The sequence below is a fragment of the Hymenobacter fastidiosus genome, assembly GCF_039539565.1.
Taxonomy (GTDB): Bacteria; Bacteroidota; Bacteroidia; order Cytophagales; family Hymenobacteraceae; genus Hymenobacter; species Hymenobacter fastidiosus.
Window position 1 is genome coordinate 201,528 of record NZ_BAABDJ010000002.1, and the last position, 57,671, is coordinate 259,198.

Annotated in this window: 44 protein-coding genes and 1 other RNA gene (1 of these 45 only partly in view); 25 read left to right on the forward strand and 20 right to left on the reverse strand. The window is 61.5% G+C overall.

The window, feature by feature from the left end; all coding sequences use genetic code 11:
* Nucleotides 1-106 precede the first annotated feature (106 nt).
* From ABD833_RS01635 to ABD833_RS01670, 8 genes are all read left to right on the forward strand, one after another.
* Nucleotides 107-964 (forward strand): AraC family transcriptional regulator, encoded by an 858-nt coding sequence (locus ABD833_RS01635; protein WP_345070536.1) that lies wholly within the window; start codon nt 107-109, stop codon nt 962-964.
* 276 nt (nt 965-1,240) lie between these two features.
* Nucleotides 1,241-1,687 carry a hypothetical protein gene (locus ABD833_RS01640; protein ID WP_345070537.1) on the forward strand — a complete coding sequence of 149 codons (447 nt, stop codon included), beginning with the start codon at nt 1,241-1,243 and terminating at the stop codon, nt 1,685-1,687.
* 371 nt (nt 1,688-2,058) lie between these two features.
* Entirely contained in the window at nt 2,059-2,694 is a 636-nt protein-coding gene (locus ABD833_RS01645) for a (2Fe-2S)-binding protein (RefSeq protein ID WP_345070538.1), read from the forward strand.
* A gap of 100 nt (nt 2,695-2,794) precedes the next feature.
* Complete coding sequence (locus tag ABD833_RS01650; protein ID WP_345070539.1) at nt 2,795-3,778, forward strand: FAD binding domain-containing protein; 984 nt, start codon at nt 2,795-2,797, stop codon at nt 3,776-3,778.
* Between the two features lie 178 nt (nt 3,779-3,956).
* Complete coding sequence (locus ABD833_RS01655) at nt 3,957-6,284, forward strand: xanthine dehydrogenase family protein molybdopterin-binding subunit (protein WP_345070540.1); 2,328 nt, start codon at nt 3,957-3,959, stop codon at nt 6,282-6,284.
* Between the two features lie 132 nt (nt 6,285-6,416).
* Complete coding sequence (locus tag ABD833_RS01660) at nt 6,417-7,610, forward strand: XdhC family protein (protein ID WP_345070541.1); 1,194 nt, start codon at nt 6,417-6,419, stop codon at nt 7,608-7,610.
* A 127-nt stretch (nt 7,611-7,737) separates the two neighbouring features.
* On the forward strand, nt 7,738-8,361 hold the full coding sequence (locus ABD833_RS01665; RefSeq protein ID WP_345070542.1) for a nucleotidyltransferase family protein: 624 nt from the start codon (nt 7,738-7,740) through the stop codon (nt 8,359-8,361).
* An 85-nt stretch (nt 8,362-8,446) separates the two neighbouring features.
* Nucleotides 8,447-9,859, forward strand: a complete 1,413-nt coding sequence (locus ABD833_RS01670) for an MFS transporter (protein ID WP_345070544.1) — start codon at nt 8,447-8,449, stop codon at nt 9,857-9,859.
* A gap of 230 nt (nt 9,860-10,089) precedes the next feature.
* Here ABD833_RS01670 and ABD833_RS01675 read toward each other — a convergent pair whose 3' ends face one another.
* From ABD833_RS01675 to ABD833_RS01685, 3 genes are all read right to left on the reverse strand, one after another.
* Nucleotides 10,090-11,745: an amidohydrolase gene (locus ABD833_RS01675; RefSeq protein ID WP_345070545.1), complete on the reverse strand. Its 1,656-nt coding sequence runs from the start codon at nt 11,743-11,745 to the stop codon at nt 10,090-10,092.
* 38 nt (nt 11,746-11,783) lie between these two features.
* Nucleotides 11,784-12,215 (reverse strand): hypothetical protein, encoded by a 432-nt coding sequence (locus ABD833_RS01680; protein ID WP_345070546.1) that lies wholly within the window; start codon nt 12,213-12,215, stop codon nt 11,784-11,786.
* A gap of 139 nt (nt 12,216-12,354) precedes the next feature.
* The gene (locus tag ABD833_RS01685) at nt 12,355-13,128 is read right to left on the reverse strand and encodes an AMP nucleosidase (protein WP_345070547.1); all 774 of its coding nucleotides are present in this window, start codon (nt 13,126-13,128) and stop codon (nt 12,355-12,357) included.
* A gap of 463 nt (nt 13,129-13,591) precedes the next feature.
* Between ABD833_RS01685 and ABD833_RS01690 the strand changes: the two genes are divergently transcribed.
* The 4 genes from ABD833_RS01690 to ABD833_RS01705 all read left to right on the forward strand — a co-directional run bounded on the left by ABD833_RS01690 (nt 13,592) and on the right by ABD833_RS01705 (nt 15,400).
* Nucleotides 13,592-14,050, forward strand: coding sequence for a type I restriction enzyme HsdR N-terminal domain-containing protein (locus ABD833_RS01690; protein WP_345070548.1), 459 nt, complete (start codon nt 13,592-13,594; stop codon nt 14,048-14,050).
* A gap of 362 nt (nt 14,051-14,412) precedes the next feature.
* Nucleotides 14,413-14,754 (forward strand): sensor histidine kinase, encoded by a 342-nt coding sequence (locus ABD833_RS01695; protein ID WP_345070549.1) that lies wholly within the window; start codon nt 14,413-14,415, stop codon nt 14,752-14,754.
* Nucleotides 14,755-14,778: 24 nt separating this feature from the next.
* Nucleotides 14,779-15,018 (forward strand): ATP-binding protein, encoded by a 240-nt coding sequence (locus tag ABD833_RS01700; RefSeq protein WP_345070551.1) that lies wholly within the window; start codon nt 14,779-14,781, stop codon nt 15,016-15,018.
* Complete coding sequence (locus tag ABD833_RS01705; RefSeq protein ID WP_345070552.1) at nt 14,999-15,400, forward strand: response regulator; 402 nt, start codon at nt 14,999-15,001, stop codon at nt 15,398-15,400. The genes ABD833_RS01700 and ABD833_RS01705 overlap by 20 nt, the downstream gene beginning before the upstream one ends.
* Nucleotides 15,401-15,409: 9 nt before the next feature.
* Here the strand turns inward: ABD833_RS01705 and ABD833_RS01710 are convergent, their stop codons facing one another.
* The 4 genes from ABD833_RS01710 to ABD833_RS01725 all read right to left on the reverse strand — a co-directional run bounded on the left by ABD833_RS01710 (nt 15,410) and on the right by ABD833_RS01725 (nt 20,449).
* Nucleotides 15,410-17,311, reverse strand: coding sequence for an LTA synthase family protein (locus ABD833_RS01710; protein ID WP_345070553.1), 1,902 nt, complete (start codon nt 17,309-17,311; stop codon nt 15,410-15,412).
* A 6-nt stretch (nt 17,312-17,317) separates the two neighbouring features.
* Nucleotides 17,318-17,917, reverse strand: a complete 600-nt coding sequence (locus ABD833_RS01715; RefSeq protein ID WP_345070554.1) for an SMI1/KNR4 family protein — start codon at nt 17,915-17,917, stop codon at nt 17,318-17,320.
* A 183-nt stretch (nt 17,918-18,100) separates the two neighbouring features.
* Nucleotides 18,101-19,231 (reverse strand): alanine dehydrogenase, encoded by a 1,131-nt coding sequence (gene ald / locus ABD833_RS01720; protein ID WP_345070555.1) that lies wholly within the window; start codon nt 19,229-19,231, stop codon nt 18,101-18,103.
* 435 nt (nt 19,232-19,666) lie between these two features.
* Nucleotides 19,667-20,449, reverse strand: coding sequence for a DUF1573 domain-containing protein (locus ABD833_RS01725; RefSeq protein WP_345070557.1), 783 nt, complete (start codon nt 20,447-20,449; stop codon nt 19,667-19,669).
* Between the two features lie 209 nt (nt 20,450-20,658).
* Between ABD833_RS01725 and ABD833_RS01730 the strand changes: the two genes are divergently transcribed.
* Complete coding sequence (locus ABD833_RS01730) at nt 20,659-23,073, forward strand: alpha-ketoacid dehydrogenase subunit alpha/beta (protein ID WP_345070559.1); 2,415 nt, start codon at nt 20,659-20,661, stop codon at nt 23,071-23,073.
* Nucleotides 23,074-23,217: 144 nt separating this feature from the next.
* Here the strand turns inward: ABD833_RS01730 and ABD833_RS01735 are convergent, their stop codons facing one another.
* Nucleotides 23,218-23,790, reverse strand: a complete 573-nt coding sequence (locus tag ABD833_RS01735) for a hypothetical protein (RefSeq protein ID WP_345070560.1) — start codon at nt 23,788-23,790, stop codon at nt 23,218-23,220.
* A gap of 121 nt (nt 23,791-23,911) precedes the next feature.
* Here ABD833_RS01735 and ABD833_RS01740 point away from each other — a divergent pair, with 121 nt between their 5' ends.
* The gene (locus tag ABD833_RS01740) at nt 23,912-24,913 is read left to right on the forward strand and encodes an acyl-CoA synthetase family protein (protein WP_345070561.1); all 1,002 of its coding nucleotides are present in this window, start codon (nt 23,912-23,914) and stop codon (nt 24,911-24,913) included.
* A gap of 391 nt (nt 24,914-25,304) precedes the next feature.
* Here the strand turns inward: ABD833_RS01740 and ABD833_RS01745 are convergent, their stop codons facing one another.
* From ABD833_RS01745 to ABD833_RS01780, 8 genes are all read right to left on the reverse strand, one after another.
* A complete protein-coding gene (locus ABD833_RS01745; RefSeq protein ID WP_345070562.1) occupies nt 25,305-26,462 on the reverse strand; it encodes a sigma-54-dependent transcriptional regulator in 1,158 nt (385 codons plus the stop codon).
* Nucleotides 26,463-26,702: 240 nt separating this feature from the next.
* An RNA gene (rnpB, locus tag ABD833_RS01750) (RNase P RNA component class A) lies at nt 26,703-27,175 on the reverse strand.
* Between the two features lie 44 nt (nt 27,176-27,219).
* On the reverse strand, nt 27,220-27,504 hold the full coding sequence (locus tag ABD833_RS01755) for a DUF4242 domain-containing protein (protein ID WP_345070563.1): 285 nt from the start codon (nt 27,502-27,504) through the stop codon (nt 27,220-27,222).
* Nucleotides 27,505-27,618: 114 nt separating this feature from the next.
* Nucleotides 27,619-29,472, reverse strand: coding sequence for a M1 family metallopeptidase (locus ABD833_RS01760; protein WP_345070565.1), 1,854 nt, complete (start codon nt 29,470-29,472; stop codon nt 27,619-27,621).
* A 135-nt stretch (nt 29,473-29,607) separates the two neighbouring features.
* Nucleotides 29,608-31,614, reverse strand: a complete 2,007-nt coding sequence (locus ABD833_RS01765; RefSeq protein WP_345070567.1) for an SWIM zinc finger family protein — start codon at nt 31,612-31,614, stop codon at nt 29,608-29,610.
* A 148-nt stretch (nt 31,615-31,762) separates the two neighbouring features.
* Nucleotides 31,763-32,653: an alpha/beta hydrolase gene (locus ABD833_RS01770; RefSeq protein WP_345070569.1), complete on the reverse strand. Its 891-nt coding sequence runs from the start codon at nt 32,651-32,653 to the stop codon at nt 31,763-31,765.
* Between the two features lie 158 nt (nt 32,654-32,811).
* Nucleotides 32,812-33,918 (reverse strand): Smr/MutS family protein, encoded by a 1,107-nt coding sequence (locus tag ABD833_RS01775; protein WP_345070570.1) that lies wholly within the window; start codon nt 33,916-33,918, stop codon nt 32,812-32,814.
* A 324-nt stretch (nt 33,919-34,242) separates the two neighbouring features.
* Nucleotides 34,243-35,313, reverse strand: coding sequence for a YfiM family lipoprotein (locus ABD833_RS01780; RefSeq protein WP_345070571.1), 1,071 nt, complete (start codon nt 35,311-35,313; stop codon nt 34,243-34,245).
* Between the two features lie 177 nt (nt 35,314-35,490).
* On the opposite strand from ABD833_RS01780, the gene ABD833_RS01785 reads away from it, so the two are divergent.
* Nucleotides 35,491-38,361, forward strand: coding sequence for a DUF4961 domain-containing protein (locus ABD833_RS01785; protein WP_345070572.1), 2,871 nt, complete (start codon nt 35,491-35,493; stop codon nt 38,359-38,361).
* Nucleotides 38,362-38,428: 67 nt separating this feature from the next.
* On the opposite strand, the gene ABD833_RS01790 is transcribed toward ABD833_RS01785, so the two are convergent.
* Entirely contained in the window at nt 38,429-39,277 is an 849-nt protein-coding gene (locus ABD833_RS01790; RefSeq protein WP_345070573.1) for an N-acetylglucosamine kinase, read from the reverse strand.
* Nucleotides 39,278-39,643: 366 nt separating this feature from the next.
* Here ABD833_RS01790 and ABD833_RS01795 point away from each other — a divergent pair, with 366 nt between their 5' ends.
* A complete protein-coding gene (locus tag ABD833_RS01795) occupies nt 39,644-40,882 on the forward strand; it encodes a T9SS type A sorting domain-containing protein (protein WP_345070574.1) in 1,239 nt (412 codons plus the stop codon).
* Between the two features lie 989 nt (nt 40,883-41,871).
* Here ABD833_RS01795 and ABD833_RS01800 read toward each other — a convergent pair.
* The 3 genes from ABD833_RS01800 to ABD833_RS01810 form a co-directional block, all read right to left on the reverse strand.
* Nucleotides 41,872-42,645 (reverse strand): SusE domain-containing protein, encoded by a 774-nt coding sequence (locus ABD833_RS01800; RefSeq protein ID WP_345070575.1) that lies wholly within the window; start codon nt 42,643-42,645, stop codon nt 41,872-41,874.
* Nucleotides 42,646-42,724: 79 nt separating this feature from the next.
* On the reverse strand, nt 42,725-44,380 hold the full coding sequence (locus ABD833_RS01805; RefSeq protein WP_345070576.1) for a RagB/SusD family nutrient uptake outer membrane protein: 1,656 nt from the start codon (nt 44,378-44,380) through the stop codon (nt 42,725-42,727).
* 12 nt (nt 44,381-44,392) lie between these two features.
* On the reverse strand, nt 44,393-47,404 hold the full coding sequence (locus ABD833_RS01810; protein ID WP_345070577.1) for a SusC/RagA family TonB-linked outer membrane protein: 3,012 nt from the start codon (nt 47,402-47,404) through the stop codon (nt 44,393-44,395).
* Nucleotides 47,405-48,018: 614 nt separating this feature from the next.
* Here ABD833_RS01810 and ABD833_RS01815 point away from each other — a divergent pair.
* The 9 genes from ABD833_RS01815 to aroF form a co-directional block, all read left to right on the forward strand.
* Entirely contained in the window at nt 48,019-49,437 is a 1,419-nt protein-coding gene (locus ABD833_RS01815) for an alpha/beta hydrolase-fold protein (RefSeq protein WP_345070578.1), read from the forward strand.
* Nucleotides 49,438-49,837: 400 nt separating this feature from the next.
* Nucleotides 49,838-51,286 (forward strand): anthranilate synthase component I family protein, encoded by a 1,449-nt coding sequence (locus tag ABD833_RS01820; RefSeq protein WP_345070579.1) that lies wholly within the window; start codon nt 49,838-49,840, stop codon nt 51,284-51,286.
* Nucleotides 51,287-51,345: 59 nt separating this feature from the next.
* A complete protein-coding gene (locus tag ABD833_RS01825; protein WP_345070580.1) occupies nt 51,346-51,918 on the forward strand; it encodes an anthranilate synthase component II in 573 nt (190 codons plus the stop codon).
* Between the two features lie 111 nt (nt 51,919-52,029).
* Complete coding sequence (gene trpD, locus ABD833_RS01830; protein ID WP_345070581.1) at nt 52,030-53,019, forward strand: anthranilate phosphoribosyltransferase; 990 nt, start codon at nt 52,030-52,032, stop codon at nt 53,017-53,019.
* 82 nt (nt 53,020-53,101) lie between these two features.
* Entirely contained in the window at nt 53,102-53,926 is an 825-nt protein-coding gene (gene trpC, locus ABD833_RS01835; protein ID WP_345070583.1) for an indole-3-glycerol phosphate synthase TrpC, read from the forward strand.
* Between the two features lie 242 nt (nt 53,927-54,168).
* A complete protein-coding gene (locus ABD833_RS01840; protein ID WP_345070584.1) occupies nt 54,169-54,882 on the forward strand; it encodes a phosphoribosylanthranilate isomerase in 714 nt (237 codons plus the stop codon).
* A 30-nt stretch (nt 54,883-54,912) separates the two neighbouring features.
* On the forward strand, nt 54,913-56,124 hold the full coding sequence (trpB, locus tag ABD833_RS01845) for a tryptophan synthase subunit beta (protein WP_345070585.1): 1,212 nt from the start codon (nt 54,913-54,915) through the stop codon (nt 56,122-56,124).
* Between the two features lie 123 nt (nt 56,125-56,247).
* Nucleotides 56,248-57,030 (forward strand): tryptophan synthase subunit alpha, encoded by a 783-nt coding sequence (gene trpA / locus ABD833_RS01850; protein ID WP_345070586.1) that lies wholly within the window; start codon nt 56,248-56,250, stop codon nt 57,028-57,030.
* A 115-nt stretch (nt 57,031-57,145) separates the two neighbouring features.
* Nucleotides 57,146-57,671: the 5' portion of a 3-deoxy-7-phosphoheptulonate synthase gene (gene aroF / locus ABD833_RS01855; protein ID WP_345070587.1), read on the forward strand. It continues 488 nt past the right edge of the window; only the first 526 of its 1,014 coding nucleotides appear in the window; the start codon lies at nt 57,146-57,148; the stop codon falls past the right edge of the window.

Sequence of the window (57,671 nt, forward strand, 5' to 3'; positions counted from 1 at the left end):
CCAGAGTGCCCCAGGGTTTACTACGCCTGCATTCATTTATTCAGGTGCTGTATTTAGCAAGTCAGGCTATTGAACCACTTTTTTCCCTCATTTCAGCATTACTACCATGAAACTGCAATTCGAAAATATTCAGACTTCCACGGGCAGCTCATTCACCCTGTTGCATCATACCAGCGTGAAAAACAGCGGCATGGTGTGGCACCACCACCCGGAATACGAGCTGGTGTACATTCCTTCGGGCGGCGGGCGGCGGCATATCGGCAAGCATATTGCCCGCTTTGAAGAAGGAGAGCTGGTATTCATCGGCCCCAACCTGCCCCACCTGAGCTTCAGCTACGGGCGGCAGGACCCTTACGAGCAGATTGTCCTGCAGCTGCGGGCCGATATGATGGGGGAGGCGTTCTGGCAGCTGCCGGAGCTGGCCGCGGTTCAGCAGCTCTTTACCCGCTCGCACCAGGGGTTGTCCTTCGGCCCCGAAACCCGGGCTTCGGTGGGCGCGGCCCTGCGGGAGATGATTACGCAGCCTTCTTTCCAGCGTCTGCTCACCCTGTTGCAGGTGTTGCAGCAATTAGCGGAGGCCCCGGACGTGCTTGTGCTGCACGCCGGCAGCGGCAGCCTGGGGAAATACGGCAAGGAGAAGGAGCGCCTGAACCAGATCTACCACCACATTCAGCAGCACTACGGTCGCACCATTGAGGTAGCCGAGCTGGCCGATCTGGCTAATCTGTCGGTGCCGGCTTTTTGCAGCTACTTCAAGAAGATGACGGGCCAGACCCTGACCGATTTCGTGCAGGAATACCGGGTCAACCAGGCCTGCCTGCTGCTGCTGACGGAAGCCCCGATTACGGACGTCAGCTACGCCAGCGGCTTCAACAACCTGTCGCACTTCAACAAGACGTTTCGCAAAATCTCCGGCCAGAGCCCTTCGGCCTACCGCAAGCAGAAAATGAGCGAGCTGGTGTAACAGGCCGGGCGGGCCGTGAACATGTTTCGCAACCCGGCCATACGGGTCGCCCTGGCGGCAATCCGAAACCCGAAGAACCGGGGGAAAAGCGCGCTTAGAGGGCGCGCCGGGCGGGAGGTTTAACGCCGAAAAGTATAGTTCATCTTTATTTCCGCGGCGGCCTGAATGGTCGGGATTGGCACGTCAGTTGTCTGTTGAGCTATCGGAGGCAGCAACCAAGGGGGTTGCTCTTCCCCGATAAATCAAAAACAACCAACCCACTTCAGTTCTGCCGCCATGAAAAAGATCCTCCTGCTGCTCGCCGCTTTCTCCTTTTCCGCCGGGGTGGTTTCCGCCCAGACCGTAACGACCAAAGCCAGGCATAAAGGCAAGCACGAGCAGGCCGGTAAAGCCGCCAAAACGCCCGAGCAGCGCGCCGACCACGCCGCCAGGCGCATGACCAAATCCCTGAACCTATCGGATGCTCAAGCTGCGCAGGTGCGGCAGCTCTACCTGGCTCAGGCTCAGGAAAAGCAGGCCGACCGCACCAGGTACGCCGCCGATGCCAACAAGGCGGGTCGCCGGGCCGGTATGCAGGCCGACCGCCAGCGCTACGATGCCCGGCTCAGGGAAATCCTGACTGCCGATCAGTACACCAGATTCGCCCAGCAGCGTGTCGAGCAAAAGGCCAGACACAAGGAAGATGCCGGCCAGCGCACCTACAAAATGAAGGCAAAAAGCTAAGCTCACTCCATATATGAAAAATGCCCCGGCGGTTTCGTCGGGGTTTTTTTGTGCCCGGTCACCAGCCACCCAGGCCGGCAGGGGCGGACTGGGGGCGGGGTTAATGGCACCGGAATGACTGATCAGCGCTCAGCTTAGCCCGATATCAGGCGCTTTGGCTACCCCGGCCGGCTGAGCCGGGACTGGATTTTTAGCCCGGCATCTGCTCTACTATAGAGTGTAGCCCGTATGACAGCGGTTACCGACGCCCAACTTTCTGGCGAACAATGAGTATTTCAGACTGTTGATTTCACGCTATCCGGCGGTTTGCCAAACCCGTGCTCTGCCGCGCTGATCCGCCTCGGCCCTCTCACCACTAACCTCTGCCCGCCATGTCCAACGACTTTCCGCCCGAGTCGGCCTCCCCTCAGCCCGGTGGCGCCCCGAACGACGGCTCCCGCCGAAATTTTATGAAGCAGGCCGGCGGCATTCTGGGCCTGGCGCTGGCCCCGCCCCTCATCAGTCAGGCTGAGCGGCTGACGGCGTATTCCAAAACGGTAGAGGGCGTAACGGAGATGACGCTGCGCGTGAACGGCACCGTTCGCACCCTGCGGGCCGAGCCCCGGGTGAGTCTGCTCGATGCCCTGCGCGAGAATCTGGACCTGACCGGCACCAAGAAAGGCTGTGACTACGGCCAGTGCGGGGCCTGCACGGTGCACGTCGACGGCCGCCGCATCAACAGCTGCCTGACCCTGGCCGTGATGAACCAGGGCAAGGAAATCATGACCATTGAAGGATTGGCGAAAGGGGAGGTGCTGCACCCCATGCAGGAAGCCTTCATCAAGCACGACGGCTTCCAGTGCGGCTACTGCACTCCGGGCCAGATTATGTCGGGCGTGGCCTGCGTGCGGGAAGGTAAAGCCGGTACCGATGCGGAAATCCGGGAGTACATGAGCGGCAACCTGTGTCGCTGCGGAGCCTACCCCAACATTGTGGCTGCCGTGCGGGAGGTAGCGCGTGGTGCGTAGGTAGCGGTGCCCGGTGCGGAGGTCGTTTATTCAGCACGAAATCCTCCCGGCCGACCATCCCACCCTAAGCCCTGCCAACCAAGCCCCAACCTCTAGAAAGATGAACAACTTCAGCTATACCCAGGCCAGCTCGGCCAAGGAAGCCACGGGCCTGCGCAAAGACCAGCCCCAGGCCGCCTACATTGCCGGCGGCACTACGCTGCTCGATTTGATGAAGGCCAACCTGGCCGTGCATTCCCAGCTGGTCGATATCAACATGCTGCCCTTCAAGGGGATTGAGCCCACTGCCGATGGGCTGCGCATCGGGGCCATGGAGCGCATGAGCGACGTGGGCGACCACCCGCTCGTGCTGCAGCAGTACCCAGCCGTGTCGGAAGCGCTGCTGCTGGCGGCCTCGCCCCAGCTGCGCAACATGGCCAGCATCGGCGGCTGCCTGTTGCAGCGCACCCGGTGCGGCTATTTCCGCGACGCCGCCTTTCCGTGCAATAAGCGCCTCCCCGGCTCCGGCTGCCCCGCCCTGGAAGGCGACAACCACAACCTGGCCATTCTGGGTACCAGCGACTCCTGCATTGCCACTGCCTACCCCGGCGACCTGGCCGTGGCCCTGGCCGCGCTGGACGCGGTGGTGACTTTGGAAAACGCCAAAGGCAAGCAGCGCCGCGTGGCCATCACGGAGTTCTACCTGCTGCCGGGCAAAACGCCCCAGCAGGAAACCCTGCTGGAACCCGGGGAGCTGATCGTGGCCGTGACTATTCCGGCCGCTGCTCACGCCCGGCGCTCTACCTACCTCAAGGTGCGGGAGCGGGCCAGCTACGCCTACGCCCTGGCCTCGGCCGCCGTAGGCCTCGACGTGCAGGGCGGTACTATCCGCTCGGCCCGCGTGGCTTTGGGCGGCGTGGGCACCAAGCCCTGGCGCTCGCCCGAAGCCGAAAAGGTGCTGACCGGCGCTCCGGCCACCGAAGCTACTTTCCGGGCCGCCGCCGCCGCCGCCCTGCGCGGAGCCCAGCCGCGCAAGGGAAACGCCTTTAAAGTAGAGCTGGCCCAGAACACGCTGGTGCAGGCCCTGCTGAAAGTGGCCGGCTAAAAAGCCGGAACGAAGCGGTCAGAACGTCCTGCTGCGGCGAAACCGCAGCCGCCCGGCCGCCCCACCGGGTTACCAGCCCGCATCAGCCCGCCGCCGCGTTCGACTACGTTTCGGCCGCCGGTGCTGCGGCAGTAGAACAACCAGGCACCGGGTACCACGCACTAAGCACCATCAACTTATGGATACCGCAGAACCAACCTTTTTTGAAACAAACCCCAAAGCGGGCGTCGTGGGGCAGCCGCTGGACCGGATAGATGGCCGGGCCAAGGTGATGGGCCAGGCCAGGTACTCGGCCGAGTTTGTGCTGCCGGGGCTGGTGCACGCGGTCCTCAAAACCAGCGACGTCGCCAAGGGCCGCATTCAGAGCATCGACACCAGCGCCGCCCTGAAGGAGCCGGGGGTACTGGCCATCCTCACCCACCAGAACCTGCCCGCGCTGGCCAGGACGCCCAACGACGCGGAAGGTAAGAAAGCCATTGGCGCCCCCATGGGCTTTCTGCCCCTGACCACTGACCGGATTCACTACGCCGGCCAGCCGGTCGTTGTCGTAGTGGCCGATACGCTGGAGCGCGCCCAGCACGCGGCGGCCCTGGTGCGGGTGAACGTGGCCGTTGAAAAGCCCCTGGCTTCGTACGAAGACCCCAAAGCGGAGATTTTCGACCCGCTGAAAGTGCAGGACGGCAAAACCCCGGGCCACACCGTGCGCGGTAACGCCAAAGAGGCTTTTGCCGCGGCGCCGATCCAGCTTACTCACACCTACGTTCACGCCATCAACCACCACAACCCGATGGAGCCGGGGGCTACCACGGCCCACTGGGAAGCCCCCGACCGCCTCACGGTGTACGAGTCGACCCAGGGCGTGACGCGGACGCAGAAATCCCTGAGCACCATGCTCGGGATGCCCCAGGAACAGGTGCGCGTCGTCACCAAATACCTGGGCGGCGGCTTTGGCTGCAAAGGCTCTTGCTGGCCCCATACCATCCTGACGGTGCAGGCCGCCAAAGCCGTGGGCCGGCCGGTGAAGCTTTCGCTGACGCGGCCGCAGATGTTCACCAGCATGGGCCACCGCGAAGACCAGACCCAGACGCTGAAGCTGGGCGCTACCAAAGAAGGCAAGCTCACGGCCCTGATCCACGAGAAAACCTCTACCACGTCGCCCTGGGACAATTACTCGGAGCCCAACAGCCGGATTATCGACCTGCTCTACGCCTGCCCCAACTTTGAGGCGACGTACCAGCTGGCCCGCGCCAACGTGATGACCTCCACCTTCACGCGGGCCCCCGGGGAAGCGCCCGGCTCGTTTGCCATCGAGTGCTCCATGGACGACCTGGCTTACCAACTGGGGATGGACCCACTGGCAATCCGGCTGCTGAACTACGCCGACAAAGACTACAGCACCAATAAGCCCTGGAGCAGCAAGAGCCTGAAGCAGTGCTACGCCCGCGGGGCCGAGCTGTTTGGCTGGAGCAAGCGCAACCCTAAAGCCGGCGCTACCCGCGACGGCCGCCTGCTGGTGGGCTGGGGCATGGCTACGGCCTCCTACCCGGTGCATAACTCCCAGGGCACGGCCCGCGTCCGCCTCTACGCCGACGGCCACGCCGTGGTGCAGAGCGGCGCTACTGACCTGGGCACGGGCACCTATACCGTGATGACGCAGGTAGCCGCCGACGCGCTGGGGGTTACTCCGGATAAAATCCGCTTCGAGCTGGGCGACACCCGCCTGCCCACGGCGCCTAACTCCGGGGGCTCGGTGGCCGCCGGCACCGTCTCGTCGGCGGTGTACATGGCCGCGCAGGACGTGTGGCAGAAGCTCATCAGGCTGGCCACCCAGGATAAGAAGTCGCCGCTGTTCCGCGCCAGGCCCGCCGATGTAGCGGTAGAGCAGGGCCGCATGGTGCTGAAGGCCAACAAGAACAAAGGCGAGGACTTCATGGCCCTGATGAAGCGGGCCGAAATGACCGATATCGAGGGCAACGGCAACGGCAAGTACGGCGCGGGCTACGAAACCGGGCTGGCCACCAGTACCGCCGAGGACAGGAAGGTTGAACACGCCATGCACTCCTTCGGGGCTCACTTCTGCGAAGTGCAAGTCGACCCCGACCTGGGCACGGTGCACGTTAAGCGCTGGGTGAGCGTGCACGGGGCCGGCCGCATTCTCAACGCCAAAACGGCCCGCAGCCAGATTATCGGCGGCAGCATTTTCGGTATCGGCAGCGCCCTGATGGAAAGCACCCACCGCGACCAGAGCTACTCGCGCTACACCAACTCCTCCCTGGCCGACTACCATATTCCCGTCAACGCCGACATCCCGGATATGACGGTGGAATTCATCGACGAGCATGACCCCTACATTAACGCTATGGGGGTGAAGGGCATCGGGGAAATTTCGATGGTGGGCGTAGCCGCGGCCGTAGCCAACGCCGTGTTTCACGCCACCGGTAAGCGCATCCGCAGTTTGCCAATCACGCCCGATAAGGTGCTGGCAGCAAAGGTGACGCAGGTGTAAGCGGAGCTGAGGCTAAAAGCGAGCTGCCCGCCTCCGCTGAGGCCGGCAACTCGCTTTTGCTGTAGGCCCCGCCGTTTCTCCGTATCCTCAGCCCTGGTCTGCCGTATTGGCTGGCAGCTACACCTTTTCGTTATGACCGAACTACAGCGTCTCTTAATGGCCTATGATGAGTACCGGGCCGCCGGCCGGGCCTGCGCTTTGGCGTCGGTGGTGGATGTGGCCGGCTCGGCTTACCGTCGGCCCGGGGCCCGGATGCTGGTCACGGATGAGGGGCAGCTGACCGGGGCTATTAGCGGGGGCTGCCTCGAAGGCGACGCCCGCCAGCGGGCCCGGCGCACCATTCAGCAGGGCCGCCCCACCGTCGTCACCTACGACTCTACCGACCCCGACGATGACCTGCAATTCGGGGCCGCGCTGGGTTGCCAGGGCATCGTACAGATCCTGCTCGAACCCCTCGACTTCCGCAACCCCGCTAACCCCGTGGAGCTGCTGCGCCGCTGGGTTGAAGGAGTGGAAGCATCCGCCGTGGTTGCTACCGTATTCAGCACGGCGGGTGCCGGCGGTGGCGTAGCGGTGGGGGAGCGGCTCCTGCTCCTGGCCGACGGCGTGGCGGAGGGCAGCCTGCCGGCCAGCGCGGAACTCTACGAGGCCATTGTTTCTGATGCCCGGGCCGCCTTACGGGCTGGGCAGCCCGCCACCCGGCACTATCCCGCCGGCGCGGGAACCGTGCGGGTGAGCCTGGAAATTCTGCGGCCGCCGGTGCGCCTTACCGTGTATGGCGCCGGCAACGATGTGCCGCCGCTGGTTCGCCTGGCCGCGGGGCTGGGCTGGCGCGTGCAGGTGGTCGATGGTCGGCCTGCCCAGGCTCAGGCCCAGCGCTTTCCCGAAGCCGAAGCCGTGCGGGTAGTGCCCTTGGCGCAGGTGCCGACGGAACCGCAGGACGGCAGCTTCACCCTGCTGATGACCCACAACTACTACTACGACCTGGCCGTGCTAAAGCATCTGCTGGCCGCCCCCGGCCGCTACATCGGGCTGCTGGGGCCGCGCAAGAAGTACGACCGGCTGCTGCAGGATCTGGAAAAGGAAGTGCCCGAAGCGGCTCAGCTCTTGGCTGGGCGGCTGCACAGCCCCATCGGCCTGAACCTGGGGGCCGAGACGCCGGAGGAAATAGCGCTGTCTGTTGTTGCCGAAATCCAGGCCGTCCTCACGGGCCGCCCCGCCGGCTTCCTGCGCGACTCGCCCCACCCGATTCACCCGCCCCAGTGGGCCGATGGCCCGCTGGCCGCGGAAGGCCGGGTCAGCGCCGGCTGCGCCATCGGCGAATAAGTCGGGCGATATTGCTGGCGCGGCGCTTCACCCCGGGCGTATTTCGCGCTGGCCTTCGGTCGGAAGCTTTACCCGGTGGTCCTGAACGCCGGCCGGGCCGACTCCCCAAATTCTGCCTGCTCCGGTTATGCTCCGTACTTCCCTTCTGCTGCTGGCCGCCGGCTCCTCGTCCCGTCTCGGCCAGCCCAAGCAGCTGCTTCGCTACGAAGGGCAAACGCTGCTGCGCCGTGCCGCCGAAACGGCCGTTGCCGCGGCCGCAGGCGGTTTGGTGGTTGTCGTTACCGGGGCCCTGCACGATGAGCTGCTGCCGGAGCTGACCGGGCTACCGCTAACCGTAGTGCGCTGCGCTGAATGGGCGCGGGGTATGGGCGCTTCGCTGAAAGCCGGGCTGGCCGCCCTGGAACAATCGGGGGAGGAACCGGCGGCTGTTACGGTGCTGCTTTGCGACCAGCCCCACGTAACGCCCGCGCTCCTGCGGCAGCTGGGCGCAACCCACACCGCCACCGGCCAGCCCATTGTGGCCTCCGAATACGATGGGGTCCGGGGCGTGCCGGTACTCTTCGCGGCCGAAGCCCTGCCACTGCTGCGGGCGCTGCCCGATGGGGCGGGGGCCGGCCAGCTGCTCAGGCAGCACCCGCAGCTGGTAGCTACGGTAGCTTTTCCGGCCGGCCGCATCGACGTGGACACGCCGGCGCAGTACGCGGCGCTGCTGGCTGAATCGGCCGCCGCTTTACCCCCGAATAAAAGCTGAGCGGTAAGCTGCTGCCCAAACCCGGCAACGGCAACGCCGAATTCCCGTTATCTTGCCCGTCACCACACCGCCACCTCTGCGCTCTATGATAACGTCTGCCTCTACTGCCCCCGCCGCCGCGCCGGATGCCTCTTTCGAGAATATTCCCAAGGACGACAAGCGCATCACCCGCGGCTGGACCTTCTACGACTGGGCCAACTCAGTGTATCCGCTCGTCATCACCAGCTCCATCTTTCCCATTTACTGGGGCGCTATGGTGAAGCAGGTGACGGGCACCGACAGCGGCAAAAGCCCGGTGAATTTCCTGGGCTTTGACGTGCCGGGTTCCTCGCTGCTCACCTATGCCATTTCGGCGGCCTTCCTCTTCATTGCCATCATCAGCCCGTTTCTGACGTCGCTGGCCGACTTCTCGGGGCGCAAGAAGCTGTTTATGCAGATCTTCTGCTACCTGGGGGCCGTATCCTGCGCCGCGCTGTTCTTCTTTACGCCCGATACGCTCACGCTCAGCACCTTCGTATTTATTTCGGCCACCATTGGCTTCTCGGGTTCCATCGTGTTCTACAACTCCTACCTGCCGCTGATTTCCTCGGAGGAGAAGTACGACTCGCTGTCGGCGCGGGGCTTTTCGATGGGCTATATCGGCTCGGTGCTGCTGCTGCTGGTGTGCCTGGGCCTGATTATGGGCCATGAAACGCTCGGCCTGGAAGAAGGCTTCGCCACCCGGCTGGCGTTTCTGCTCACGGGCGTGTGGTGGGCCGGCTTTGCCCAGATTCCCTTCCTGACTCTGCCCGCCGACCCCGGCCGCGCCGCCGGGGCCGCCACTGATTCCGGCTGGCTGCTCAACGGCTTCCACGAGCTGGGTAAGGTGTGGGCCCAGCTCAGGCAGCTGCCCAACCTGAAACGTTTCCTGCTGGCCTACTTCACCTACAATATGGGCGTGCAAACGGTAATGTACGTGGCCACTATCTTCGGCGACGAGGAGCTGAAGCTGGAAAGCTCGGCCCTGATCCTGACCATTCTGCTGCTCCAGATTGTGGGTATTCTGGGCGCTTACCTGTTTTCCAGGCTCTCGGAGCGTATCGGCAACACCCGGGCCCTGAGCTGGGCGGTCTTCATCTGGATGCTGATCTGCGTGGCCGGCTACTACGTGCAGGCCGGCTGGAGCTTCTACGCCCTGGCCGCCGTTATTGGCCTCACCATGGGGGCCGTGCAGAGTTTGTCGCGCAGCACCTATTCCAAGATTATTCCCGAGAATACCCCCAATACGGCCGCTTTCTTCAGCTTCTTCGACGTGACGGAGAAGCTCAGCATCGTGATTGGTACGGCCGTGTTCGGCATCATCGCGCAATGGACGGGCTCGATGCGCAACAGCATTCTGTCGCTCATCGTGTTCTTCATCCTGGGGCTGATCTTCCTGCTCCGCCTGCGCGGCCGCAAGCTACGCGACGATGTGCCGGGTACCAGCCCGGAGCTGGTTGGCAGCGCTGCTCACCAGTAGCAGTAACCTATATACTATATACTGCTGTTACGCAGTGTGTTTCTGGTTGCTGGTTGCTTGTTTCTGGTTGGCCGTTTTTGAGCCGTTTTTTGGGCGCCCATTCAACCAGAACCGAGCAACCAGAAACGAGAAACAACCTGCAACGCCAGTTGCCAAAGTTGCCTGCGTAACAGCAGGAAGTAAGAATGAGCCGTTCAACGCCCCATGAGGAATCGTTGAACGGCTCATTTTTAATTCTTAATTGAAAACACTTTCTCCCCGGCAATCCAGGTCTGCTGCACTTTGGCGCCGCGCAGCCTGGGGGCGGGGGCTTGCAGCAAGTCCGTGTCCAGGATGACGAAGTCGGCGGCCATGCCGGGCTTGATGCGGCCTTTCTGCTTATCCTCGAAGGCGGCGTGGGCAGCCCAGGTGGTCATGCCGCGCAAAGCGTCGGGGCGACTCAGGGCATTGTCCGGCTGGAAGCCGCCGGTAGGGAAGTTCCTGGCATCCTGCCGGGCCACGGCGGAGTGGAAGCCAAAGAGTGGGTTGATGTCTTCTACCGGAAAGTCGGAGCCGATGGCGACCTGGCCGTACTGCTGGCGCAGCTCTTCGTAGGCGTAGGCCGTTTTCAGCCGCGCCGCGCCCAGCCGCTCCCCGGCCCAGTACATGTCGGAGGTGGCGTGGGTGGGCTGCACCGAGGGCACGATGCCGAACTGCCCGAACTTGCCCATGTCGGCGGGGGTAACCACCTGGGCGTGCTCGATGCGCCAGCGCCGGTCCTTCCGGCCCCGCAGCGCCTCGCCGTAGATGTTCAGGATAATGCGGTTGGCCGAGTCGCCGATGGCGTGGGTGTTCATCTGGAACTTGCTGGCCGCAATTTCCCGGGCCAGCGCCCGGTATTCCTTTTCCGTGGACAGCAGAAAGCCGGTTTCCTTGGGTTGATCGGCATACGGCTCCACCAGGCAGGCCCCGCGGGAGCCCAGCGCGCCGTCGGCATACACCTTGAAGGAGTTGATGGTGAGCCGGTCGGTGAATACGGGGCCGTTGCGGAAGTAGAAATCCTTGTTGGCCTTCGTCGGGTTGAGCATGGCGTAGAGGCGCAGCTTGAGCTTGCCCTGCTGTTGCAGCGCGGCCAGCTGGTCGATATTGGGCTTATCCAGCCCGGCATCCGCCAGGCTGGTGAGGCCCACGGCCAGGCACCGCTGCTGGGCCTGCAGCAGGGCGGCCTCGGCTTCGGCAGCCGTCGGCTCCGGGATTTTCGCCGCCACCAGGTCCACCGCATTATCCACCAGCAAACCCGTCAGCCGGCCCTGGCCGTTGCGCGTGATAACGCCGCCGCGGATGGGCGTTTTCAGGGTGATGCCGGCCAGATCCAAGGCGTTCTGGTTGACCAGCGCCGCGTGCCCATCGACCCGGATAATAAAGACCGGCACATCGGGGAAGAGCTTATCCAGCGTGTCCTTGGTGGGAAACTGCTTGATGGCCCAGTCGTTCTGGTCCCAGCCCCGGCCGGTGAGCCAGGCCGCCCGCGGAAACTGCCGGCGCTGCTGTTGGAGCTTCTGCACCACGGCAGCCCAGGACGTAGTGCCGGTCAGGTCGGCGTCGCGCAACCCCAGGGCGTAGCGGTAGAAGTGGCAGTGGGCGTCGTAGAATCCCGGATACACGAACTGGCCCTGGGCATCAACTTCCTGCCTGGCCGTGAACTGCTGCCGCAGCTCCTCGGCCGTGCCTACGGCCACGAACCTGCCGTCGTGCACGGCAAAGGCCGGGGCGGTGGAGAACGTGGAGTCGACGGTGTACACGGTGGCGTTGTACACGAGCAGGTCGGCGGGCTGGCGGGAGGCGCTTTGGCAGCCGAAGAAGCCGAGCAGCCCCAACAGGAGCCAGGAGCGGAGGGGGGAAGTCATGCGCCGAAGGTACGTAACGGTCCCGGCTACGCCATGCTTCAGCCCGGAGTCGAATCCTGCCGCTGGCATTCGCCCAGCCAGGCCACGGCGCTGTGCTCCTCGGTGAACCGCTCGATGCGGTAGGGCCGGCCGTCGGTAATGGACAACGGCGGAATGGCGGCATTAGCCAGCACGCCGGCCAGCTGGTGCGGGGCCATCAGGAACGCCAGGTAAGTGGTGCCGCCCAGGCGGGGCTGGAGCTGGGGATAAAACTCTTCCAGCATCCAGTGCACGTCGGCCGCGTCCACGCTGGAGCGGCGCCGGATATCGAGCAGCCAGTACCGGCACTGCCGCTCATCGGCCAGATCGAGCACGGCCGCGTAGCCCCGGTGCAGCTCGAAGGGCATCACCGACCGCATCCAGCGGCCTACGAGCATAGTGGACTCGTTGCGGTAGGCGAGGTCAAGGTAAACGGGGGTGGCGGTGCTCATAAGGTCGGCTCGGAAGCTCAATAATAGCAGGACTTCCCCAATGTCGGGCTTTGCTTCAGGCTAAATGGAAAACAAAACGGCTCCGGCTGCCACCAGGGTGGTGGCGGCCGGAGCCGTAAGCAGAACGGTAGTGCGGGCGTTATTCGAAGCGCATGTGCTTCACCGATTCGCCCGAGGTCTGCAGCTCAATCAGCGAGTCAATGCCGATCTGCAGGTGGGAGGTCACGAAATCGGTGGTTACCTTTTTGTCGCTCTCGGAGGTTTTCACCCCTTCCGGCGTCATCGGGTTGTCGCTCACCAGCAGCAGGGCGCCGTGGGGAATTTCGTTGACGAAGCCCACGGTGAAGATGGTGGCCGTTTCCATGTCCACGGCCATGGCCCGGATCTGGCGCAGGTAGTCCTTGAAGTTTTCGTCGTGCTCCCACACCCGGCGGTTGGTGGTGTACACCGTGCCGGTCCAGTAGTCCTTTTCGTGCTTCTTGATCATGGACGACACGGCCCGCTGGAGACGGAACGACGGCAGGGCCGGAATTTCCGGAGGCAGGTAGTCATCCGACGTCCCCTCGCCCCGGATGGCGGCGATGGGCAGGATCAGGTCGCCGAGCTTGGTTTTGTTTTTCAGGCCCCCGCATTTCCCCAGAAACAGGGCCGCTTTGGGCTTAACGGCGCTGAGCAGGTCCATTACCGTCGCGGCCATGGGCGAGCCCATGCCGAAGTTGATGATGGTGATGTTGTTGGCCGTGGCCGTTTGCATGGGCTTGTCAATACCCCGGATTTCCACGCCGAACTGCTCGGCGAACATGGTCACGTAGTTGATGAAGTTGGTGAGCAGAATATACTGCCCGAACTCGCCCAGGGGCACGCCGGTGTAGCGCGGGAGCCAGTTCTCGACGATGTCAGCTTTTGATTTCATATGGGGTCTTGGTTGGTTGGGGTCTTAGTTGGTTAGGGTCTTGGGGTCTTGGTTTGTTGGGGTCTTGGTTTGTTGGGGGCTGTCGTTCTGAGCAGAGCGGACAATCCAATAGGACTTACGCAAAACCCTCCTGGTGCCATTTCACGCAGTGTTTCGCAGTGTTAAACCGCAGGGTTTCGCAGTGTTTAACGTCCTCGCACTGCGAAACACTGCGGTTTAACACTGCGAAACACTGCGTGAAAGTATTTTGCGTAAGTCCTATCCAAATAAGGTGCAAACTGGTCGTTATTCTACGTGTCGTTCAACGGGCATCAGGTTCTTGGCAACCAGCGGCCAGCTTCAGAATGACAGACCGGAAAAACCAAGCCCCCAAGATCCCAAATAAAAAAACCGTCGGACCAAAGGGTACGACGGTGCCGGAGAAAAGCGGTAGCTGAGGCTCCGGGCTGTACCTTTGGAGGTGATGCAAGAGTTGAACCTGCCGCCTTTCGCCTACAAACTTACACAATCGGGCCCAAACCCGCAGATCTGGGATATCCTGCGGCGCAAATATATTGTGCTGACCCCCGAAGAGTGGGTGCGCCAGCACATCGTGCACTACCTGATTGACCATCTGGGCTATCCGAAGGGCCTGCTGAGCCTGGAGCGGGCCCACGCCTACAACCAGCGCCGGAAGCGCACCGACCTCTGCGCCTTCGGCCCCGACGGCAAAACCCTGCTGCTGGTGGAGTGCAAAGCGCCCTCAGTACCCATCACGGCGGCCACGGCCCACCAGGCGGCTACTTACAACCAGACCATCGGGGCCCCGCTGCTGCTGCTCACCAACGGTCTGCAGCACTACTGCTGGCGGGTCGATTTCGAGCTGCGCACCAATGAGCGGCTGGCCGAAATTCCGCCCTACGCGGGGACGCGGGCGGAATGATAGGCAGGGGGGGCTGGGATGCTGCGGCTGGTCGCGCCAATTTGCTTTCTTCAGCCCGGCCAGCTTGCCCGGTGCCACGTGGTGGTGCTGGCCGCCTACCAGCACCACCCAACCTACTAAACCGATCAATGGGAGGCCTAGGCGGCCATTTTGCCGAAAGCTGCGCACCACCCCAGCGCCAAAGGCAGCGGACAAACCAGCCTTGTGGAAGCCATCAACTGTTCCCTACGCCAGCGCTGCGGGGTACTGGTGCGCAAATCCTGTTCCTTTAGCCAGTGCCTGACCATGCATCACCGGCGCATTCAATGGTGCATGGACGCGCATAATCGCCGATTCACCACAACTTAGACCACCGCCCGCGGGTGGATAGGACGGCCGCCGTATTCGACGACTCGCTCCGCAACCTGAGCACTAGCCTCCAGCGGCTGGGCGGCGTGCTGACGGACGTCAACGATATTCTCTCTATCCGCGACCAGCCGGGCTGCTACCGCCCCGAGCCGGTAGCCGTAGCCGAGGTGTGCGACCAGGAGCTGGTGACGATGCACGAGCTGCTGCAGGCGTGCGGGGCGGAGCTGACCTGTCAGATACCGACGATGCTGCGGGTGCCGGGCCGCCGCGCTTATTTTCACAGCATTTTCCACAACCTGGTTTCCAACGCCATCCGGTACCGCGCCGACGCCCGTCCGCTGCGCATCACCCTCTAGGCTACCGCCGCGCCCGGGCGGCCCGTGACCATCGTGGTGCGCGACAACGGCGCGGGCTTCGACCAGCCGCAGGCAGACGACACGGTATTCCAGCTTTACCGGCGCTTCCACGCCGATAAAACGGGGCGCGGCATTGGTCTGTTTCTGGTCAGGGCCCACGTCGAATCAAGGGGTGGCAAGATTACCGTGCGCAGCCAGGTAGGCCAGGGAACCGAATTTACGCTCTGCTTTAAGGCCTATGCGAATGAAAATATACCTCATTGACGACGATGACCTCGGCATTTATCTGACCGAGCAACTGTTGCGGGTCCAGAGGTTTTCAAATTCTATCAGCACGTTTCAGTTGGCCCGGCAGGCGTTGGATACTTTGGTCAGAGACACGGCCGGGGACGCGCCGCAGGGGGTGTTTCTGGATCTGAACAGGCCGGGAATGAATGGCTGGCAGTTTCTGGACGCGCTGGCTCCCTACGAAGCCGAACTCCTCGGGCGCTGCCACATCTACATCCTCACTTCCTCCCTGGCCCTATCCGACCTGGCGAAATCCCGGGAGTACGAGCTGGTGGCGGGCCCGATTCACAAGCCTATCGACAGGGAGGAAATACGCGCCATTCATGCCCGGCTCAAACCAGACGACGCCCCGGCTTAAGCGCGGCCGCTACCGGTAGAGCTTGTTGTCGAGCAGCCCATCGGTATAAAACTGGGTTGCGGCCTTCAGCTCCTGGCCGTATTGCCGTTGCTTCTCCGGGTCCGGCCGGGCCAGGGCTTCGGCAGGAATAAAGTGAGTCTGGTAGGGGTAGAGCCGAACCTGGTCGTCGGTGGTCAGCTCGGTCACGAAGTCGCGGTGTACCAGAAACAGGGAGCTGCCACTCAGAAAAAAGGCCCGGCCGGTGTTGGTGGAGTCGAAGACGGAATAGCCGAAGGGCAGCAGCTGCTTGTCGGCCGGCACGTTCAGCAAATCAACTACCGTGGCCGGCACGTCGGCCTGCTGGGTGATGCGGTGCTCGTCGGCGGCGGGCAGGGGGCGGCCGGGGTGGAAAAGCAAAAGCGGCGTTTTGTAGCTGCCGAGCGTGTTCTGGTACCCGGGCCGGTCGGTCTGCGAGGTGTGGTCGGCCAGCAGAACAAACAGCGTATGCTGATACCAGGGCTGGCGGGCAGCGGTCCGGAAAAACTGCCGCAGGGCGAAATCAGTGTAGCCGATGACGCCGTGGATGGGCAGCGTGCCGACCGGGAAGCGGCCTTTGTATCGGGCCGGTACCTCGAAGGGCTCGTGGGAGGTGAGGGTGAAAACCGTGGCAAAGAAGGGCTCCTGCTGCCTGGTCAGCTCCCGGGCGAAGTACTGCAGGTAGGGCTCGTCGGCTATGCCCCAGTGGCCATCAAAGTCCGGGCTTTTCGCGCCGCCGGGGTACTCGTTCAGCCCGTAGTACTGCTGGATGCCGGCAATGCCGCTGAAGGTGTTGAAGCCCATGGTGCCGTTCTGCGCCCCGTGAAACAGCGACGTGGCGTAGCCCTGCCGGCCCAGCAGCTCGCCCAGGCCGTGCAGCTCGTCGGTCTGGAAGTTGGAGGTGATAAACGGGCTTTCCAGCAACGAGGGCAACCCCGCCAGCACGGCCGGCAGCGCTTCAATGGACCGGCGGCCGTTGGCGTAGTGCTCCCGAAAAAAACGTCCCTGCGTGGCCAGGGAGTCGAAAAAGGGCGTGTAGCCCCGGCCCCCGTTTTCGATACCGGTATACTCCGAGGCAAAGCCTTCAACCAGCAAGATCACTACGTTGTCGCGGGGAGCCCCGGGCCGGGGGGCGGGCGGGTGGGCGGCCAGCGCCTGCCGCACGGCGGCCGGTGAGCGGAAAAACTCCCGCCGCTCCAGCGCCTGGTAGCCGAGGCCTTTGAGAAAAGTGAAGGTGCTGTTCAGCGCCACGTGGCCCAGCACGGGCGGCGTCTGCATGAAGGCGTGGCCCGTGCGCAGGGGCTTCAGCTGCAGCCCACCCCGGATGCCCAGCACCGTGAGGCCCGCCACCAGCATTACCTCCAGCAGTGGCTGACCCAATCGTCGCCAGGCGCGGGCAGCGGGCGGCTGCCGGAGGTTAGCAGGGGCGGGCATGGGGTAGAAATACCCCAGCAGCAGCAGCAGCCCCAGAAACGGCAGGAACAGAAACCAGTACTGCCCAACCAGCTGCCCGGCCTGCCGCCCAATGTCGCCGGTGATGGTGAAGAGCTCGTTGCTGGTACGCCGGCCAATGAATTTGAAATACTGCGTGTCAATCAGGTTGAGCGCCAGGCCCAGGGAGTTGAGCAGCAGAAACAAAGCCCGCAGCAGCTTCTGCCAGGCCGGCCCGGCCGCCGGAATCAGCGAGAACAGCAGGAAAGGCACGTTCAGCAGCAGGATAGCCGATACATCGAACCGCAGGCCATGGCCGAAAGCCAGCAGCACCTGGCCGGGCGCAGCCTCCCGAAACGTGGCGTAGTTGGCCAGGTAGAAGCCCAGGCGCAGCAGCCCGTACACGACCAGCAGCAGGGCCAGCCGGCGCAGGAGCAGCCGCAGCAGGGGAGAAGGGAAGGGCACCAACGGCTAGGCTTTCGGGGCAAACTGCAGACGCTGCCCATCGGGCAGGTCTTTAATCTGGGCGTAGAAGGCGGCCAGATACGCCAGTCGTTCCAGCCCCGGCAGCGGTTTCAGGGTGGGCTCCTGCGTAGCCGACTGAATGCAGACGGGCGGGTATACGCTCAGCAGCTGACCAGGCGCCAGCACGCCGCCCTGGTGCTGGAAGGTGCGCAGCGGCTCCATGCCCAGCGCATCGAGCGGAAACTTCTCGATGCCGAAGAGGAAGTGCTTGAAGTCCACTTCGAGGTCGGCTACTTCGCCGGTTTCGGTATCGAGGAAAAGCACGGCGTCGCCGCGCAGCAAAAACTGATTGCCCACGCAATCCTGGGCAAACGGAATGTCGGTCGGCTGCACGCGGCGGTAGAGCTTCCAGAAGGCCTGCTCCCCGTTCCAGGCCGCTCCCAGGTTGTGCCAGGCCGGGGTCTGGCAGCAGCCCCGGATGTGCAGACCGCCAAAGTAAGCCACCACACCGTTTTGGGCCCGCAGAAAATCCTGCAGGTAAGCCGGCAGCAGAGCGAAAGTCTGGGCATCCGCAACCGGACGGCCCTGAAAAATAATCCCCTTCAAATCAGGTAAGAATTAAGAATTAAAAATTGAGAATTGTCTTTCTGGTGTTGGAAGACAACTCCTTTGGCGGGTGGGTTGCTGAAGTCTGACCCCGGACCGGGGTAGAATCAAAGTAAAAATTGAGCGTCCCGACGGCTTCACGGCCATCAGAACGCTCAATTCTTAATTCTTGATTCTCAATTTTTAATTGACCGCTACGGCCTCCAGTACGGTGTTTACATCTACCATCGGCAGGTTCCAGGCATCGGCGACGCCCTGGTACACCACTTCGCCGTGGACCACGTTCAGCCCGAGGCGCAGAGCCGGATCCTGCTGACAGGCTTTCTGCCAGCCCAGGTTCGCCAGCTTCACGGCGTAGGGCAGCGTGGCGTTGGTCAGGGCCAGGGTGCTGGTGTAGGGAACCGCGCCCGGCATGTTGGCCACGCAGTAATGCACGATGTCGTCGATGATGAAGGTCGGGTCTTCGTGGGTGGTGGGCTTGCAGGTTTCGATGCAGCCGCCCTGGTCCACGGCCACGTCGACCAGCACGGTGCCGGGGCGCATGGTCTTGAGCATGTCGCGGGTGATGAGGTGGGGAGCCTTGGCGCCCGGAATCAGCACCGCGCCGATGATGAGGTCGGCGGTTTTGACGGCCGCGCGGATATTGTACTCGTTCGAGTACTGCGTCACCACGTTCTTGGGCATGAAGTCGTCGAGCTCGCGCAGGCGGTTCAGGTTGATGTCCATCACGGTCACCAGCGCGCCCAGACCGGCGGCAATTTTAGCGGCCTGCGTGCCCACGATGCCGGCGCCCAGCACCAGCACTTCGGCCGGCTTCACGCCGGGTACGCCGCCGAGCAGAATGCCGCGGCCTTTCAGGGGTTTCTCCAGGTACTTCGCGCCTTCCTGCGGGGCCATGCGGCCGGCCACTTCGCTCATCGGAATGAGCAGGGGCAGGGCGCGGGTAGGCAATTCCACGGTTTCGTAGGCCAGGCATACGGCCTTACGCTCGATCATGGCGTGGGTCAGCTCTTCGCCGCTGGCGAAGTGGAAGTAGGTGAACAGCAGCTGGCCTTCCTTGATGAGCGGATATTCCGACGCAATGGGCTCCTTCACCTTCACGATCATTTCCGCCTTGGCGTACACTTCCTCGATGGTCGCCAGTACGGTAGCGCCGGCCTGCTCGTATTCGGCGTCCTGGAAACCGCTGCCCAACCCGGCAGTGCTTTGCACGAACAGCTCGTGGCCATGCTTGCGCAGTTCAGCTACTCCGGCAGGCGTCAGGCCCACGCGGTTTTCGTTATTCTTGATTTCTTTCGGTACGCCGATCAGCATGGCAGAAACTAAAGGATGTGAAGGGTGGGATGGACAAGGGGGAAAACGGCCGCAAAGATAAGCAATGTCGCCGGCTTAACGAGTGCGGGATTTGGGCGTCTCAGGATTCCGGGGATTAGGTAAATCGTTTGTCATCCTGAAGGGAGCGAAGCGGAATGAAGGACCTTCCTCTTCGTCACTACCAAACTCCTTTCAATGCATAACGCCCTTTCCCGCGCTGGCCGGAAAAGGGCGTTGCTCATGTAATGGGGCCGACTGGGTAGCGGAGGAAGGTCCTTCGCAAGCGGACGACAGATGGAGGATGACAACGATTTATCTAGAGCAGTTTCCGCGGTAATGAATAAAATTAAAAGCCTGATCAACAAGTTTTTAATTCTTCATTTTTAATTCATTTGAAAACTGTACACCAGCTTGAAAACCGCTGTAATCACCAGCTCACTTGAACGGGACGGCCACGCCGTTTTCCTTCATCATGCTTGTCCCGTTCAGGTCGCGCACTACGCTGGCTTTCAGCGTCAGCCGGGTATCGCCGGTCATGTCGTTGGAGGAGATGGTCACCACATCCGACATCTGCCCGATCTGGCGCTGGCCGTAGATCAGCTCCACAACTCCGCTCTGGCCGGGCCTGATGGGGGCCGGGGTATTCTTGTAGCCCACGCAGTTGCAGGTCGAGCTGATCTGGCTGAGGATCAGGTCCTGCTTGCCGGTGTTCTTCACCGTGAAGCGCGCCGAGGGCTGCTGGCCGGCTTCCATCTTGCCGAAGTCGTGGGTGGTACGATCCAGGGTGAGGCGGGGCGACTGGGCCAGCTGGGCGGGCGTGAGCGTGGCTTTCACCTGCTGCTTGTCGAGCACGTTGCCCTTGATGCTGAGCACCGTGCTGGGCGTGGAAGCATTGCTGGTCACGGTAACGGTTTTGTTGAATACGCCGGGTCGGCCGACGCTGCTGTATACGGCTTTCACCATGCCGTATTTGCCCGGCATCACGGGCGTCTTGGTCCAGTCGGGCGTGGTGCAGCCGCAGCTGGCCTGCACGTTGGCAATGATGATGGGCTGGGTGCCGGTATTTTTGAACCTGAACTCGTGGGTGGCCATTGTGCCTTCGGCTACGTTGCCAAAGTCGTGAAGTTCTTTGTCAAACTTCAGCACGCCCTGGGCCTGGGCCCCGAGGTGGATCAGCAACAGCCCGAGGCTCAGCAGCAAAGAGGAGAAAGTTTTCATAAGGGTCAGCTGACGGTAGGTTGACGCAAGGCGGAGCCGCCTGTAGCTCCGTAAGTCAAAGATAGATAAAAACCAGGCTGATTCGTACCAGGGCCGGGAAAGGTCCCGTGTTGAACGTCGCGGCCAAATCCGTACTTTTGTGGGCCTGCTTTCGGCGCCGGCCTTCTCAGTATCTTTTCCGCCCGCTAAAATCCCCGCCCATCCGTCTTATGCCCACTGCTGAACCTCTCGTCGCGGCTACTGCTGCCCTTAGCAAAGAAGACCTGCTCCGTGACTACCGCCTGGGCTGGGAAAGCCGGCACGCCTCGCTCGCGGGCCGCAAGGAAGTATTCATGGGCAAAGCCAAGTTCGGCATCTTCGGCGACGGCAAAGAACTGCCCCAGCTGGCCATGGCCCGCGCCTTCCAGCCCGGCGACTTTCGCTCCGGCTACTACCGCGACCAGACCTTTATGCTGGCCGCCGGGGAGCTGACCTGGCAGCAGTATTTCGCCCAGCTCTACGCCCACCCCGATGTCGAGGCGGAGCCCGCCACCGCGGGCCGCGCCATGAACGGCCACTTCGCCACCCGCCTGCTGGACGAGGACGGCAACTTCAAGAACCTGGCGGAGCTGAAAAACTCCTCCGCCGACGTATCGCCCACGGCCTCCCAGATGCCCCGGCTCGTGGGCCTGGCCTACGCGTCCAAGCTCTACCGCCAGAACCCGGAGCTGCACGAGCTGACCCAGTTTTCGGTGAACGGCAACGAAGTGGCTTTCGGCACCATCGGCAACGCCAGCACCTCGGAAGGCATGTTCTTCGAGGCCATCAACGCCGCCGGCGTACTGCAGATTCCGATGCTGGTGAGCGTGTGGGACGACCATTACGGCATCTCGGTGCCGGCCGAATACCAGACCACCAAGCAGAGCATCAGCGAGATTCTGGCCGGCTTCCAGCGCAACGCGCCCGGCGAGCAGGGCTTCGAGATTTTCGTGGTGAAAGGCTGGGACTACCCGGCTCTGGTCGATACTTATCTGCGGGCCGCCGAAGTATGCCGCCGCGAGCACGTGCCGGTGCTGATCCACGTGACGGAAGTAACCCAGCCCCAGGGCCACTCCACCTCCGGCTCGCACGAGCGCTACAAGAGTAAAGACCGCCTCGGCTGGGAAGAGGAGCACGACTGCCTGCGCAAGATGCGCCAGTGGCTGCTGGCCGAAGGCCACGCCGCGGAAGACGAGCTCAACCAGATTGAAACCGAGGCCAAGGACGTTGTCAAGCAGGCCCGCGTAGCGGCCTGGGATGCTTTCTTCAACCCCATCAAGCAGGAGCGCGACGAAGCCGTGGCCCTGCTGGAGGCGTTGGTAGCCGAAACCGGGGAAGAAAATTCCCTGCACGACATGGTGGAGCACCTGCGCCACAACCCGACGCCCATCCGTGCCGACATCGTGCGCACCGTGCGCCGGGCTCTGCGCTTCGTGCGCGCCAAGCGCAGCAACGCCCGTCAGGATCTGAAAGACTACCTGGAGCAGGCGCTGGCCGAAAACGCTGACCGCTACAACTCCTACCTCTACAGCCAGAGCGAGCAGGCGGCGCTGAACATCGACGTCGTGCCCGCTGAATTCGCCGCCGATGCCGCGCCCGTCGATGGCCGGGAAGTGCTGCAGGCCTGCTTTGAAGCCAACTTCCGCCGCGACCCAACCATCTTCGCCATCGGCGAGGACGTGGGCCGCATTGGCGACGTGAACCAGGCCTTTGCCGGCTTGCAGGAGAAATTCGGCGAGCTGCGCGTGACCGACACCGGCATCCGCGAATGCACGATTGTGGGCCAGGGTATCGGGGCGGCGCTGCGCGGGCTGCGGCCCATCACCGAAATCCAGTACCTCGACTACCTGCTCTACGCCATTCAGATTCTGAGCGACGACGTGGCCTGCCTGCAATACCGCACCAAAGGCGGGCAGAAAGCGCCACTCATCGTGCGCACGCGCGGGCACCGGCTGGAAGGCGTGTGGCACTCCGGCTCGCCCATGGGGATGATTCTGAGCAGCATCCGCGGCATGCACGTGCTCGTGCCGCGCGACATGACCCAGGCGGCGGGCTTCTACAACACGCTGCTGCGCTCCGACGAGCCGGCCCTGGTGATTGAGTGCCTGAACGGCTACCGCCTCAAGGAGCGGATTCCGCAGAACGTGGGGGAGTTTACCTTACCGCTGGGCGTGCCGGAAGTGCTGCAAAAGGGCACCGACCTCACCGTAGTAACCTACGGCTCGATGTGCCGCATCGTAATGGATGCCGCGAAGCAATTAGCCGAAGTGGGTATTTCGGTGGAGGTTATCGACGTGCAGACGCTGCTGCCCTTCGATCTGGACCACGTGATTGCCGACAGCCTGCGCAAAACCAACCGCGTGCTCTTCGCCGACGAAGACGTGCCCGGCGGCGCCACCGCCTACATGCTCCAGCACGTGCTCGACGAGCAGCAGGGCTACCAGTTCCTCGATTCGCAGCCGCGCTGCCTGGCGGCCCAGCCCCACCGCCCGCCCTACGGCTCCGATGGCGACTACTTCAGCAAGCCCAACGCCGAGGACGTGTTCGATGCCGTGTACGAGCTGATGCACGAAGCCGAGCCCAAGCGCTTCCCGGCCATTTACTAGGTAGCCGGGGTAGCCAGCGCCGGGTTAAACGCATTGGCTGGGTAGCTCAGCCGGGCTGGCCGGCCGGGGGCCGTTTGGGGAAGAACAAGAAACGGCCGGCTGGATATTCCAGCCGGCCATTTCTTGGCCCGTATTCACCTTGCGCTAGGGCTGCACCAGGTAGGAAGTGGTAGTAATCTTGTTGCTTTCGTTCAGGGCCCGGTCCATGATGCTTATCTCGAAGCGGATGATGTCGCCGGGTTTAATAGGCTTATCGGTGTCGATGTCGAAATTCGTGGTAAACGTCAGATCCCCTTTCAGCGGCGCGGCCTTGCCTCCCTCCGGGTCGAGGGGAGGGAAGGTGGAGTCGTAGGGGAACCGGGGGTCCACGAGCGGTACGGGCTCAAATCTGCCCTGGCCGTTCTGCCGGAATATCGTGATGAAGTAGTTGTAAAAGTTGCGGTTGCGCGGGGCGCCCTGCTGAGGATCCTGGTAGTAGGGGCTGCCCTTGGTTTTCTGGTCGTTGGTCAGGCCCAAATCGCCTTCGCCATCCTGAAAGCTGACGGTTACGGCTACCTGATCCTGCGGGACAATGTTGGGATTAGGATCAGTGATCCGGGTCACTTTCAACTCCTTGAACTCGATGTTGGGCGTGCTGGGAAAATCCGGCGGGCTTATGCACGAGCTGACGGCCAACGCAGTAAGCAGGAGCAGCGAACCTGAAAGAGTACGTAACATGGCCATAGGAAATAGAAAAACGGGTCCGGAACAGCTTCCACCGCGAATGAGGGAAGGTACGACTTCTCAACGATGTGCTGCCGGGTTTGTTACCCTTATCCGCTAACCCCGCCCTTATAGAATGAGTTTCCGCCCCGCTTATCTGTCCGAGCTGTCTGCTCTTCGCCCCGCTACATTTGAGGATCTGGCCCTGCGCCTGTTCCGGCATCAGGCCGCGCAGTGCCCGCCCTACCGGCAGTGGCTGGCCGCGCTGGGTCGGCGGCCCGCAGCCGTTCAGCGGCTGGAGGATATCCCCTTTCTGCCCATCGAGTTTTTCAAAACCCACGACGTCCGCACCGAGCCCGCCGGCTGGGAGCCGCAGGAAACGTTCCTGAGCAGCGGCACCACGCTGCCGCAGCGTAGTCGTCACCTCGTGCGCGACCCGCTGCTCTACCGCCACAACGCGGCCCGAATTTTTGAAAGCCTCTACGGTCCGCTAACCGACTACACGTTTCTGGCCCTCCTGCCCTCCTATCTGGAGCAGGGCCAGTCCTCACTGGTGGCCATGGTCGACTACTTTGCCAAAGAATCCGGCCAGCGCCAACCGGCTTTTTTCCTGCGCGACCATGCCGCGCTGCTCCGGGCGCTGGCCCAAGCCAAGCAGCAGACCGGCCGCCGCGTCCTGCTCATCGGGGTTTCCTACGCCCTGCTCGACCTGGCGGCTGAAGTGGGGGCTGCGCCGGAGCTGCAAAACCTCACGGTGCTCGAAACCGGGGGTATGAAAGGCCGCCGCCGCGAAATGATCCGGGAAGAGCTGCACGCCGAACTGCAGCAGGCTTTTGGGCCCGCCGGCATCCACTCCGAATATGGGATGACCGAGCTCTTGTCGCAGGCCTACAGCCGGGGCGACGGCCGCTTCCACTGCCCCGCGCCGCTCCGTATTCTGCTCCGCGACCCCGCCGACCCGTTTTCGGTCTCCGCCTCCCGCCCCGACGGGGCCATAAACGTTATTGACCTGGCCAACGTGGATTCCTGTGCTTTTCTGGAAACCAAAGATCTGGCCCGGCAGCATCCGGATGGCTCGTTTGAAGTGCTGGGCCGGATGGACAACTCGGATGTAAGGGGGTGTAATCAGCTGGCATAGCCCCACCCCAACCCCTCCCCTGTGGGAGCTAGGGTGTACACACAAGTCAAGCGGGGTTGAAGCGTCAGTTTCTACAACCGCCTCAGCAGCTCTGAGAGCCTCTTTTTGCCTCGAAAACATTTTGAATTACATATGTTTTCTTGGCAAAACATCTCTGACAATCAATTGCTTGCAGACTTGTGTGTACACCCTAGCCCTGTGGGAGAGGGGCTTAGATTAGTACCCAATGGTTGATAGCGGGATAGAGTGAACGAGCAGTGACGTCCTCGCGGGCGAGCCGATTTTGCGAACTAGTCAAGCATAAGCGTCGGCCCCGTTTGCCTTACGCGGTTAGCTGACGTTGCAATAGTAAAATAAGCCCCTCTCCCGCAGGGGAGGGGTTGGGGTGGGTCTACTTGCCGGCGTACGTCCTGGCATCCGGCTCCGTAATGGTGTCTTCGCTCATGATGATGAGGCGCTCGACCACGTTGCGCAGCTCCCGGATGTTGCCGCGCCAGTCCAGGCTCTTGAGGTAGTCCAGGGCTTTGGCGTCGATGTTCTTGGGCTTGTCGCCGTAGTCGCGGGCAATGTCCTGCAGGAAGCGCTGCACGAGGTCGGGGATGTCGTCGCGGCGGTCGTTCAGGGCCGGGACTTTGATCAGAATGACGGAGAGGCGGTGGTACAGATCTTCGCGGAAGTTGCGCTCGGCTATTTCCTGCTGCAGATCCTTGTTGGTGGCAGCAATTACGCGTACGTTCACCGTGATTTCCTTTTCGCCGCCCACGCGGGTGATCTTGCTTTCCTGCAGGGCCCGCAGCACTTTGGCCTGGGCCGAGAGGCTCATATCGCCGATTTCGTCGAGGAAGAGCGTGCCGCCATCGGCCTGCTCAAACTTGCCGATGCGCTGCTTCACGGCGGAGGTGAACGAGCCCTTCTCGTGCCCGAACAGCTCCGACTCAATCAGCTCGGAGGGGATGGCGGCGCAGTTCACTTCTACCATCGGGCCGTTGTTGCGGTTGCTGAGCTCGTGCAGCTGGCGGGCCACCATTTCCTTGCCGGCGCCGTTGGGGCCGGTGATAAGCACCCGGGCATCGGTAGGAGCCACCTTGGTAATAGCCTTGCGCACGGCTTCGAGCTCCGGCGAGGTGCCAATCATCTCCGAGCTTTTGGCAATCTTCTTCTTCAGCGTCTTGGTTTCCGTTACCAGCTTGGTGCGGTCCAGGGCGTTGCGCACGGTCACCAGCAGGCGGTTCAGATCCGGCGGCTTCTGAATGAAGTCGAAGGCCCCTTTTTTGGTGGCATCTACGGCGGTTTCGATGTTGCCGTGGGCCGACACCATAATGAAGGCCGAATCGGGGGAGGCCAGCTGGGCCCGCTCCAGCACTTCGAGGCCGTCCATCTTGGGCATCTTGATGTCGCAGAGCACCACGTCGTACTTGTTCCTGATCATCAGGTCGAGGCCCGTGGGGCCGTCCTCGGCCTGGTCGACGGTGTAGCTTTCGTACTCCAGGATTTCCTTCAGCGTGTTGCGGATGGCTCGTTCGTCGTCAATTATGAGAATGCGGGGCATGGGTGCGGGAAAGTCAGAATGGGGATGGCGAAGTAACGAAAACGCCCGGACAAAGGATGTGCCTCCGTCCGCAGTTAGTAACAGACCGTCATTCCGAGCGCAGCCGAGGAATCTCGCGTGCTGACGTATGATTAGTAATCCAATATCAGCACGCGAGATTCCTCGGCTGCGCTCGGAATGACGGTCTGTTAAAAACTCAAACAGCCGCCGCAACTACGAAAGCTGCGGCGGCTGCGAAAGACGCATGATGAGTCTGTAAGCCGGGTTTTGTACGCCGCCCCGAAGGGCCGCGTCTCCACCATTTATCTAGGCCAGTCCTCGCGGAAAGGCTCCATCAACCTACCCACGGATGCCGGACGAGCCGCCCGGTGCCCGGGGTTGCCCCCGGACGTATCCGCTTATTTGGTCTTTCAACCCCTGAGGTTTACCCAGCCGGACTGGTCACCCAGCCGCTGGTGCGCTCTTACCGCACCTTTTCACCCTTACCTGGTTTCAGTTGCCGGTTGCCAGTTACCAGTTACCAGTATTCCGAAGAACGAACTGGCAACTGGCAACCCGCAACTGGTAACCGATACCCGGCGGTTATTTTCTGTGGCACTGGCTGTCCTGGCTTGCGCCAGTCCTTCCCGTTAGGAAGCAGGGTGCGCTGCGTTGCCCGGACTTTCCTCGTCGCCGGCTTAAAGCCCCGGCGCCGCGGTGGAGCGACTCATCACGGGGTAAAGGTAGGGGGATAAACTTAGTACGACTGCATTCGGGGCTACGCCGTGGCCAATTCTGCCGTGGCCGGACTGATGACGGTAGATACTTTGGAAACCGAGTTGGCCGGAAAGCCGCCTTGCCGGGCGTGCTCGCGGACCATTTCCTCGTTTTGGGCGTTGTACACGCAGTAAATTTTGTCGGTGGTCACGTAGCTGTGGTCCCACTGAATTTCGGGGCCCATCTTGTCCAGCACCCCGCAAGAGGTTTGGGAAATGGCTTTTAGCTGCTCGGGAGTCAGGTTTCCGGCACCGGGAATTTCCCGCTCGATTACGTACTGAGGCATTTTGCTGGGGCGTTAAATTCAACTAATAATTCAAATATAACAATTAATAGTTTTAATTCTCTCGAATGGCGGGGCTTGCAACGCCCCGTTGGGGCTTGACGGTTCCACTTTATCCTACTTCCCCTCCCACACGTTATCCACCTTGTTATTATCCGGCACGTAGGTGCTGCCCAAGACTACTTTCTTCACCGCTTTGCCGCCCTCCACGGGCACCGTTACGGTGGTGTTGCCGGCCTGCCAGACGGCTACCGAGCGGTGGATTTTCTGGGTGGTGTTGTCGGCGAAAGTTATCAGTAAATCCACCGGCACGGGCTTGGAGCCTTTGGCGGCTACTGTAACTCCTTCGGGCGTGACGCTCTGGATGGCCAGGTCGGGGTAGCCGCCGTCGAAAAACCAGCGCTGCCAGAACCAGTTCAGGTTCTGGCCGGCCCCGGCGTTTATGCTGTTGAAGAAGTCGTAGGGCATCGGGTGCTTGCCGTTCCAGTTGCGGATGTAGGTGTGCAGGGCCTTGGTGAACAGCTCGTCGCCGAGCATATCCTTCACGTAGAGGTAGCCCAGGGCGGGCTTGGGGTAGGAGTTGAGAAAGAACGCCGTGCCGCTTTGCTGGGTGCTGAGCGTGGTGATGGGCACGTCGACCTCGGTGGCCGCGGCGCAGGCGTAGGGCTCCACGCCGTAGTCGTCCACCATCTTGGGCTCGATGAGCGGGGAGATGATCCACTCGCCGATAGTGGCCCAGCCTTCGTCCATCCAGCCGTACTTGGTTTCGTTGGTGCCCATATAGAACGGGAACATGGTGTGGAATATCTCGTGGTCGGTGAGGGTGATGACGTCCTCGCGCTTATCGAGCGGGTTGTCGTTCACCATCATCGGGTATTCCATCTGGTCGAGGCCGTCGAACACGGTTTCGTGGGCGTAGGGGAAGGGCCACTTCGGAAACGTGTAGCTCATGGCCTCCACCGTCTGCCGCCCGAACTTCGTTACTTCCTCAAAGTCCTTGTGCTTGGGGTTGTACACGGCATCGACGCGGGTGCGCCGTTTGGTAGCGGGGTCCACGACCAGGCTGGTGGCCTGCCACACGTAGTGGTCGGTGGTGGCAAACACGAAGTCGGTTACGTTTTTGGCCTCAAACCGCCAGGTATTCCGGGCGTTGGCGGCCGTAATGTCCTGGCGGGCCAGGTCGGCGGGGCCGATGATGGTGGTGTAGCCGTTCTTTTGCTCAGCGTCGCGCAGGCGCTGGGCGTACTTTTTGGTCAGCACCTGATCCGCATTCAGCAGGTCGCCGGTGGCCCAGACCACGAAGTTGCGGGGCACGGTAATGGCGGCCTTGAAGTTGCCGAAGTCGTTGTAGAACTCCTGGCTGCCGTTGTAGGCAAACGTGTTCCAGCCGTCGATGTCGTCGTAGACGGTGATGCGGGGGAAGAAATAGGCCACGAAGTCGGCATTTTCCTCCACCTCCCCGGTGCGCATGTGGGAGCCTTTGTTGAGGATATAGGAGTAGGCCACCGTCACTTTCGCCACCTGCCGCGGCCCCAGCGCCCGGCGCAGACTCACCGGCATATTCGTGCCGTCGATGCGCAACTTATCCACGTCGGAAGCCACGCCGTTGATGCTGAGCTGCTCGATTTTGACGCCCTCACTCACGTCCTCGGGCTTGATGGACGATGCCCGGGCACCGCCCTTCTGGTAGTAGTTGGGGTAGAGCTTAAACCAGATCTGCCGCAGCGAATCGGGGCTGTTGTTGAGGTAGGTGATGTCCACGGTGCCCTTCACCAGGCGCGTGGCCGGGTCGAAGCTGACCTTGATATCGTAATCAGCCGTGTTCTGCCAGTATTTCGGACCGGGCTGGCCGGTTTCGCTCCGGGTGCCTTTGGCGTAGGTGGCCTGCAGGTTGAGCGGCACGGGTAAGGTTTGCTGGGCAATAGCCGGGGCGCTGAGCAGGAGCAGCACGACGAGGAGCTTCAGGTTCATAAGGGGTAGAATATTTCTGCAAAGTAACGAGGGTGGCACCGTATTCAGCCCCGAACAAACAGCGGCGGTTCCCGCAGAGGTCCGCAGAAGTTTCGCGGAGGTCCGCGGAGCGCGAGCGTCCGAAAACCGGCCGGCTTACTTTCCAAAGGGGTTCCGGGGCTTGGGGGCGCGGCGCGCCGCGCCGGCCCGCACCGGCGGCCTGGGCAGCGCTTCCGGCTCGGGCAGCACCTGGGCTTCGCGCAGCGCCTCGCGCAAACAGCTGAGCTTGTTGTGCTTGGTGTAGAGGCCTTCGGCAAACAGCAGCACCTGATCGGTGAGAGCGGGTAGCTCATACAGCATTTTCAACCAGCTGCCGATGCGCTGATACAGCTCCGGGCTGCGGCGCGTTTTGTCGTCGAGGTAGTCTTCGGTGCGCTCCATTACCGCGTCGAGGGTGGCCTCCGGGTCGTGGCGGGCGGCCAGCACCAGGATTTCGGGCAGGTCGGTCAGGTCCGGGGGGGCATACATGGACCAGCCCGAGCTGCGGGGACGTGGGTGCCAGTTGAACCCCAGCACGAGCGGCAGCAGCTCGGCGGCGCGGTTTTCGGCCAGCAGCACCCGCGCCCGAAACAGGGGGCTGAACTGATTGGGCATCTGTACCAGCACCCGCAGCACGAAGGCGGTCCGCTCCTTGTCGGTCCAGAGGCCGGCCAGCGTTTCGAAATCGGCAAAATCCTGCCCGGCATTGAGGCGCTGGGCCAGGGCTTTCACGTAGAGGGCGCGGTGTTCGGCGGGCCGCACCTGGGCCAGCACGAAGGGGCCAACCAGCTGGGCGTAGCGGGGCAGGTAGAGCTCGGCCGCCCGCAGCAGGTCCGGCCGCCGGTCGTGGTCAAGGTAAAACTGAAGCAGACTCAGGGCAACGGTGGGGCTGAGCAGGGCCTGCTGCACGGCCAGCGGCTCCCAGGCGGCCCAGTCGTGGCAGCCGGCGGCCAGGCCCATTTTCAGCAGCACCGACAGCTGACCCGCGTGGGGTCGCAGCACCTCGCGCAGGGCCGGGGCCAGGCTGGGGTTGGCGGCCGCCGCCAGCAGCAGCGCCTGACCGCCCTGGGGCAGCGTGGGGGCCCATTGGGGCTGACCGGGGCGGGAAGGCCACAGAGCCTCTACTACCGGCCGGATCAGCAGGGGCAGGCAGCGGGCCGCTTCCGCCGGCGCGAAATTCTGCTGCCTTAGCCACCGCTCCACGCCCGTTTCAGCCATCAGCTGCATCCACACCTCGGCTACCTGCGGAGCATAGTACCTATCCGAAAACAGGTAATACTCATCCGTTGCGGGCCGGGTGGCGGCGCTGATGCCCAGCCAGGCCCCGTGCCAGCGGCGCAGGCCCTCGGCCAGCCGCCCAGCCGCCAGTGCCGCCTCTATGGCGTGGGCCGCTGGCAGCAGCGCCGGCTCCAGCACCTGCGCGATGCGCTGGGCCAGCGGCAGCACAAACCGGCTTGCCCCGGCCCCGATTCCGAACATGATGACGGGCTTTTTTCCATCATCGTCGGCCAGCTCGCCGTAGCCAAAGCGCAGGCTGCCCAGGGCGTGGCGCATCTCGTCGCGCAGGGCTTCCAGCTGGGGCAGGGTAGGGTCGGCATCGAGGGGGTCGGGGAGCAGGGCGGGACCGTAGAAGTGAGTGATGAAGGCGCGGGCCAGGGCCGGGCTTTGGCGCAGCTGCAGCTCCAGAAACTTCAGCTTCTCGGGCTTGCCCACCTTGCGCAGTGCCGCTTCCAGCTCCGAAGCCGAAACTACCGCGTCCACCGGCGCGGCTGGGTTGGTCGCCCCCGCTATCTGAGGTGGGGTTTCAGGGTTTTTCGGGGACCTGGCGCCTGATTTAAAGGTTGCGGCCTCTGGCCCAAACTTGTTCAGGACGGCCAGCCCCAGCGCCACGCAGTGCTTGCAGATGCCTTCGTGGTCGTAGGGACAGTCGCACCAGAAATCGGGGCCTTCGCCCGTCAGCGTGAGCGCCACGGAGTAGTCGATGGAGCCGCGCACGAAGGCGGAAAAATAGTCGTCTTCGACCCGGTGCCGGACGCGGCCCACGGCTCCTACTTCAAAGTAGGCCTGCCCGCGGCTGAAACTGGCGGCGGTGGCTTCGGCGCGCAGATCGGCCAACGTGAACATAGGCAGGAACGGAAACGGCAAGCTCAAAAGTAGCCCAAATTCTGAATTGGCGGCAATGCCGGAAACGGGCAGGGCCGGCGGGAAACCGCGGCCGGAATTTCCCGCAGAGGTCCGCGGAGGTTTGCGCAGAGGTAGGCCGAGGTGGGCGCTACCCCATTTCCGCCCGCAGCTGCCGCAGAATGGCTTCCCAGTGTTTCAGGTACAGCATGTGGCCTTCGTCGGGTAGCAGCCGGAGGTGGGCCCGCGTAATCCGGTCGGTCAGGTAGTGGAGGCTGTCGGCGGGCCAGATGGTGTCGGCCGTGCCCTGCCAGATGGTGGTGGGCGCTTCGATGGCGGAGAGCGAAAACGAGAGTGGCCGGCAGATGGCGCGGCTGTCGAAATACACGCCCTGGCCCTCGTGGGTGAAGCCCTGCACGGCCGCGTCGCGCAGCAGGGCGCGGTTAGCCGGCTCAAAGCCCACGACCTGCTCGGGCGGCCCGAAAATCAGCGTGAGAAACTTGTCGATGGACGCGTCGGGCTGCTCGTGCCACTCCTCACTGATTTCGGCGAAGGCCCGCTTACCCAGCGCGGGCAGGTACTCGTTGGCGTAGCGTACGGCCTTCCAGCCGATGGTGAATTCCTCGTGGGCCGCCGGGTCGCCGAAGGGCAGAATCGGGCTGAGCAGGTGCAGCGCAGCTACCCGCGCCGGGTACAACGCCGCCAGGGCCATGCCGTGCAGCGCCCCCGCCGACCAGCCCGTGACGCCCAGCTTTCCCGGTACCCGCAGCGCCTGCACTGCCAACGCCACATCCGCCGCAAACGAGGCCAGCGTCAGGTTCTCATCCACATCCGACTGTCCCGCCCCGGGCCGGTCGGGCGCCAGTACCTGTACCTGCAGCTCCGCCAGCAGTTCCGCGCACGGCGGTACCGATAAGCCGGAGGAAGCATAGCCGTGGTGAAAAATAACGGCCGGGTGAGCCGGGTTGCCGTAGCGCGTCAGGCCCAGCCGGCGGGAATCGGGCAGGGTAATGGTAAGCGGCTCAGCAGAAGGGGCGGGCATGATGGCTTTGTAGGAGTTTCAACAAAATCGTCTGTCATCCTGAGCCGGCGAAGGGCCTTATCACGGCTGAACGACAAGCGTAATTACGACTTGTTCTACTGTGATAAGGTCCTTCGCGCTGCTCAGGATGACAGACGATTCCAGGTAGTCAACGGGTATTACTTCAGCCGTACCAGCGTGGCGCCGTAGCCGAATTTCTCCTTCTGGGCATCCTCGAAGAACTTGATGTCCTTGTTGCGGCTCAGCAGCTTGTGCAGCTCCTTGCGCAGCGTACCGGAGCCGGAGCCGTGGATAAACACGATTTCGTGCATGTTGGTGGCCAGGGCGCGGCTCAGGGTGTCCTCGAACACGTCGAGCTGGAGCTTCAGAATGGCCGTGTTGCTTAGCGGCTCCTCGGTCGCGGCGTCGGGGCGCAGGGCTTCGAGGTGCAGGTCTACTTCGTGCGACGGGGCGGTAATGGCTTTGGCGGGTTCGGGCGGCGGGGCCAGGGCGGCGGGCTTGGCGGGGGCATTGCCGCTGAGCTGCTGCTGCAGGGTTTCGGCCAGCTTATCGGGGGCTACCACGACCGGAGCGGCGGGCTTCTCATCGAGCTGGAACAGGTAGGCTTCGCGCTGCAGCACCGGCACGTTGGCCTGGCGGCTGGTGTAGAAGCTGGCGGCCCGGAACTGCACGCGCTTGGTCAGCAGCTCATATGCCGTGGGGTCGTTCAGCTGGTGGGGCAGCAGCTGAAACACCAGCGCCGGCCACTTGTCGAAGTCCTTCAGGTGCCAGTGGCCCAGCGCTTTGCTGGCGGTTTTGGCGGGTAGCTTATCGGCCGCGAGGGCGCGGTACTTGCCGTCGGTTTCCTCCCCCTGGGTGAAGAGCACGTCGCGCTCCGTGTGGTTCACGAGGTGCAGGGCCAGCAGCTCCGGCGACTGGTGAGTCAGGGCCAGGTACAGCCCTTTCTGCACCGGTGGGGCTTTGGGCGCGGGGGCATCGGGGGGGCCGGTAGCCTGCTTTTTGGCCGGGGCGGCCGCACTGTTACCCGCCGCCCGGGCAGCGCGGGCGGCGCCGGCGGAAGCAGCTTTCTTCTCGGCGGCAATGGCGCTGGCGCTCTGGCCGAACGCTTTTTGTTCCTCGGCGGCTACCACCACCACTTCGCGGCGCAGCACTGGAATGGTAAAATCATTGTCGATGGCCACCTCTACGAGGTCGTTGTCGAGCAGACGCGTAACGATGCCTTCCTCACGACCGGTGAGCAGGCGGACCCGGTCTCCTACGTTCATATCACTGAAATTTGGAATGTTGAATCTGGAATGCTGACGGAGTCTACGCGACGGGCCGCCCGCGGGGCAAGGTACGTAGAATCAGCCCCGCGGGTCTTTTTGGCAATTATCAATGAGCAATTATCAATGAGCAACTATCAATTATCAATGAGCAATGAACAATGAGCAATGAGCAAGTCGGCTTGTCAGCCTTCCTGCTTCGCCAGCGGCCGTCGGATGAAGGAGGAATGGATGAATGGCACAACTGCTCATTGATAATTGCTCATTGATAATTGCTCATTGCTCATTGATAATTGCTCATTGATAATTGCTCATTGATAATTGTCAATAGTAGAGTCCGTGCAGCACCAGGCCCTGCCGCGAGTTGTATTCCAGGGCCGGGGCGGGCAGGTGAAAAATGCTGGCCACGTAGAACACCCTTTTCAGCAGCTTGCTGCGGGTGGGAATGCGCAGCAGGTTCACGTCGAGGGTGAGGTAGTACTGGCGGTAAGCGCGCAGACCCAAGGCGGCGTTGGCCTGCGGGTCGTTGAAGACCATCTCCTGGGCTCCGTAGCCGACCGCGGGCTGCAGCCACTTGGGCCACCGGCTTTCAGGCTTCAGCCACGCCGCTACGTCGGCGCAGAGCCAGTAGGTCTGGCCGTTGTAGTCCTTCAGGTGCTGCTCGCCCAAGGATTTGCCCAGCACGTTGGGCCGCAGCCTGGCGTAACGGGTGGTACGGAAGGAATATTTGGGCATCAGCCGGACCTCGTTCCAGGTCAGCTGCTGGGCGATGAGGCCGGCCGAGCCGAGGAAGTTAGCGGCCAGATCGGTAGCCGAGGCGCCGTAGGCCGGGTCGCGGCCGTCGAAGTACTCCAGGGGGCTTTGCAGCAAAAAGCCCACGAAGCCGCCGTACCAGATAGCCCGGCGGTCGGGCACGCCGGCCCAGCGCAGCATGTCCACCGCCCCGCGGCTTTCGTGGAAAGCGCCCCAGAAGTGACCGGCCTTGTCCAGCTGCTTCCACTCCGCCAAGTCATCGAACCAGTGAAACCTGGTTCGCTCCCCGGTGTACCAGCCCTGATCTAACAGGTACAGCAGCCCGGAATACGTCACGGCCAGCCCGCCGGCCAGAACAGGCAGCCGCTTGTGCAGACCCGAGGAGTCGGGGGCCGGCAGCCGGGCAGAAGGGGCAGAAGGCCAGGGGCGGGCTGCGGCCGGCCGGATGAAAGCAGGGTTCTCAGAACGGGCTGATAAACCAATCCCGCCTGACCGGACTGGCGGAGCAGCCAGCACGCTTAGTAGTCGGGGCGGTGCGCCGGGTGTCTGCGCCCGGCTGCCGGATGGCAGCGCCAGCAGCACTGCTATCAGCAGGAGAAACCACTGACCAGAGGGAACAAAAAAAGGAGAAGCTGCAGTCATGAAGAAAACGACAGCTCGGGCCGCCGGGGCGTCAAAGCTACGAACAAAAGCAGGGGCCGGCTTGGCGGTCGGATAGATTGTGACGTACCTTTAAGCTCGGCCTTTAGCGCCGGAATGGTTCTTTTTTGTTGCGTAGTATATTCTTGTTTCTGATTTCTTCACTTCCCACCATATTCAATGAAAACATTTCGACTATTGTTGGTCCTGCTGACGCTGCTGACGGGGGCCTCTGCCGCCCGGGCGCAGGTTGTAACGACTCAGCCCGCCACCTTCCGGGAAACGGATCAGGTCACGCTCACCTTCGATGCCACGCAGGGCAATGGGGAACTGGCCAATTTCACCGGCCCCGTTTATATCTGGACCGGAGTTGTCACCAATCTGAGCAGCTCCAACACGGAGTGGCGGCACGTGAAAAGCCCGAATTTTGGCCAGGCTGACGCTGCTGCCCTGATGACGCGGGATGCCACCAACCCCAACCTCTACCGCATCACGCTCACGCCCCGCACGTTCTATCCGGTGCCGGCCAACGAGCAGATTCTGCGGTTGGGGATGATCTTCAAAAATGCCGACGGCTCCAAAATCGGCCGGGGTCCTGCCGGGGATATTTTCATTGATGTCTCCCAGAATATCTTCGACGTCCGGTTCACCAGCCCGGTGCCCACGGGCAGCCCGCAGCTGGTGCCCCTGAACACCCCTTTCAGCGTGACGGGTACTTCGGCCATTCCGGCTACGCTCACCCTCACGCTCAACGGCGTGCAGGTAGCGCAGCAAACCAACGCGACCTCGCTGACGGCTAATGTGACCGTAACTCGGGTGGGCGCCAACACGCTGCGCCTGACGGCCTCCAACGGTACTACATCGGCCTTCACGGAGCTGCAATTGCAAACCCGCCCGGCGGTGACGGTTGCGGCGCTGCCGGCCGGCGCCAGGAAAGACGGGGTTACCTATCTGGCCGGCGGCACCTCGGCTATCCTGAGCCTGACCGCCCCTAACAAGGATTTCGTGTACGCCATCGGCGACTTCAACAACTGGCAGCTGGGCGATAATACCTTAATGAACCGCACGCCCGAAACCGACGCCGCCAACGGCCGCTGGTGGGTACAGATCAACGGTCTCACCCCCGGCCAGGAATATGCCTATCAGTTTCTGGTGGATGGTCAGCTGCGGGTTGCCGACCCTTACACGGAGAAAGTGCTCGACCCCAACAATGACCGCTTCATTTCGGCAACCACTTATCCGAACCTGAAGCCGTATCCGGTGGGCAAAACAACGGGTATCGTATCGGTGCTGCAAAGCAATGCCCCGGTCTACACGTTTCAGACCACCAACTTCCAGCGGCCCAAGCGCACCGACATGGTGGTGTATGAGTTGCTGGTGCGCGACTTCCTGGCCCGCCACGACTATCAGACCCTGACCGATACGCTGGCCTATATCCAGCGCCTGGGCGTGAACGTGATTGAGCTGATGCCGGTGAATGAGTTCGAAGGCAACGAAAGCTGGGGGTATAACTCGTCGTTCTACTTCGCGCCCGACAAGTATTACGGCCCTAAAAATGAGCTGAAGCGCTTCATCGACGAGGCCCACAAGCGCGGCATTGCCGTGATTCTGGACATGGTCCTGAACCAGTCGTTTGGCCAAAGCCCGATGGTGCAGATGTACTTCGAGGGCGGCAACCCGGCCACCAACAACCCCTGGTTTAACCGCACCGCTACCCACCCCTTCAACGTGGGCTACGACTTCAACCACGAAAGCCCCTACACCCGCTACTTCAGCAAGCGCGTAATGGAATTCTGGCTGAAGGAATACAACGCCGATGGCTACCGCTTCGACCTGAGCAAGGGGTTCACCCAAAAGGTAACCACCAATACCGGGGCCTGGAGCCAGTACGACCAGACGCGCGTCGATATCTGGCAGGACTACACCACCTTCATGCTGAGCGTGGATGCCAACGTGATTCCGGTACTGGAGCACCTGGGCAACGATGATGAAGAGCGGGTGCTTTCGGCTATGGGCCTGATGCTGTGGGGCAAAATGACCGATGCCTACAACGAAGGCACCATGGGCTACAACGAGAGTGGTAAGTCCAACCTCAGCCGCACCTACCACGTCACCCGCGGCTTCACCCAGCCGAACCTGGTGGGCTACATGGAAAGCCACGACGAGGACCGCCTGATGTACAAGAATCTGACGTTCGGCAATGTCGCCGGTTCCTACTCCGTGAAAAACCTGAACACGGCTCTGGCCCGCCAGGAGCTGGCCGCGGCCTTCTTCTTCACCGTGCCCGGCCCGAAGATGATCTGGCAGTTTGGGGAGCTGGGCTACGATAAGTCTATTTTCCAGTGCCCCGACGGAACCGTGCCTACGCCTTACGGCAACGACCAGTGCAAGCTGAGCAACAAGCCGGCGCTGTGGAACTACTACCAGGACCCCAACCGCCGCCGCCTCTACGACGTGTATCGCGCCCTGATTGCGCTCAAAGCAAACGAGCCGGTTTTTGAAACGGGCGCCTTCACCCAGAACGTAGCCGGCAGAGTGAAAACCATTCACCTCTCCGATGCCACCCAGAACGTGACCGTAGTAGGCAACTTCGACGTGACGCCCCAGCCGGTGAATCCCGAATTCCAGACTACGGGAACCTGGTACAACTACCTGACGGGGGAAAGCTTCACCGTGACCAACACCACGGCTCCGCTCACCCTGCAACCCGGCCAGTACTTCGTGTACACGTCGCGCCGCGTCAACACGCCGGTGTTTGTGCTGGGCACCAAGCGTGGCCAGGATGCGGCGGTTCTGCAGCTGACGCTGGCCCCGAACCCCGCCAACGACCAGGTGCTGCTGTCGTATCAGCTTGCTAAGCCCGCCCCCGTCACCATCACGGTAACCAACATGCTGGGGGCTACTGTGCGTACGCTGCCGGTTATGTCCCGTCAGGCCGTAGGGGCGCACAGCGTGCCCGTATCTACCACCGGCCTTGCCAACGGCGTATACCTGCTGCGCCTGACGACCGGGGAGCAGCAGCAAACCCTGCGTCTGGTAGTGCAGCACTAAAGGCAGCCTATCAGACATAAAAAAAGCGACCTGCAAGGGTCGCTTTTTTTATGTCTGATAGGCTGCCTTATTTCGTCAGCACCGTGTGGTAGTCTACTAAGTCGTCGATGGGGGAGCGGATGATTTTGCCCACTTCCATGCCGTGGCTTTTGGCTACCTGCGCCAGCGCATCGCGGAAATTGTAGCCCACCGAGCCCACGCAGTTGAAGGAGTAGTCCTGGTAGTTGGGATAGTGCATGACGAGGTTCTGGAAGAACGTCTCGAACCCATCGAGTACGATTTCGCGGCAGTAGCTCACGTTGTTGTGGTCGTAGGCAAACTTGGCGAAGCTGGCCAGAAACCGGTTGGGCAGGGGCTGATTGTAGAGCCGGTCCAGGATTTCGTCCCGGTTCAGACCATAGGCTTCGCGGAAAGCTTCCTGCAATCCATCGGGCAGCAGGTTGCGCAGGTAGTCGCGCAGCAGCCGCTTGCCGATAAACGAGCCGCTGCCTTCGTCACCCAGGAAGTAGCCGAGGGAGTCAACACTCAGCGCCACGTCTTTGCCATTATAGAGGCAGCTGTTGGTGCCGGTGCCCAGAATGGCCGCGAAGCCGGTGCCCAGTCCCAGCAAGGCCCGGGCCGCCGCCAGCAGGTCGTGGTCGACAACTACCTTGGCCTGGGCAAACACCTGGCGCATGGCCGCCGCCACGATTTCCGCTTTCCGCGCCGACGATATACCGGCCCCGTAGTAGTGTACTTCCGTGATGCGGTCCGGTGCCAGCGTATCGGGCAGGTTTTGCCGCAGGGAAGCCAGAATGGCGGGGGTGCCCACAAAATCCGGGTTGTAGCCTTCGGTGTTGAAGTAAATGCGGGTGCCCTCATCATCAATGAGACACCAGTTGGTTTTGGTCGAGCCGCCGTCGGCAATAATTACCATAACAAGGAAACGTGAGTTGAAAAGTGCGAAGGTGAGCGGCAATACCAGCTAGCTCCTTCAGTTAAAGAAGACCTGGTACGGGATGTCCCGTTACGTGCCGTGGGGCCGCAAGCTAGGGCTTCAACGGCAATTATTCATTATGGGAGGCCCGTCAGGCCGACGCTCCTCCCCAACGGAAGAACCCGGAATTGGAATATCGAAATAAACTACGCAAGAAATTTTTGCGGCCAGTTAGTGAAGAATCACTCCGATAGCTTTTATTTGTGGCGCTGCCTGGTATATTTACCCTGTATTTAATGCAGGATCAGGTTTTGAAACACCTTTCTCATTCAACTCACATTTCCATTCTCCTCAATTTTCAACCCAATGAAAAAAATCTTTACCCTCGCAACCCTCGGCCTGCTGTCGGCTGCTTCCTTTGAAGCACAGGCGCAGGTTACGCTTGATGGCCAGCTTACTGCTGCCGAACTCACCGCTGGAAACTATGTGCTGTTAGGTAAAAGCAACAACTTTACGGGCAATCAGAACACCGGCCGGCCTTTCGGCAACAATGGTCTGCTGAGCCTCTATGTGGCCAGCACTCCTACCAAGGTGTATATGTTCCTGGGTGGTACGGTAGAAAACACTGGCAACTCGTTCCAGCTCTATATTGACCGGCCGGGTACTTCGGGGGTACCAGCTGGTACGTTCCTGCCCGCCGGCGAGGCTGGCACCTCATTCGAGAAGGTCACCCGCATCAAGCTGGAGCAAGCCGTAGAGCTGGCGTTGGCCCTGCGTGGCGATGGTGCCCCAGTTGGAGCCGCACCACAGCCCTACAAAGCTGAAGCCGCTATTTACACCTCGGCTACGGGCGTGCAGAGCAAGTCGCTGACGACTGCTCCCGTATCTATCCTGGGCAACGGCACGGCTTTCACCATTCCCGCTACTGCCACCACTGGCTCGTACGCTGGTTTGGCCGGGGCCCGCATGGCTTACCGCAACACCACCACGGGTCAGATTGATACTAACCCCGGCAACACGACTCCTATTACCGGCGCTACCTACGGTGCCGCGGGTTCTTTCGGCTGGGAAATTGAGCTTGACCGCACCGCCCTCGGTGTTACCACCGGCACGCCAGCTTTCCGCATTTTTGCCCTGTACAACAATGGCAACGGCGGCTATGCTTCGGGTGAGTTCATCCCGCAGTCCACCGGTGCTTTGCCAGCCAGCCTGCCCAGCCCAAACCTGGGTGGTGCTGACAACGGTCCTGCCAACGACGTAGACTTCGCTACCATCCCCGGCAGCCAGACCATCGGCTTCTCACTGGGTGCCAATGGTGCCTTGGGCACCAAGGCTGCTGACGAGTCTTCGGTGGCCATGAGCGTGTTTCCAAACCCGGCTGCTGGTTCCGCAACCGTAGCTTACCGGGTAGTTGGTGGCGCTGAGAACGTGCAAATTGCCCTCACCGACCTGACCGGCCGCACCGTACGTGTACTGGCCGCCGGCGTGAAAGGCGCTGGTACGCAGAGCGTGAAAGTAAGCACCGCCGACGTGGCCGCTGGTACCTACATGGTACGGGTACAGGTAGGCGAAAAAGTAGCCGTACGCAGAGTAGTACTGCTGTAAGGATCTTTCGCACCCTCATAAAAAGGCCCCGCGTCCAATCTGGACGCGGGGCCTTTTTTTGGCTTTACTGACTGATGTTACGCGGGGCATTACTGAAACCCTGTTTGAGGAGCTAGTGGTTAGAAGTCAGAATACGGGCAGCAAAGGTAAGGCGCGGCTGCCTTGGCACCCGTTTCGTTCCTTCCTCTTTTAACATCGTCGCGCAGTGGTCGGCGAAAAAAGCAGTAGGGTGGGGGGCTTTCCCCCGCCCGTCGTCGAACGATTGGGGCCGGATTCGTTCGACGACGGGCGGGGGCAAGCCCCGCACCCTACTTCGTGACGAGTATAACACCTGCTTCCTCAACTCCTGACTTCTAACAGCCGGCAACCCGCCTCACCCTGCGTAACATCAGTTACTAGACTTGTTCCTAAATACAGAAAAGCGCAAATTCAGCGGTCATGCTTCATCTGGCGTCCGCGCAGTCGAAGCATCTCTACCGCTTTGTTGCTGTGGCATTGATTACTAATGCGGTAGAGATGCTTCGGCTGCGCGGACGCCAGATGAAGCATGACGTTCTTTTTTCATTATTGCTTATTCGGGAACAAGTCTACTGACTATTGGGGCAATACGTGATGCAAGTTCGACCCGCAGCGCAGAGTCCGGTGCCTCATGGGCAAAATCTACTGCTTCCCACGGGGGCCCGGGCTGATCAGGGCTGTGGCGGAGAGCTGGCCCCGGTTGGAGTATCGGGCGTAAGAGTGGGTTGGGCTGTCAGAGCCCAGGTGGATGCGTGGTGTGGCAGTTTGCAGATCGATGGGTGGCGTATTGGCACCCCGGCCCGGCGGCTTGCAAATTCTCCTCCTGCTGACTGCTGCGCACGGGCTTTTATGAAACCGTGAAGAGAGCCATCCGCTTATTGCTAGAACCCGGTTCGCATACATACAAAGAGCCCCGCTCACTAAGGGGAGCGGGGCTCTTTGTATGTATGCGAACCGGGTTCGAATCCAGCTTAGCGCTTCGTAATGGTGAAAGTAGCTTTGGGGGTAGCATTGACGTTCAACACGATATCATACGTACCCGCTTCCGTAACTACAATGTTCTTCCCGTTAGGCTCCAGACTTTTATCGGCTCCGTCATCACCCAGGTTCAATGCCCAGCCATTGTTGGCTCGGAACTTAAACTCGGCGGCCGTCAATGGAATAGTGATTTTCCAGATACGGTTGCAGAAGTCGTAGGTCATTGGCGTTTCGGCGCCCCAACCGCCGGCTGTAGCTGAGCCGATGATAGCCCATGCGTCAGCGGGAGCAGCCTGGGCCTGGAAGGGCGAGGCCTGAATTCCGCTCAAGGGCGAATACACCGGATCTACCTTGCCACCAACAATGGCCGCCTTTACCCGCACCTCAAGACGGGTAGAAACACCAGAAACAATGTTGCAATCCAGGCCATTGTAAACTTTGTTCAGCTCCCCCACTGTGAATGATTTGGTGAGAACCGGTCCCAAGTCGAATTCCTGGGGAGTAGCGAAGTTAGTGCCTTGTTTGGCAAACTGGAGCGTATATGCCACACCTGCTTTATACCCGAATTCTGCCGGAGTCCAGGTATAGGTCACCGCGCTGGCAGCCGCAGTGGCTGGCGTGAGAGCCGCCGTAGTGGCAGAAGCCTTGAGTTGAGGCGCAGCACCCATTGTGAGTACTACCTTGGTTTCATCTTTTTCGCAAGAGGTCAGGGCTATGGCCATCGTTGCCAGAAAGCCGAGCGCTGTTTGAGTAATCCAAGTTTTCATGGAAAAGCTGTGTTATGGTGAGATTTAAACCGCAATGGGCCGGTGGCCTGAGAAGGCCACCGGCCCTTAAAAAGTTCGGCTAGTAACCAGGGTTCTGTTTCAGATTCTGATTTACCGACAAATCGGAGGACGGAATCGGGTACAGGTTCAGATTATCAGACACTGCTTTGCCATCCTTCACGCCACCTTTCCAAGGCCATAGGTAGGCACTGGTCGTGAACCTGTTGAAGCGGATAAGGTCGGTACGGCGGTAGCCCTCCCAGAACAATTCCCGGCCCCGTTCGTCAAGAATGAAATTCAGCGACAATGAACTTACGTCAGCAATTGTACTGGCTGTATTGATCGGCTGGGCATAAGCCCGGCGCCGAATTTGGTTTACGTAAGTAAGGGCCAGATTGGCATCACCGGTACCCCCCCGCGTTACAGCTTCCGCATAGGTGAGCATCACTTCGGCCAGGCGAATCATTGGAAAGTCAATGCTGGAGAAGTTCTGCGCACCTCCCTGACCTACTCCCGCCGAGCTAACGTTGCGGTACTTCAGCACCCCAAGGCCATCCTCAAAGGCATAGTGGTCGGCAATTTCAACCGACCGCTTAGAGTTGTCCACTTTCTTGGTCCAAAAGCGGCCGCGCGTATCAAGAGCGGTATCCGCAAAGAGGTTGAACAGGCCTTTCGTGGTGCGGAAACCGGCCCAGTTAGTTGTCTGGCCCGTCGCCTTTTGCCATTCCGGGTTAGGGCCGGTAGAGCCATTTACCAGGAAAGTGGTGCCGCCGTAGCTCTGCGTTTTGTTGGCATCGAGCGCAACCGGCCAGATGATTTCCGCCCGGGCCGAAGCCGTGTTGTTGTCTGCCAGAAACAGTCGGCCGTAAGCCGAAGCTACGTTGGGAGCGGCTGTCGTATTCAGGGCGTAGCCAGCATCTATCACCTTCTTCGCCTGGATAGCGGCATCGGTGAAGCGGGCAGTGCCCGTGTATACCTGCGCATTCAGATACAGGCGGGAAAGCATGGCCCAGGCCGCGGCCTTATCAACGCGGGCATATTCGTTGCTGCGCGGCGCGGCGAAGTCAGCGTCGGCGGCCAATGCCGTCAATTCCTGCTCCACGAAGGCGAAGAACTGCGGGCGCGTGTAGTAGGGGGGCTGAAAGAAACCAACCGGGTCGTTTTCAGTTACGAACGGACCATTGCCGAACAAGTCCAGGGCGTGCATGTACGATACGGCCCGCAGAAAACGCGCCTCAGCCCGATACTGCTTCACCTTAGCGGCATCTTCACTGCTCAGGCGGGCCGCGAGCTTCTCGTCCGACGATTCCCGGATAAACTCGTTACAGATGGCAATTTCGTAGTAGATACGGCTGTACAAACCCGTGATTAGCGGGTTGTTGGAGTTCCAGTTCATGTTGTGCCAATCCCGGATGCCCGGATCGGTCCAGTTGGTCAGAGCCTCATCGGTCGACAGCTCCTGGGCGCTCCAGAACTGACGCAGGTAGTCAGAGGTGCCCTCGTCAATGCCGCCAATATCGCCGGACCCGGCCGGGCCTTGCTGGCCCGTTAGCGCGAAGCCGCCATACAGCTTGGCGAGTACCTGGCGGTAACCCTGCAGATCAACATATACGTTTTCGGGGGTGAGTTCAAAGCGGGGCTTCTGGTCCAGCTCTTTCATGCAGGAAGTGCTACCGGTAGCCAGCGCCAGACCAGTTGATACGACAACCAATCCACGGATTAAAGACTTATTCATTGGGTGGGAATGTTAGATGCCTAGGTTAAGTCCAAACGTGAACGTACGGGCGCGGGGGTAGAAGTTGTTGTCGATGCCACCGGAGATTTCAGGATCAACCCCCTCATATTTAGTAACCAGGAACGCATTCTGAACAGCGGCCGACAAACGAAGGTTTGCTTTTTCACTGAAAATTTTACCAACGTTATAGCCCAGCGTTATATTTTCGCAGCGCAGGAACGAGGCATTCTGAATGTAGTAGTCCGAGAAGAACTGCTGCGTGGTGAAGCCCGTGTTATTGATGTCGGACGGGATGTTGATCAGGAAAGCCGTGGAGCCCTGGGCATTGGTGAGGTTGGCCAGGTTGGCGGCGGTAGCGTTGTAGGTATAGTTGCCCACGTTGCTGCGCAACAGGAAGGAGAGGTTCAGCTGCTTGTAGGCTACGTTCGACGAGAAGCCCAGCACGGCTTTCGGCGCGGGCTGCTTGTAGAGGTAGTTGTCGTTGGGGTTGATGATACCATCACCGTTCTGATCAACATAGACGCCCTCCAGTGGCCGGCCATTGCTGTCATACACCTGCTTGCGCACGAAGAATGAGCTCGACGCGGCCCCTATGGTGTTCAGCTGAATAAAGCTGCCCGTGTTGCCGGGGATTCCGCCAACGCTGTAGCCTACGAAGCCTTCCTTTTGCGACCCCAGATCAGTGATTTCGTTTTCATTGTAAGCCACGTTGAAATTCAAATCCCAGTTCCAGTCTGCCGAGCGAACCGGGCTGCCATTGATGTTGAATTCGATACCCCGGTTGCGCAGCGAGCCGATGTTGGCATTGAGCTGATTGGTCAGGTTGCCACCGGCGGGCACATTGATCTGGGCCAACAGGTCGCGCGAGGTACGCTCATACACATCAATCGAACCCGAAACACGATTGTCGAGGAAGCCGTAGTCCAGACCCGCGTTCCAGGTGGTGGTCGTTTCCCAGGTCAGGTCTCTGTTGTAGCCCGAAGGACGCAGGGTCGTCGTGGTGCCGTTGCCCAGTTGAACCTGACCACTGCCGTTGCTGAGCGAATAGCGCGGCAGGTAGTCGTACACGCCCCCGATATCCTGCTGGCCCGTACGGCCCCAGCCCAGACGCAGCTTCAGCTCAGAGATGGCCGCATTGTTGGCCAGGAATTCCTCGCCCTTAATGCGCCAGCCCAGACCCACAGCCGGGAACTGACCGCTGCGAACCCCCTTGCGGAAGCGCGACGTATTATCATTACGCCAGGTAGCCGTGAGCAGGTAGCGGTCCTTTACGTTCACGGTAGCCCGGCCGAAGAAGGAAACCAGCACCAGCTTGGAGTAATAACCCGGAACAGTCAGCTTATCTTCCGGATTGAACAGGGTCGTACGGTCGGAGCGGAAGGCCAGGAAGTTGTCGCCTTTATTGACGAAATCCTGGTAAGAATAACCACCCTGCACATCGAATTTGGTGCCGCCCAGCTGTCTGGCATAGGCCAGGTAGGATTCCAGCAGGCGCATGTCCTTCTTCTGATTGAACTGCGTGTAGCGGCCGCTGAGGTTGGCGTTGCCGATGGCTTTGGGGTTGTAGTTGCCGAAATCCTGCGACGAGTTGGTGGTGTTGCCATCGCCGCGGGCGATGTCGGTGCCCAGGTTCAGGTTAGCCCGCAAGCCTTCCACGCCGTGGATTTTGTAGTCGAACTGAACATTGCCGATCAGCCGCTTTACATCGCTGACGTTGTTGGTGTTGTTGAGCGCTGCTACGGGGTTGCCGGGAGCCAGGCCTACCGGAATGCCGTCGGGCTGCAGATACTGGAAGTAGCCGCCGAAGGGTGCAAACTGCGATTCGCTGCCCCGCACCGGTTTGGTCGGATCATACAGCACCGCGTTGCCAACCTGCCCGTTATCGATGAAGCGGTTAGTCACCTGCGAGCCTTTGGCATTTACATCGATGCGCAGGTGGTTATCAAACAACACCGGCGACAGGCTCACCGAACCCGTGTTACGCTTGAGGTTGTTGGTGATGACGATACCATCCTGGTACAGGTTGCCGTAGGAAACCCGGAATGGGACATTTTTCACGCTGCCGGTCAGGCTTACGTTGTTATCATAAGTGGCCGCCGTGCGGAAAATTTCACTTTGCCAGTCAGTGCTGGCGGTGCCCAGACGGGCAATCTGCGAGGCTGATCCTTTAGTGCGTACCAGGTCCGTGTATTCCTGGGCAGTGAGAACATCATACGTGTTGGCCCGCCGCGAAACAGACGTCTGCGACGACACATTGACCGTCAGCTTCTCGCCTTGCAGGCCTTTCTTGGTCGTGATAAGAATAACGCCGTTGGCCGCGCGGTTGCCGTAGATGGCCGTTGCCGAGGCATCTTTCAACACCGTTACGGTTTCAATATCGTTCGGGTTGATGAGCGAAAGCGGGTTAGAAGAACCGGAAATACCGTCTTTGTCAACGGGCACGCCATCAATCACATAGAGTGGGTCATTGTTGGCATTCAGCGAGGAGTTGCCCCGGATACGAACGGTTGAGCCACTACCGGGAGCACCACCACCGCTGGTGATACTAACCCCCGCAATCTTGCCCTGTATCAGCTGCTCGGGGTTGGTAACCTGGCCCTGCACAAAGTCTTTCGACGATATGGCTACAACGGAGCCCGTCACGTCCTGCCGACGCTGAGTACCGTAGCCTACCACCACGGCTTCGTTGAGCAGGGTGGTGTTTTCGCCCAGCGTGATACCAGTCACGGCCGTGTTCTGACCGGCTACTACGGTAACGGGAATTCGCTGGGAGTTGAAGCCCACAAACGAGGTGATAAGCGTGTGGGGACCAGCCGGCACGTTCTGGATAGAATAGGTGCCGTCGGAGTTGGTGGAGTTGCCGAGGGACGTACCCTCAATCAGAACCGTTACACCGGGCATCCCCTGGTTCTTTTCGTCCACTACCTGCCCGCTTAGGGAGCCGGTCTGGGCGAAAGCACCGGTAAAGCCGGCGCAGAGGAACAGCAGCAGAAACAATAGTTTCGGCAGGTAAGGGTATTTCATTGAAAAGGGGTTAAAGTGGGGATTTTGTAGGGGAGAGGCAGAAAACAAAGAGCGGAAACACAGCGGGCCCTGCCGGGGCAGAACTGTTTTTCTCCTGATTATCTCCGGCCTGATTCGGTAATAAACTGCGAAAGATAAAGTTTTAAAAACCACAAAAACAAGGTTGGCCTGACAGGGAAGGGAAATAGTTTTGATCCTGTTTCCTTCGACAAAACGCTGCCTGGATTCAACCCTCATTTTTGCAGCTACTTAGCTATTGGTCACAGAAGGGAAAGGAACAACCAGCCCTTGGTTCTGTGTTCGCCAATTCTTCTGATGAAGTTAGTACGTAGTCACCTACCCATAACCAAGGAGCGGAGGAAGACAAAATAGGGGTCTTAAAATTATTCTATATTTTTGCGAGTCTCGTGCACGCTTGACAGCGCCGCTTCAAGGCGATTTACCGGTTTTAAAAAACCAGGTAAGTCACTGCTGTCAAATCGCAGAATCTTTCGGGTAGAACCTGCGCTAAACCTCGTCTTTGGGTATTCCCAAACCGGGCTACCCTGGCTCCGGCAGCAACCGGAAGCCGAAGACCTGCTACTCAGCTCTACAAACCTGAATCAAGTCGAATTATGAAACAAAATTTCCTGCTTCTGCTGAGTTGTCTGCTCATCTTCGGGGCTCAGGCCCAGGTCACGTTCAAGCTTACGAGCGTCCCGGCTAACACGCCGGCTACCGCCACCATCTACCTGGCGGGGTCGTTTAACAACTGGAGCCCCGGCAATGCGGCCCACGCGTTAACCAGAAATACCGACGGCACTTATCAAATTACGCTGCCCGCCGGCACGGGGACCATTGAATACAAGTTCACGCGCGGCACCTGGGCGACGGTGGAAACTAACGCTGCCAACGGTTCCGTGGCCAACCGCAGCTACACCTTTGGGGCTGGTACTCTGGTCAGCCATACCGTGCTCAACTGGCAAGATCTGGGCGGGGGCAACCCCGGGTGCCAGACTACGGCCGTACAGCCCAACGTGCGGGTAATGAGCACCAGCTTTGCAATTCCGCAGCTGGGCCGCACCCGTCGCGTGTGGCTGTATCTGCCGGAGGGCTACCTGGCCAACCCGACCAGCCGCTACCCCGTGCTGTATATGCACGACGGGCAGAACGTATTTGATGCCTGCACCAGCTTCTCAGGTGAGTGGGGCGTAGATGAAACCCTGAAACAGCTCCAGCAGCAGGGCCTCGACGCGACCGGCTGCATCGTGGTGGCCATCGACAACGGTGGCGGCCAGCGCCTGAATGAGTATTCGCCCTGGAACAACCCGCAGTACGGCGGTGGCCAGGGCGACCAGTACGTGGACTTCCTGGTGCAGACCCTCAAGCCCTATATCGACACCAACTACCGCACCCTCACCGGCCGCGAGTACACCGGTATTGCCGGCTCCAGCATGGGCGGCCTGATTTCGACTTACGCGGCCCTGAAATACCCGAGCGTGTTCAGCAAAGTAGGCGTGTTTTCGCCGGCTTTCTGGTTTGCCGAGCAGCCCCTGTTTCAGTACGTGCAGCAGCACCCGGCCAACCCCGACACGAAGTTCTACTTCGTTAGCGGCACCACGGAAAGCCAGACGATGGTTCCCCTGATGCAGGCCATGCGCGACGCGTTGCAGAGCGGGGGAGTGCCGGCGGCCAATCTGAGCTATAACCCGCGCCCCGACGGGCAGCACGCGGAGTGGTTCTGGAAGCGGGAGTTTGCGGCGGCCTACCAGTGGCTGTTTGCCCCGGCGGGCCCTACCGCTGCGAAAGGGGGCCGCCCGGCCCTGGCATTCAGCGCCTACCCCAATCCGGCCAGGAATGCGCTGACCGTGCAGCTGCCCGAGCCGGTAAAGGATGCCAAGCTGGAGATACTCGACTCGACGGGCCGGCTGGTGCTAAAAGGCAAAGTGCGCGCCGGCCAGCCCGTCGATGTGAGTCGGCTGGCGAAAGGCGCCTACTTCCTGCGCCTAACGGCCGGCAAGCAGGTAGGTACTCAGGCCCTAATAAAAGAGTAGCCGCTCGGTAAAACAGGCGCGGACTGCCAGTTGGCAGCCAGAATAAGGTCAGGGTTGCCAGGTTTTTAACCGAAAACTGAAAAAATACTTGCTTGGCCAGCAACCGCCTCTATCTTTGCAGCCGCAAGCCCCACCCTAACCGATGGGCAACCCGCTTTTCTTATGATCTTCCAAAATACGCAGCAAGCCTGGTGGTGGCCTCTCCGAAACTCCGGACGGGAACTCCTGTGCGTGCGGTAAGGTCAGCTACATAGCCTTCGCATCAAACATCAAGGAAAGCCCGGCCCCCGCCGGGCTTTCCTGTTTTCCGGCCAGTTGCACCTCTTCCCCGCCCTTCCTCATCCGTTCATTTTCCGGCTTGCGTTTACCCGCGTAAGTGCCCCCACCGAAACCCGCTCTGATGACCGCTCTGAAACCCATTCCGCTCAAAACCCGGCACGTCCGCATTCTGGCCGATACCGTGACTCCCGTGGGCCTCTACCTGCGCCTGCGCGACCGGTACGACAACTGCCTGCTGCTGGAAAGCTCCGACTACCACGGGCAGCAGAATGCCTTTTCCTACCTGGCCTTCGAGCCGCTGGCCCGCTTTCAGGTGAGCCGGGGCGAGCTGAAGCTGACCCTGCCCGACGGCGCGGTGACCACTGAAACCCTGGCCACGCCGCGCCTGGCTTTGCAGCGCCTCCAGGAGTTTTCCGACAGCTTTCAGGCGGAACCCACCGGGTTCGATTTCATCACCGGGGGGCTGTTCGGCTACATTGGCTACGAGGGCGTGCAGTATTTTGAGGACCTCACCCTGAACCCCGGGAAGCAGGCGGCGGGTCAGATTCCGGAAATCATGTACGGCACCTACCGCTACGTCATTGCCATCAACCACTTCCGCAACGAGCTGTTCGTCTTCGAGCACACCCTCGCCGACGAGCCCGCCGACCACGACGGCCTGAAGCAGCTGGTCAACCTGATTCGCAATCCCGTGGTGCCGGAGTTTGGCTTTGCCCCGGCCGGCGGGGAGCAGACCAACTTCACCGATGAGGAGTTTCTGCAGGTGCTGGCGGCCGGGCAGCAGCACTGCCGCCGCGGCGACGTGTTCCAGATTGTGCTGTCGCGCCGCTTCCAGCAGGGCTTTGTGGGCGATGAGTTCAACGTGTACCGCGCGCTGCGCTCCGTCAATCCGTCGCCCTATCTGTTCTACTTCGATTACGGCAACTTCAAGATCTTCGGCTCCTCGCCCGAAACCCAGCTGCTGATTAAGGGCCGCGAGGCGAGTCTGTTCCCGATTGCCGGCACGTTCCGCCGCACCGGCCACGATGCCCAGGACGCCGCCCTGGCCCAACAGCTGGCCGACGACCCCAAGGAAAATGCCGAGCACGTGATGCTGGTGGATCTGGCCCGCAACGACCTGGCCCGCCACGGCGACAACGTGCGGGTGAAAACCTTCCGCGAAATTCAGTTCTACTCCCACGTCATTCACCTCGTGAGCGAGGTAAACGCCACGCTGGCGCCCGACGCGGCGGCGTTGCAGGTGGTGGCCGACACGTTTCCGGCCGGTACGCTTTCCGGGGCGCCCAAGCACCGCGCCATGCAGCTCATCGACCAGCTGGAACCCACCGGCCGGGGCTACTACGGCGGCTGCCTGGGCCACCTGGGCTTCAACGGCGACTTCAACCACGCCATCATGATCCGCTCCTTCCTGAGCACCGGCAACCAGCTCTACTACCAGGCCGGCGCCGGCGTTGTGGCCGCGTCGGATATTAACTCGGAGCTGAACGAAGTACACCATAAGCTGGCCGCCCTGCGCCAGGCGCTGAAAGAAGCCGAGCTGGTAGGAGAGAAAATTACCCCGACCCTATAAAGATCCATGCCCCGGTCAGGCGGCGTGCAATCGACGCCTGACCCCCGAAACCTATTGCCATGAAAATCCTCGTTCTCGACAACTACGATTCCTTTACCTACAACCTCGTGCAGCTGTTGCGCGAGCTGGGCTACGGCGCCACCACCGACGTGGTGCGCAACGACAAAATCAACCTCGCCGATATCGGGCACTACGATGCCATCCTGCTGTCGCCCGGTCCCGGCGTACCCTCCGACGCGGGGCTGATGCCGGAAGTGATTCGCCGCTACGCCCCAACCAAGCGGATGCTGGGCGTGTGTCTGGGCCACCAGGGAATTGCCGAGTCGTTTGGGGCCGCGCTCTACAACCTGCCCGCCGTGCTGCACGGCATTGCCACCGACGCCGATATTCTGACCACCGACGACCGGCTCTTCCAGGGCCTGCCCACCCGGTTTAAAGTCGGCCGCTACCACTCGTGGGTGGTGACGCCCGAATCGATGCCGGTGGAGCTGGAAATCACGGCTCAGGATGCCAATGGCCAGATTCTGGCCTTCCGCCACCGCACCTATGATGTGCGCGGCGTGCAGTTTCACCCCGAATCCATCCTGACCGAGCACGGCCACCAGATGCTGCGCAACTGGCTGGAAGGGTAGCCGCAAAGCAACTATCCGGCGAGCGAAGACCAGCGCTTTCCCGCAGTAAGCTTCCCTTACTGTTCGCCACATACTCCGCGAAATCATTCTAATCAGCGCCAATCAGCGATTGTGAAACAGTTTCTCACTCCTCTTTTCGAACAGCAGACCCTGACCCGGGACGAAGCGCACGAAGCGCTGTCCCAGCTGGGGCAGGGGGCCGCTAATCCGGCCGAAACCGCCGCTTTCCTGGCCGTGTACCGCATGCGCCCCATCACGGTGCCCGAGCTGGCCGGCTTCCGCGATGCCCTGCTCAGCCTGTGCCGCGACCCGGAGCTGGGCACCCGCGACGTGCTCGACATCGTGGGCACCGGCGGCGACGGCAAAGACACGTTCAACATCTCCACCCTGGCCTGCTTCGTAGTGGCCGGGGCGGGGCATAAGGTGGCCAAGCACGGCAACATCGGCGTATCGTCGATCTGCGGCTCGTCCAACATCCTGGCTCACTTCGGCTACGATTTCGAGGCCTCGTCGGACTCGCTCCGGCGGCAGCTGGACGAAGCCAACATCTGCTTTCTGCACGCGCCGGCCTTCCATCCGGCCATGCGCCACGCGGGGCCGGTGCGGCGGGAGCTGGGCGTGCGCACGTTCTTCAACATCCTCGGGCCGCTGGTCAATCCGGCCCGGCCCACGGCCCAGCTGGCCGGCGTATTCAGCCTGGAGCTGCTGCGGCTGTACCACTACCTGTTTCAGCAAACTGATACGAGCTACGCCGTAGTGCACGCCCTGGATGGCTACGACGAGCTTTCGCTGACGGGAGCGGCCAAGGTCGTTTCGGCCCGGGGCGAGGAGCTGCTGCTGCCGGCAGATATGGGCCTGCCCGCCTATGCTGCCGCGGAACTGGCCGGGGGCGACACCATTGCGGAGTCGGCGGCGTTGTTTGTGAACGTGCTCGAAGGCCGGGCCACCGCCGCCCAGCGCGACGTGGTAACGGCCAACGCGGCCCTCGGCATCCAGTGCGTGCGGCCGGCGCTGTCGTTTGCCACGGCGCTGGACCAGGCCCGCGAATCCCTGGACTCGGGCCGGGCCCGCGAGGCGCTGCGGAAGCTGCTGGCCGCGTAGGCGGCCGCCGGATTGTGATTTGAATAAGTAATGGCGGTAAAAAAATGAACAAACTACCGCCCTCGTTTTTTACTAGGCATCCATGAATACCACCCCCACCATTCTCGATAAAATCATTGCCCACAAGCGCCGTGAGGTAGCCGAGCGCCAGAGCCTGGTGCCGGCCAAACTGCTGGAGCAAAGCCTGCACTTCGCCAGCCAGCCGCTGAGTTTGCGCCGCTACCTGCAGCGCGACGACCTGAGCGGCATCATCGCCGAGTTCAAGCGCAAGTCGCCCAGCAAGGGCTGGATCAATCCGCACGCGCCGGTGGAGCGCACCACGCTGGGCTACATGCAGGCGGGCGCCTCGGCGTTGTCGGTGCTGACGGATACCGAGTTTTTCGGCGGTAAAAACGAGGATCTGACCAATGCCCGGCACTTCAACTTCTGCCCCATTGTGCGCAAAGACTTCGTTATCGACGAATATCAGATTCTGGAAGCCAAGAGCATCGGGGCCGACGCCGTGCTGCTGATTGCGGCCGTGCTTTCGGGCCAGGAAGTGCTGCGCCTGGGTCGGTTGGCTAAAAGTCTGGGTATGGAAGTACTGCTCGAAATTCACGACGCGGAAGAGCTGGAAGCTACCCTGCACCCCGACGCCATAAGCCTGGTGGGCGTCAACAACCGCAACCTTCACGACTTCAGCGTGCGCCTCGACACCTCCGGTGAGCTGGCCCAGCGCATCCCGAACGAGTACGTGAAGGTGACCGAAAGCGGCCTGACCACCGCCGCCGAGATTGAGGCTCTGCGGGCCGTGGGCTACCGCGGCTTCCTGATCGGCGAAACCTTCATGCGCCACAGTCGTCCCGAAAAAGCCTGCGCCGCCCTGGTGCAGCAGCTCAGCGCCACCGAAGTGGTCACGCTGTTGTAGTCCTGTGCTGTTTACCTAACTGGCGGAAGTCTTAGCGGCCGAAGGCAGCCTGACTTCCAGCCGCCCGCCCGAGGTCAGTCTCCAGACTGACGACCGTTCATCCACTGGTTCCCGTTCCGCAAGTCTGGAGACTTGCCGCGTACCGAGGCGGGAAGTCACGCTGCCTGCGGCCGCTAAGACTTCCGCCAGTTGTCTTCCGCCAGTTGTCAGTCATTACCCCGGTTCTCCCAATTTCTTCGTCTATGGCCCATAAATCTGCTTCTGCACCTGATCCTTCCGCGGCCGTCAGTCCGGTTTTCCGGCTGAAAGTGTGCGGCATGAAGTACGCCGATAACATTGCCGCGGTGGCGGGGCTCGAACCGGATTTCATGGGCTTTATCTTCCACTCGGGCTCGTCGCGCTTCGTGGGCGAGGAGCTGGATGCCCGCCTGCTGCAACGCCTGCCGGCCAGCCTGTGCAAAGTGGGCGTGTTCGTGGATGAGTCGTTGGAATTTATAACGAGGCAGGTTACGCGCTACGGGCTGAATCTGGCCCAGCTGCACGGCCACGAGACGCCCGCGCAGTGTGCCGCGCTACAGGCGGCTGGTATTCCGGTGATGAAGGCTTTTGCCGTCGACGAAGCCTTTTCGCTGGCCCGGCTGGACCCCTACGTCGCGCACTGCGCTTATTTTCTGTTCGACACCAAAGGGCCTCAGCCCGGCGGCAACGGCACGGCTTTCAACTGGAACCTGCTGCGCGACTATCACCTGCCCGTGCCCTACCTGCTGGCGGGGGGGCTGGGGCTCGAAAATGCCTGGCAGCTGCTGCAGCTCGACTTGCCCGGCCTCTACGGCTTCGACCTGAACAGCCGCTTCGAAACGGCCCCGGCCGTGAAAGCCGTCGTGCGCCTGCGGCAGATGTTCCGCTTCCTGCGTCGTTACACTACTATTGATTCCACGGAGAAAATGGCCGGCTAAGGGCCCGTTCTCCTTTTTTCAACCTACCCCATGGCAACTCTAACCAGTACTTCGGCTGCTTACGCTCCCAATGCCCGCGGCTACTACGGCGAATTTGGCGGCGCCTTTATCCCCGAAATGCTCTACCCCAACGTGGAAGCGCTGCGGTCCAGCTACCTGAATATCCTGGCCGACCCGGATTTCCAGCGCGAATACCAGGCCCTGCTGCGCGACTACGTGGGCCGGCCCACCCCGCTGTTTGAAGCCAAGCGGCTGTCGGCCAAGTACAACACGCGCATTTTTCTCAAGCGCGAAGACCTCTGCCACACCGGGGCCCACAAGGTCAACAATACCGTGGGGCAGATTCTGCTGGCCCAGCGCCTGGGCAAGACGCGCATCATTGCCGAAACCGGGGCCGGCCAGCACGGCGTGGCCACGGCCACCGTCTGCGCCCTGATGGGCATGGAGTGCATCGTGTACATGGGCTCGGTGGACATGGAGCGGCAGCGCCCGAACGTGGAGCGCATGCGCCTGCTGGGGGCCGAAGTGCGCCCCGCTACCAGCGGCAGCCAGACCCTGAAAGACGCCACCAACGAAGCCATCCGCGACTGGATCAGCAACCCCGTCGATACCCACTACATCATCGGCTCGGTGGTGGGTCCGCACCCGTACCCCGATCTGGTGGCGCGGCTGCAGTCCATCATCAGCGAGGAAATGCGCAAGCAGCTGCTGGAAAAAACCGGCTCCGAGCTGCCCGACTACGTGGTGGCCTGCGTGGGTGGCGGCTCCAATGCCGCCGGCGCGTTCTACCACTTCCTCGACGAGCCCTCGGTGCAGCTGGTAGCCGTGGAAGCGGCCGGCCACGGCATCGACTCGGGCCATTCGGCCGCCACCTCGGTACTGGGCAAGCCCGGTATCATTCACGGCGCCCGCACCCTGCTGATGCAGGACGAGGATGGGCAGATTACGGAGCCCTATTCGCTGTCGGCGGGTCTCGACTACCCTGGCATCGGGCCGCTGCACGCGTTTTTGGGGTCTTCGGGCCGGGCCCGCTTCATCAGCATCGAGGACGAGCCCGCGCTGCGCGCCGTAGCCGAGTGCAGCCGCCTCGAAGGGATCATTCCGGCCCTGGAAACCGCCCACGCCCTGGCGGCCCTGGGTCAGCTGGGGGCCGGCCCCGACGAGGTGGTGGTCATCAACCTCTCCGGCCGCGGCGACAAGGACCTGGATACCTACATGAAGTACACCGATAAGATCAATTAAGATTGCAATCTGTCATTCTGAGCCGGCGAAGGATCTTATTACCTGAAAACGAGTCGTAGCAACGGCTTGGGCTTATCCCATAAGGTCCTTCGCTTTGCTCAGGATGACAGACAAGAAGAAGATATGAACAACCGAATCCACGAAGCTTTCGACCGCAAAAAGAAAGGTCTGCTCAACATCTATTTCACCGCCGGCTATCCCACGCTCGACGCCACCGTGCCCGTATTGCAGGCCCTGTCCGCCGCCGGAGCCGACCTGATCGAAATCGGCATGCCGTTTTCTGACCCGCTGGCCGACGGCCCGGTGATTCAGCAGAGCAGCACGGCAGCCCTGGCCAACGGCATGAATATGCGGGTGCTGTTCCACCAGCTGCAGGGTATCCGGGAGTCGGTGCCCGAAACGCCGATTCTGCTCATGGGCTACCTGAACCCGGTGATGCAGTTCGGGGTCGAAAACTTCTGCCGCGAAGCCGCCGCCGTGGGCGTCGATGGCGTGATTCTGCCCGACCTGCCGCTGGACGACTACGTGGCCGAGTACCAGGAAATCTTCCGCCGCCATAACCTGCGCCCGGTGTTCCTCATCACGCCCCAGACCGCGCCGGCGCGCATCCGCCGCATCGACGAGCTGACGGACTCGTTCCTGTACCTGGTTTCGGGACCCGGCACCACCGGCGGGGCCAACACCCAGGCCGAAGGCGTGCAGGATGCCTACTTCCAGCGCATCGAAGACATGCAGCTGCGCAACCCCCGCCTCATCGGCTTCGGTATCGGCGACAAAGCCTCTTTCCAGCACGCCTGCCAGTATGCCGAAGGCGCCATCATCGGCTCGGCCTTCATCCGCGCTTTGGAGGGGGCCGAGGACGCCCCGGCGGCGGCAACCCGGTTTGTTTCTTCCGTACTCAACTGATTAATTTCTCGCAGAGGTCCGCGAAGGTTTCGCGGAGGTCAAAAGCAGGGCCGACCTCCCTCTACCTCTGCGCAACCCTCTGCGGACCTCTGCGAGAAAACTCCCTCACCAGAACATGATAATCCAACTCGAACCCACCATTTCGGAAACCGCCAAGGCGGATATTCTGGCCCGCATCAAGGCCCTCAAGTACAAGGCTACGGAAGTCACCACCCAACGCGCCCACTACCTGGTAGCCATCGGCAAAGCTGATATTGATCTGCGCACCATCGGCCAGCTGCCCGGCATCCTCGACATTCACCGGGTGTCGGACGACTACAAGCTGGTGAGCCGCAAGTGGCGCGTGCGTCCCACGGTGCTCGACCTCGGCGACGGGGTGCGCATCGGGGAGGGCAGCCTCACGCTGGCCGCCGGCCCGTGCAGCATCGAGAGCGAAAAGCAGATGGAGCTGATTATGCAGCACCTGGTCGACAACGACGTGCGCATCATGCGCGGGGGCGTGTTCAAGCCCCGCTCATCGCCGTATGCGTTTCGCGGGCTGGGCATGGAGGGCCTGAAGGATTTCCACCGCATGGCCCGGGCCCACGGCATTAAAATCGTGACTGAGGTGATGCAGGTATCGCAGGTGGAGGAGATGCACG

Excerpts from the sequence above, each read along its gene's own strand:
- ABD833_RS01785 (WP_345070572.1), top strand. The coding sequence starts at position 35,491 with ATGAAAACATTTCGACTATTGTTGGTCCTGCTGACGCTGCTGACGGGG.
- ABD833_RS01680 (WP_345070546.1), bottom strand. The coding sequence starts at position 12,215 with ATGAGCACCGCCACCCCCGTTTACCTTGACCTCGCCTACCGCAACGAG.
- ABD833_RS01725 (WP_345070557.1), bottom strand. The coding sequence starts at position 20,449 with ATGAAAACTTTCTCCTCTTTGCTGCTGAGCCTCGGGCTGTTGCTGATC.
- ABD833_RS01740 (WP_345070561.1), top strand. The coding sequence starts at position 23,912 with ATGAGTTTCCGCCCCGCTTATCTGTCCGAGCTGTCTGCTCTTCGCCCC.
- ABD833_RS01650 (WP_345070539.1), top strand. The coding sequence starts at position 2,795 with ATGAACAACTTCAGCTATACCCAGGCCAGCTCGGCCAAGGAAGCCACG.
- ABD833_RS01800 (WP_345070575.1), bottom strand. The coding sequence starts at position 42,645 with ATGAAAACTTGGATTACTCAAACAGCGCTCGGCTTTCTGGCAACGATG.
- ABD833_RS01780 (WP_345070571.1), bottom strand. The coding sequence starts at position 35,313 with ATGACTGCAGCTTCTCCTTTTTTTGTTCCCTCTGGTCAGTGGTTTCTC.
- ABD833_RS01705 (WP_345070552.1), top strand. The coding sequence starts at position 14,999 with ATGAAAATATACCTCATTGACGACGATGACCTCGGCATTTATCTGACC.
- ABD833_RS01840 (WP_345070584.1), top strand. The coding sequence starts at position 54,169 with ATGGCCCATAAATCTGCTTCTGCACCTGATCCTTCCGCGGCCGTCAGT.
- ABD833_RS01660 (WP_345070541.1), top strand. The coding sequence starts at position 6,417 with ATGACCGAACTACAGCGTCTCTTAATGGCCTATGATGAGTACCGGGCC.
- ABD833_RS01770 (WP_345070569.1), bottom strand. The coding sequence starts at position 32,653 with ATGCCCGCCCCTTCTGCTGAGCCGCTTACCATTACCCTGCCCGATTCC.
- ABD833_RS01790 (WP_345070573.1), bottom strand. The coding sequence starts at position 39,277 with ATGGTAATTATTGCCGACGGCGGCTCGACCAAAACCAACTGGTGTCTC.
- ABD833_RS01825 (WP_345070580.1), top strand. The coding sequence starts at position 51,346 with ATGAAAATCCTCGTTCTCGACAACTACGATTCCTTTACCTACAACCTC.
- ABD833_RS01675 (WP_345070545.1), bottom strand. The coding sequence starts at position 11,745 with ATGACTTCCCCCCTCCGCTCCTGGCTCCTGTTGGGGCTGCTCGGCTTC.
- ABD833_RS01810 (WP_345070577.1), bottom strand. The coding sequence starts at position 47,404 with ATGAAATACCCTTACCTGCCGAAACTATTGTTTCTGCTGCTGTTCCTC.
- ABD833_RS01640 (WP_345070537.1), top strand. The coding sequence starts at position 1,241 with ATGAAAAAGATCCTCCTGCTGCTCGCCGCTTTCTCCTTTTCCGCCGGG.
- ABD833_RS01655 (WP_345070540.1), top strand. The coding sequence starts at position 3,957 with ATGGATACCGCAGAACCAACCTTTTTTGAAACAAACCCCAAAGCGGGC.
- ABD833_RS01730 (WP_345070559.1), top strand. The coding sequence starts at position 20,659 with ATGCCCACTGCTGAACCTCTCGTCGCGGCTACTGCTGCCCTTAGCAAA.
- ABD833_RS01805 (WP_345070576.1), bottom strand. The coding sequence starts at position 44,380 with ATGAATAAGTCTTTAATCCGTGGATTGGTTGTCGTATCAACTGGTCTG.
- trpC (WP_345070583.1), top strand. The coding sequence starts at position 53,102 with ATGAATACCACCCCCACCATTCTCGATAAAATCATTGCCCACAAGCGC.
- ABD833_RS01645 (WP_345070538.1), top strand. The coding sequence starts at position 2,059 with ATGTCCAACGACTTTCCGCCCGAGTCGGCCTCCCCTCAGCCCGGTGGC.
- ABD833_RS01765 (WP_345070567.1), bottom strand. The coding sequence starts at position 31,614 with ATGTTCACGTTGGCCGATCTGCGCGCCGAAGCCACCGCCGCCAGTTTC.
- ABD833_RS01760 (WP_345070565.1), bottom strand. The coding sequence starts at position 29,472 with ATGAACCTGAAGCTCCTCGTCGTGCTGCTCCTGCTCAGCGCCCCGGCT.
- ABD833_RS01735 (WP_345070560.1), bottom strand. The coding sequence starts at position 23,790 with ATGTTACGTACTCTTTCAGGTTCGCTGCTCCTGCTTACTGCGTTGGCC.
- ABD833_RS01670 (WP_345070544.1), top strand. The coding sequence starts at position 8,447 with ATGATAACGTCTGCCTCTACTGCCCCCGCCGCCGCGCCGGATGCCTCT.
- ABD833_RS01795 (WP_345070574.1), top strand. The coding sequence starts at position 39,644 with ATGAAAAAAATCTTTACCCTCGCAACCCTCGGCCTGCTGTCGGCTGCT.
- ABD833_RS01775 (WP_345070570.1), bottom strand. The coding sequence starts at position 33,918 with ATGAACGTAGGAGACCGGGTCCGCCTGCTCACCGGTCGTGAGGAAGGC.
- ABD833_RS01685 (WP_345070547.1), bottom strand. The coding sequence starts at position 13,128 with ATGAAATCAAAAGCTGACATCGTCGAGAACTGGCTCCCGCGCTACACC.
- ABD833_RS01665 (WP_345070542.1), top strand. The coding sequence starts at position 7,738 with ATGCTCCGTACTTCCCTTCTGCTGCTGGCCGCCGGCTCCTCGTCCCGT.
- ABD833_RS01745 (WP_345070562.1), bottom strand. The coding sequence starts at position 26,462 with ATGCCCCGCATTCTCATAATTGACGACGAACGAGCCATCCGCAACACG.
- ABD833_RS01820 (WP_345070579.1), top strand. The coding sequence starts at position 49,838 with ATGACCGCTCTGAAACCCATTCCGCTCAAAACCCGGCACGTCCGCATT.
- ABD833_RS01755 (WP_345070563.1), bottom strand. The coding sequence starts at position 27,504 with ATGCCTCAGTACGTAATCGAGCGGGAAATTCCCGGTGCCGGAAACCTG.
- trpA (WP_345070586.1), top strand. The coding sequence starts at position 56,248 with ATGAACAACCGAATCCACGAAGCTTTCGACCGCAAAAAGAAAGGTCTG.
- ABD833_RS01635 (WP_345070536.1), top strand. The coding sequence starts at position 107 with ATGAAACTGCAATTCGAAAATATTCAGACTTCCACGGGCAGCTCATTC.
- ald (WP_345070555.1), bottom strand. The coding sequence starts at position 19,231 with ATGCTGATCGGCGTACCGAAAGAAATCAAGAATAACGAAAACCGCGTG.
- trpB (WP_345070585.1), top strand. The coding sequence starts at position 54,913 with ATGGCAACTCTAACCAGTACTTCGGCTGCTTACGCTCCCAATGCCCGC.
- ABD833_RS01815 (WP_345070578.1), top strand. The coding sequence starts at position 48,019 with ATGAAACAAAATTTCCTGCTTCTGCTGAGTTGTCTGCTCATCTTCGGG.
- ABD833_RS01690 (WP_345070548.1), top strand. The coding sequence starts at position 13,592 with ATGCAAGAGTTGAACCTGCCGCCTTTCGCCTACAAACTTACACAATCG.